51 protein-coding genes are annotated in these 57,671 nt (G+C 58.4%); 31 read left to right on the top strand and 20 right to left on the bottom strand.

The genetic code is table 11. The features are described from left to right. Window positions 1-203, top strand: a 203-nt coding sequence (locus ROG8370_RS20740; RefSeq protein ID WP_212580065.1) for a hypothetical protein, incomplete at its 5' end; no start/stop codon positions are given. A gap of 41 nt (window positions 204-244) precedes the next feature. Here the strand turns inward: ROG8370_RS20740 and ROG8370_RS06345 are convergent. Beyond that, window positions 245-781 (bottom strand): restriction endonuclease, encoded by a 537-nt coding sequence (locus ROG8370_RS06345; RefSeq protein WP_170925189.1) that lies wholly within the window; start codon window positions 779-781, stop codon window positions 245-247. Between the two features lie 234 nt (window positions 782-1,015). On the opposite strand from ROG8370_RS06345, the gene ROG8370_RS06350 reads away from it, so the two are divergent. The 9 genes from ROG8370_RS06350 (at window position 1,016) to ROG8370_RS06385 (ending at window position 12,441) form a co-directional block, all read left to right on the top strand. Continuing rightward, on the top strand, window positions 1,016-2,908 hold the full coding sequence (locus ROG8370_RS06350) for a hypothetical protein (protein ID WP_139838059.1): 1,893 nt from the start codon (window positions 1,016-1,018) through the stop codon (window positions 2,906-2,908). A gap of 717 nt (window positions 2,909-3,625) precedes the next feature. Further along, window positions 3,626-4,753, top strand: coding sequence for a TRAP transporter substrate-binding protein (locus ROG8370_RS06355; protein WP_085826247.1), 1,128 nt, complete (start codon window positions 3,626-3,628; stop codon window positions 4,751-4,753). Between the two features lie 79 nt (window positions 4,754-4,832). Then, a complete protein-coding gene (locus ROG8370_RS06360) occupies window positions 4,833-5,417 on the top strand; it encodes a TRAP transporter small permease subunit (RefSeq protein WP_085826248.1) in 585 nt (194 codons plus the stop codon). Continuing rightward, the gene (locus tag ROG8370_RS06365; protein WP_085826249.1) at window positions 5,414-6,832 is read left to right on the top strand and encodes a TRAP transporter large permease; all 1,419 of its coding nucleotides are present in this window, start codon (window positions 5,414-5,416) and stop codon (window positions 6,830-6,832) included. Before ROG8370_RS06360 ends, ROG8370_RS06365 begins: the two co-directional genes overlap by 4 nt. After that, a complete protein-coding gene (locus tag ROG8370_RS06370; RefSeq protein ID WP_085826250.1) occupies window positions 6,822-8,168 on the top strand; it encodes an amidase in 1,347 nt (448 codons plus the stop codon). Before ROG8370_RS06365 ends, ROG8370_RS06370 begins: the two co-directional genes overlap by 11 nt. A gap of 15 nt (window positions 8,169-8,183) precedes the next feature. Beyond that, a complete protein-coding gene (locus ROG8370_RS20505; protein ID WP_170925190.1) occupies window positions 8,184-8,342 on the top strand; it encodes a hypothetical protein in 159 nt (52 codons plus the stop codon). Window position 8,343: 1 nt separating this feature from the next. Continuing rightward, window positions 8,344-9,309, top strand: coding sequence for a 2-hydroxyacid dehydrogenase (locus tag ROG8370_RS06375; RefSeq protein ID WP_085826251.1), 966 nt, complete (start codon window positions 8,344-8,346; stop codon window positions 9,307-9,309). Between the two features lie 265 nt (window positions 9,310-9,574). Beyond that, the gene (locus ROG8370_RS06380; protein ID WP_085826252.1) at window positions 9,575-11,944 is read left to right on the top strand and encodes a trimethylamine N-oxide demethylase; all 2,370 of its coding nucleotides are present in this window, start codon (window positions 9,575-9,577) and stop codon (window positions 11,942-11,944) included. A gap of 83 nt (window positions 11,945-12,027) precedes the next feature. Continuing rightward, window positions 12,028-12,441, top strand: coding sequence for a group II truncated hemoglobin (locus ROG8370_RS06385; RefSeq protein WP_085826253.1), 414 nt, complete (start codon window positions 12,028-12,030; stop codon window positions 12,439-12,441). 19 nt (window positions 12,442-12,460) lie between these two features. On the opposite strand, the gene ROG8370_RS06390 is transcribed toward ROG8370_RS06385, so the two are convergent. From ROG8370_RS06390 to ROG8370_RS06415, 6 genes are all read right to left on the bottom strand, one after another. Continuing rightward, window positions 12,461-13,075, bottom strand: a complete 615-nt coding sequence (locus ROG8370_RS06390) for a tetratricopeptide repeat-containing protein (RefSeq protein ID WP_245827231.1) — start codon at window positions 13,073-13,075, stop codon at window positions 12,461-12,463. Next, window positions 13,026-13,733 carry an ABC transporter ATP-binding protein gene (locus ROG8370_RS06395; RefSeq protein WP_085826342.1) on the bottom strand — a complete coding sequence of 236 codons (708 nt, stop codon included), beginning with the start codon at window positions 13,731-13,733 and terminating at the stop codon, window positions 13,026-13,028. Before ROG8370_RS06395 ends, ROG8370_RS06390 begins: the two co-directional genes overlap by 50 nt. Then, on the bottom strand, window positions 13,723-14,490 hold the full coding sequence (locus ROG8370_RS06400; RefSeq protein ID WP_085826255.1) for an ABC transporter ATP-binding protein: 768 nt from the start codon (window positions 14,488-14,490) through the stop codon (window positions 13,723-13,725). Before ROG8370_RS06400 ends, ROG8370_RS06395 begins: the two co-directional genes overlap by 11 nt. Next, window positions 14,487-15,440, bottom strand: coding sequence for a branched-chain amino acid ABC transporter permease (locus tag ROG8370_RS06405; protein ID WP_139838060.1), 954 nt, complete (start codon window positions 15,438-15,440; stop codon window positions 14,487-14,489). The genes ROG8370_RS06400 and ROG8370_RS06405 overlap by 4 nt, the downstream gene beginning before the upstream one ends. Next, window positions 15,433-16,302 (bottom strand): branched-chain amino acid ABC transporter permease, encoded by an 870-nt coding sequence (locus tag ROG8370_RS06410; RefSeq protein ID WP_073197412.1) that lies wholly within the window; start codon window positions 16,300-16,302, stop codon window positions 15,433-15,435. The genes ROG8370_RS06405 and ROG8370_RS06410 overlap by 8 nt, the downstream gene beginning before the upstream one ends. A 64-nt stretch (window positions 16,303-16,366) precedes the next feature. Beyond that, on the bottom strand, window positions 16,367-17,656 hold the full coding sequence (locus ROG8370_RS06415; RefSeq protein ID WP_085826343.1) for an ABC transporter substrate-binding protein: 1,290 nt from the start codon (window positions 17,654-17,656) through the stop codon (window positions 16,367-16,369). Window positions 17,657-18,030: 374 nt separating this feature from the next. Between ROG8370_RS06415 and ROG8370_RS06420 the strand changes: the two genes are divergently transcribed. Beyond that, window positions 18,031-18,759, top strand: a complete 729-nt coding sequence (locus ROG8370_RS06420) for a FadR/GntR family transcriptional regulator (RefSeq protein ID WP_085826257.1) — start codon at window positions 18,031-18,033, stop codon at window positions 18,757-18,759. 7 nt (window positions 18,760-18,766) lie between these two features. Here ROG8370_RS06420 and ROG8370_RS06425 read toward each other — a convergent pair whose 3' ends face one another. Continuing rightward, window positions 18,767-20,068 (bottom strand): ABC transporter substrate-binding protein, encoded by a 1,302-nt coding sequence (locus tag ROG8370_RS06425; protein ID WP_085826258.1) that lies wholly within the window; start codon window positions 20,066-20,068, stop codon window positions 18,767-18,769. A 157-nt stretch (window positions 20,069-20,225) separates the two neighbouring features. Between ROG8370_RS06425 and ROG8370_RS06430 the strand changes: the two genes are divergently transcribed. Both ROG8370_RS06430 and ROG8370_RS06435 read left to right on the top strand, forming a co-directional pair. Then, complete coding sequence (locus ROG8370_RS06430) at window positions 20,226-21,569, top strand: trimethylamine monooxygenase (RefSeq protein ID WP_085826259.1); 1,344 nt, start codon at window positions 20,226-20,228, stop codon at window positions 21,567-21,569. Window positions 21,570-21,794: 225 nt separating this feature from the next. Further along, entirely contained in the window at window positions 21,795-22,658 is an 864-nt protein-coding gene (locus ROG8370_RS06435) for a CE1 family esterase (protein WP_085826260.1), read from the top strand. Window positions 22,659-22,673: 15 nt separating this feature from the next. Here ROG8370_RS06435 and mdoH read toward each other — a convergent pair whose 3' ends face one another. The 7 genes from mdoH to ROG8370_RS06470 form a co-directional block, all read right to left on the bottom strand. Beyond that, the gene (mdoH, locus tag ROG8370_RS06440) at window positions 22,674-24,557 is read right to left on the bottom strand and encodes a glucans biosynthesis glucosyltransferase MdoH (RefSeq protein ID WP_170925191.1); all 1,884 of its coding nucleotides are present in this window, start codon (window positions 24,555-24,557) and stop codon (window positions 22,674-22,676) included. Beyond that, a complete protein-coding gene (locus ROG8370_RS06445; RefSeq protein WP_085826345.1) occupies window positions 24,545-26,056 on the bottom strand; it encodes an OpgD/OpgG family glucan biosynthesis protein in 1,512 nt (503 codons plus the stop codon). The genes mdoH and ROG8370_RS06445 overlap by 13 nt, the downstream gene beginning before the upstream one ends. Continuing rightward, complete coding sequence (locus tag ROG8370_RS06450) at window positions 26,053-27,291, bottom strand: OpgC family protein (RefSeq protein WP_085826261.1); 1,239 nt, start codon at window positions 27,289-27,291, stop codon at window positions 26,053-26,055. The genes ROG8370_RS06445 and ROG8370_RS06450 overlap by 4 nt, the downstream gene beginning before the upstream one ends. A 32-nt stretch (window positions 27,292-27,323) precedes the next feature. Then, window positions 27,324-28,700, bottom strand: a complete 1,377-nt coding sequence (locus tag ROG8370_RS06455; RefSeq protein WP_085826262.1) for a tetratricopeptide repeat protein — start codon at window positions 28,698-28,700, stop codon at window positions 27,324-27,326. Between the two features lie 207 nt (window positions 28,701-28,907). Continuing rightward, on the bottom strand, window positions 28,908-29,378 hold the full coding sequence (locus ROG8370_RS06460) for a DUF302 domain-containing protein (RefSeq protein WP_085826263.1): 471 nt from the start codon (window positions 29,376-29,378) through the stop codon (window positions 28,908-28,910). A gap of 76 nt (window positions 29,379-29,454) precedes the next feature. After that, a complete protein-coding gene (locus ROG8370_RS06465) occupies window positions 29,455-30,630 on the bottom strand; it encodes a CaiB/BaiF CoA transferase family protein (protein WP_085826346.1) in 1,176 nt (391 codons plus the stop codon). Window positions 30,631-30,640: 10 nt separating this feature from the next. Then, window positions 30,641-32,272: a thiamine pyrophosphate-binding protein gene (locus tag ROG8370_RS06470; RefSeq protein ID WP_085826264.1), complete on the bottom strand. Its 1,632-nt coding sequence runs from the start codon at window positions 32,270-32,272 to the stop codon at window positions 30,641-30,643. A 220-nt stretch (window positions 32,273-32,492) separates the two neighbouring features. Here ROG8370_RS06470 and ROG8370_RS06475 point away from each other — a divergent pair, with 220 nt between their 5' ends. The 6 genes from ROG8370_RS06475 to ROG8370_RS06500 all read left to right on the top strand — a co-directional run bounded on the left by ROG8370_RS06475 (window position 32,493) and on the right by ROG8370_RS06500 (window position 36,292). Beyond that, entirely contained in the window at window positions 32,493-33,104 is a 612-nt protein-coding gene (locus ROG8370_RS06475; RefSeq protein WP_085826265.1) for a ribonuclease D, read from the top strand. Further along, window positions 33,104-33,718 carry an LPS export ABC transporter periplasmic protein LptC gene (gene lptC / locus ROG8370_RS06480; protein ID WP_085826266.1) on the top strand — a complete coding sequence of 205 codons (615 nt, stop codon included), beginning with the start codon at window positions 33,104-33,106 and terminating at the stop codon, window positions 33,716-33,718. The genes ROG8370_RS06475 and lptC overlap by 1 nt, the downstream gene beginning before the upstream one ends. A gap of 44 nt (window positions 33,719-33,762) precedes the next feature. Then, on the top strand, window positions 33,763-34,218 hold the full coding sequence (lptA, locus tag ROG8370_RS06485; RefSeq protein WP_245827232.1) for a lipopolysaccharide transport periplasmic protein LptA: 456 nt from the start codon (window positions 33,763-33,765) through the stop codon (window positions 34,216-34,218). Continuing rightward, the gene (gene lptB / locus ROG8370_RS06490) at window positions 34,215-34,973 is read left to right on the top strand and encodes an LPS export ABC transporter ATP-binding protein (protein WP_085826268.1); all 759 of its coding nucleotides are present in this window, start codon (window positions 34,215-34,217) and stop codon (window positions 34,971-34,973) included. Before lptA ends, lptB begins: the two co-directional genes overlap by 4 nt. Before the next feature lie 243 nt (window positions 34,974-35,216). After that, window positions 35,217-35,780, top strand: coding sequence for a ribosome hibernation-promoting factor, HPF/YfiA family (gene hpf, locus ROG8370_RS06495; RefSeq protein ID WP_085826269.1), 564 nt, complete (start codon window positions 35,217-35,219; stop codon window positions 35,778-35,780). A gap of 47 nt (window positions 35,781-35,827) precedes the next feature. Next, the gene (locus tag ROG8370_RS06500; RefSeq protein WP_085826270.1) at window positions 35,828-36,292 is read left to right on the top strand and encodes a PTS sugar transporter subunit IIA; all 465 of its coding nucleotides are present in this window, start codon (window positions 35,828-35,830) and stop codon (window positions 36,290-36,292) included. 16 nt (window positions 36,293-36,308) lie between these two features. On the opposite strand, the gene ROG8370_RS06505 is transcribed toward ROG8370_RS06500, so the two are convergent. The 5 genes from ROG8370_RS06505 to ROG8370_RS06525 all read right to left on the bottom strand — a co-directional run bounded on the left by ROG8370_RS06505 (window position 36,309) and on the right by ROG8370_RS06525 (window position 41,878). Further along, window positions 36,309-37,736: a sulfotransferase family 2 domain-containing protein gene (locus ROG8370_RS06505; RefSeq protein WP_085826271.1), complete on the bottom strand. Its 1,428-nt coding sequence runs from the start codon at window positions 37,734-37,736 to the stop codon at window positions 36,309-36,311. A gap of 6 nt (window positions 37,737-37,742) precedes the next feature. Then, window positions 37,743-39,440 carry a DUF5927 domain-containing protein gene (locus ROG8370_RS06510; RefSeq protein ID WP_085826272.1) on the bottom strand — a complete coding sequence of 566 codons (1,698 nt, stop codon included), beginning with the start codon at window positions 39,438-39,440 and terminating at the stop codon, window positions 37,743-37,745. 17 nt (window positions 39,441-39,457) lie between these two features. Beyond that, on the bottom strand, window positions 39,458-40,444 hold the full coding sequence (locus ROG8370_RS06515; protein ID WP_085826273.1) for a glycosyltransferase family 2 protein: 987 nt from the start codon (window positions 40,442-40,444) through the stop codon (window positions 39,458-39,460). A gap of 175 nt (window positions 40,445-40,619) precedes the next feature. Continuing rightward, a complete protein-coding gene (locus ROG8370_RS06520) occupies window positions 40,620-41,171 on the bottom strand; it encodes an ActR/PrrA/RegA family redox response regulator transcription factor (protein WP_085826274.1) in 552 nt (183 codons plus the stop codon). Window positions 41,172-41,248: 77 nt separating this feature from the next. Next, complete coding sequence (locus ROG8370_RS06525; protein ID WP_085826275.1) at window positions 41,249-41,878, bottom strand: SCO family protein; 630 nt, start codon at window positions 41,876-41,878, stop codon at window positions 41,249-41,251. Between the two features lie 90 nt (window positions 41,879-41,968). Here ROG8370_RS06525 and regB point away from each other — a divergent pair, with 90 nt between their 5' ends. The 12 genes from regB (at window position 41,969) to ROG8370_RS06585 (ending at window position 57,661) form a co-directional block, all read left to right on the top strand. Next, window positions 41,969-43,363, top strand: a complete 1,395-nt coding sequence (gene regB, locus ROG8370_RS06530) for a sensor histidine kinase RegB (protein WP_139838061.1) — start codon at window positions 41,969-41,971, stop codon at window positions 43,361-43,363. 94 nt (window positions 43,364-43,457) lie between these two features. Continuing rightward, window positions 43,458-44,984: a PAS-domain containing protein gene (locus ROG8370_RS06535; protein ID WP_085826277.1), complete on the top strand. Its 1,527-nt coding sequence runs from the start codon at window positions 43,458-43,460 to the stop codon at window positions 44,982-44,984. A 40-nt stretch (window positions 44,985-45,024) separates the two neighbouring features. After that, window positions 45,025-45,501, top strand: a complete 477-nt coding sequence (tsaE, locus tag ROG8370_RS06540; protein ID WP_085826278.1) for a tRNA (adenosine(37)-N6)-threonylcarbamoyltransferase complex ATPase subunit type 1 TsaE — start codon at window positions 45,025-45,027, stop codon at window positions 45,499-45,501. Continuing rightward, window positions 45,494-46,519 (top strand): aminoglycoside phosphotransferase family protein, encoded by a 1,026-nt coding sequence (locus ROG8370_RS06545; RefSeq protein ID WP_085826279.1) that lies wholly within the window; start codon window positions 45,494-45,496, stop codon window positions 46,517-46,519. Before tsaE ends, ROG8370_RS06545 begins: the two co-directional genes overlap by 8 nt. Further along, entirely contained in the window at window positions 46,495-47,187 is a 693-nt protein-coding gene (locus tag ROG8370_RS06550) for a nucleotidyltransferase family protein (RefSeq protein ID WP_085826280.1), read from the top strand. The genes ROG8370_RS06545 and ROG8370_RS06550 overlap by 25 nt, the downstream gene beginning before the upstream one ends. After that, entirely contained in the window at window positions 47,180-50,119 is a 2,940-nt protein-coding gene (gene addB, locus ROG8370_RS06555; RefSeq protein WP_085826281.1) for a double-strand break repair protein AddB, read from the top strand. Before ROG8370_RS06550 ends, addB begins: the two co-directional genes overlap by 8 nt. Beyond that, a complete protein-coding gene (gene addA, locus ROG8370_RS06560; protein WP_085826282.1) occupies window positions 50,116-53,490 on the top strand; it encodes a double-strand break repair helicase AddA in 3,375 nt (1,124 codons plus the stop codon). Before addB ends, addA begins: the two co-directional genes overlap by 4 nt. A 60-nt stretch (window positions 53,491-53,550) precedes the next feature. Further along, on the top strand, window positions 53,551-53,871 hold the full coding sequence (gene trxA / locus ROG8370_RS06565; protein WP_085826283.1) for a thioredoxin: 321 nt from the start codon (window positions 53,551-53,553) through the stop codon (window positions 53,869-53,871). A gap of 78 nt (window positions 53,872-53,949) precedes the next feature. Continuing rightward, complete coding sequence (locus ROG8370_RS06570; protein WP_085826284.1) at window positions 53,950-55,098, top strand: amidohydrolase; 1,149 nt, start codon at window positions 53,950-53,952, stop codon at window positions 55,096-55,098. A gap of 60 nt (window positions 55,099-55,158) precedes the next feature. Next, window positions 55,159-55,713 carry an ATP-dependent protease subunit HslV gene (gene hslV, locus ROG8370_RS06575; protein ID WP_085826285.1) on the top strand — a complete coding sequence of 185 codons (555 nt, stop codon included), beginning with the start codon at window positions 55,159-55,161 and terminating at the stop codon, window positions 55,711-55,713. Then, window positions 55,710-57,017, top strand: coding sequence for an ATP-dependent protease ATPase subunit HslU (gene hslU, locus ROG8370_RS06580; RefSeq protein ID WP_085826286.1), 1,308 nt, complete (start codon window positions 55,710-55,712; stop codon window positions 57,015-57,017). Before hslV ends, hslU begins: the two co-directional genes overlap by 4 nt. A gap of 68 nt (window positions 57,018-57,085) precedes the next feature. Beyond that, on the top strand, window positions 57,086-57,661 hold the full coding sequence (locus tag ROG8370_RS06585) for an NYN domain-containing protein (RefSeq protein WP_085826287.1): 576 nt from the start codon (window positions 57,086-57,088) through the stop codon (window positions 57,659-57,661). Window positions 57,662-57,671: the final 10 nt, after the last annotated feature.

The raw sequence follows: 57,671 nt of genomic DNA on the forward strand, positions 1-57,671 counted from the left end.
CCTCCGCAAACTGGCCAAGATCCTTCCTGCACCGCAGCAAACGCGCAAAGCCTGATAGAAAAGGCGCTCGCGCTCTGTTCAGAACCACACTTTCTGCAACAGCAACACGTTGTTTTTCCACAGAATCGGCTCAGCGCGGTCGTTCGCTGCGGGATGCGCCAACGTTCGCTTTGCCGCTATTCATCAGTTTTTTGATTTTATAGGTCCAGAGCCCAACAGACGCCATTGTCGGATTGGTTCGAAGTCAGCGTCTTCCATTCGCGTTTATGTGATCTTGAGCCCAGGGCATGCATTGTTTGGCTGCCACCCAGCCCCCTCCGCGCCCCCCAGTTTCACCCCAGAAATCTGTGGCCCTATAATCAACCTCAGCGATCTCAAAGTCACTTAGCATAAACCGTACAACTGGTTTTTCCTGATGTTTGCAGGTGCGGATGGCATTTGCACTCATTAAGTCAGTCGAGGTTACAAGCAGTCGCTTATTGATAATTGAGCGATTGCTCTCACTCAGGAATGTATCCATGTCCTTCTTGGAAACGGGGTATTTGCTGTCATAGCATTTGGCCTGAACAGCCCAGATGTCTCCGTTCTTATGCTCAAAGACCAAGTTGATGCCGGTATCGGGTCCCCACTTTTCAGGCCAATCGTTCCAAAGCCAGACACTCTTAACCTGTGTTGACCATTCTGGGTCATTCTGCAGGAACCACTTGACGAACAGCTCGAAGGCTCTGCCATCATTTCCATCTCGTTGGATTGACGCAATAAAGCTGGAAAACCTCGTCACACAATTGTCCTGTCGGCCACTGCAATAGATCACAGGGTAAAAACAGACCACAGTGATGCAATGGGGATTGTTGTTTATCGATGGGGGCAATTGGGTTCAGTCAATAATTAGGTGACACCATTAGAGCGTTTAGCTGAACTTAAGGCTATCGCTTCAGCCCGAGCTACAGCTGGCTGAGTTGTAGCGACCCTCCTCACATCCACCTCCTCCATAAACGACATCAAGGACAAGCTCATGGCACAAGCATCTGCTTTAGCCATCGGGTCGGCCTGTGCTTTGCGGCATGAGTCCGTCTCGGTGGTACAAACACCATTAAGACCTCTTTATAGACATTGTACTAGCAACCGCTCAGGCGACTTGGCTGACGCGACGACCTCATCCTTGTTTGCTGTATTGAAGCAGCGTGGTGGTGGTCTGCTCCATCAGGATACCGCTATAGCCCTGCGTGAACTGGTCGCTACGATGAAAGCTATAGCTGATGGGTCAGCTGATCCCTGCTTCTACCTATCAAGCCTTGATCCCGGTGTGGGTAAGACCACGACGCTGATCCGCTTTGTCACTGAACTCCTGGGGTCTGAACAGCATGAAGGCGTGGCTGTATTGCTCTGCTTCTCGCGGCTGGAGGAGATAGCTCGGCTGGTTGAGGAGATGGGTCTTGATGAGGCTGACTACGCAGTCCTGACGTCGGACGATGAGGCCAATCGGCTGAGTTCCACCCTGCCCAGCGAAGCTCGTGTCTTGTTCACTACGCACTCCATGGTCATGAGCCGTTGTCGTGGTCATCGCTTCAGTGACGTTGAGGTTTTCCACTATCTAGGCGAGGTTCGCGCTGTCCGGATATGGGATGAGGCGATGCTGCCCGGCGAGGTGGTCTCTCTCAACACGGACCAGCTTGCTGCCCTGCGTGAGCCTCTGCGGCTATCGCATCCGGCATTGGCACAGATGGTTGAAGAGCTGGAACTGGCGCTTAAAGCATCGGATGGTAGCGGAACCTACGACTGGCCTGATGTCGAAGACGCCACAGGGATCGCCTTACGGTCAGCTCGGCAGGGTCTGGAGCAGCGACAAGCTTCCTACCTCGAGGGCCTGTATGCCTTGTCAGGACGATGTGTTCTCCTGCGCAGGCCCCACAACGCTACCAAGGTCATCACTGCGCTCGACAGCCGAGACGCAATACCAGACGACTTTGCCCCGGTTGTGATCCTCGACGCCTCAGGCCGTGTTCGTTCGACCTACAGCCAATGGGAAAAGCATAAAGGTAACTTGGTCAGATTGCCTTCAGCGGTCAGGAGCTATCGTAACCTCACCGTCCATGTCATGGACAAGGGTTCAGGTAAAACCACATGGACGCAGAACGGTAACGCTCTGGCTCGTGAAGTCGCCATAAAGATCGACAGTAAGCCTGATGAAGAATGGCTGGTCATCTATCATAAGGGCGTCAACGGTGGGGCGATCCCGGATCAGGTGATGGGACTGCTCAGTTCAGACCCAAGCCGTGTCCACTTCCTCAACTGGGGCAAGCATCAGGGAACGAATAAATTCCGGCATATCCAGAACGTCATCTTGGCTGGCATGAACAACCATCCGGAAACGGATTATGAGATGAAGGCGAGGCACTACAGCGGCATCCCAAACGACCATGACGTCCCCAAGGCCCTCGTCGACGACATGCAGGCAGGTGAACACATGCACCACATCCTGCAGGCCCTGTGCCGTTCAGCGGTCAGACAGGGCAATGGCTCCGATTGCTCCCCCTGCAACGCTTACATCATCGCCCCGAAGCGCTCTGGCATCCGTGCTTTCCTCACCGAAGTGTTCCCCGGCTGCACCGTCAGCACATGGCTGCCTACCGAGAAGAAGCCAAAGGGAAAGGTCCAGCAAGCGCTTCTCTTCGTCGAGATGCACTTCAAGGATTGCCCCGATGAGGTCTTGTTGTTCACAAAGCTACAGTCAGAACTCGAGATCACCAACGCTTCCAACTTCCGCAATCGCATCCGCCACCACGAGGACTTCAAAGCTGGACTGGAGGCTCTGGGGGTCGAAGAGGTCACCGTGGGTAACCGCCATCACCGCAACGCATTTGCTAGGAAGCCTATGCCCTTCGGTCCCGTTGCAGGTGCGAGCTAAATCGCTGATGTTTAGACCAAAGAAATGTGAGCGCCTTACTAATATGTAGGGCGTTCGCGTTACCCCCCTAGCCCCTACCGCGACTGTAAAACAAGAAGCTTCATCAGATGCTGTGAGCTGGCGCGTGACGCTTGCTATCCCCTCCCACAAGCCCACACGCCTCAGCAGGGGCAACCGAAGCCTGAGAGTCCTCCCAGCGCCTCAGCCATACCGTAGACCAGAGCGTAGACCATTTGGTTCCTGTTGACTGCAGCTCACCACCTCGGATAATCCTTGTTTTGCTGGAGTTGCCAGCTGAAGCGGTGCCTGTAGGAGGAGCTGAACTACTTCTCCTGGGCACCAATTCACCGGACGCGGTTCGGATCAAGGCGCCACGGTTGTGGTGCCTTTGGTTTTTTAAGAGGTTTGTGTGGGGATGAATCCGGGGCGCCAGGCGCCGGATGCGACCGCAAGGATGAAATCCCAATATCTTTATATTCCCCGCCCAAATGACGGTTTTTCCTTGATTTAGGGCTTTTTTTGGCGGCTAATTTCGACAGTTGCGCAAAAAAACGCCAATTTGGTCAAATATTCTTACCAGAACGCTTGTCTTTGATCCCATAACCAGTAACATCGCGCGGGTGTGGTGGACCGCCTGACGTCGAATCGCTTTTGCGGTTCGTAAGGTTCGCCATCAAAAATGCGATTATTCGCAAAGGAATGTAATGGGAGGAAACCATGACAGATAAGGCAAAATTGGACCGGCGCTCGTTTTTGCAGCGCGCGGCCTTTGCCGGGACCGCTGCAGCAGGCACGCTGGCAGCACCGGCAGTATTGGCGCAAGCGCCGATCGTTCTCAAAATGCAAACATCCTGGGGTGCGGGCAACATCTGGCAAGAATTCGCACAGGATTATGCCGATCGCGTCGAAGCAATGTCCGGCGGCCGTTTGAAAATCGATGTTCTGCCCGCAGGCGCGGTTGTTGCGGCGTTCCAGGTTCTGGACGCGGTGAACGACGGTGTTCTGGACATGGCGCACTCTGTGCCGGTCTACTGGTACGGCAAGAACAAAGCGGCGTCGCTCTTTGGCACCGGCCCTGTCTTCGGCGGTTCCGCCACGACAATGCTGTCATGGTTCTATGAAGGTGGCGGTAAGGCCCTTTATGACGAGCTGACACAGGACATCCTCGGGATGGACGTTGACGGCTACATGGGCTTCCCGATGTTCGCTCAGCCCTTTGGCTGGTTCAAAGAAGAAGTGAACACCGTCGACGACCTGAACGGCTTCAAGTACCGGACCGTTGGTCTGGCGGCTGACCTTCTGCAGTCGATGGGCATGTCCGTTGCTCAGCTTCCGGGCGGCGAAATCGTTCCCGCGATGGAGCGTGGCGTGATCGACGCGTTCGAATTCAACAACCCGTCGTCGGATAAAGACTTTGGCGCGCATGACGTTGCCAAAAACTATTATCTGTCGTCCTATCACCAGGCGTCGGAAAGCTTTGAATTCCTGTTCAACCGCCTGACGATGGAAGATATCGGCCCCGATCTGGCCGCGATCCTCAAATACGGCGTTGAAGCGGCTTCGACAGCGAACACCGCCAAGGCGATGCGTCGCTATTCTTCGGACCTCAAGTGGCTGCAGGAAGAGGCCGGTGTAAACGTGCACCGTACCTCGGAAAACATTCTTGCCGGTCAGCTCAAGGCCTGGGACGAACTGATCCCGCAGCTTGAAGAAGATCCGTTCATGAAAAAGACCCTCGACAGCCAGCGCGCCTGGGTCGAGCAAGTCACCTACTACGAGATCATGAACGCGCCGGATTATGCGCTTGCGTATAACCACTACTTCCCCGGTAAACTCAAAATGTGATCTCAGAGTAAAATCTGACTTGATACAGGCCCCGGCGACACATACGCCGGGGCCGCTTTTCAACTGAAAGGGGGCTCGTATGATTAGTTTCATACGTTTTGCCGACGACCTGTCGGCCTGGTTTGGCAAATCCTTTGCCTGGCTCATCGTCCTGATGGCCGTTGGCACCGGATACGAAGTTGTCGTCCGCTATATCTTTAACAATCCGACGGCCTGGGCGCTTGACGTATCGTTCATCATGTATGGCACGCTGTTCATGATGGGTGGGGCCTATACCCTTTCACGGGGCGGGCATGTCCGGGGCGACTTTCTGTATCGTCTTTGGCAGCCGCGCAATCAGGCGAAGATCGATTTCGTGCTCTACATCATCTTCTTCTTTCCCGGCGTGATCGCACTGGTTCTCGCAGGATGGAAATACGCCGCGCGGTCCTGGTCTTATGGCGAGGTCTCGGTCAACAGCCCTGCTGGCGTGCCGATCTATCAATTCAAGACCGTGATCGTTGTCGCCGGTCTTTTGCTGTTCATTCAGGGCATCGCCCAGGTTTGCCGCTGCATTCACTGCATGCGCACCAATGAATGGCTTCCCGCCGATGAAGACGTCTTTGAGACCGAAGACCTGCTGATGCAAAAGGCCTCAGAGGCCGAGAAGGATGCACATCCATGACCGATCCCCAAATCGCCCTGATGATGCTGGGCCTGTTCATCATCTTCGTGTTTCTGGGCTTTCCAATTGCCTTTACGCTGATGGCCATGGGCATCGGCTTTGGCTATTACGCCTATTTTGACGCGCGCCGTATGTGGCGCAGCTTTGACCGGATGGCCGACGATACCGGCTGGCTTGATTCCACAGGCCTCTGGATAGAGGGGTTATTCAATAACCGAATATTCGATTTGTTCGTGAACCAGACGTTCACGGTCATGTCGAATGAGGTTCTGACCGCCGTTCCGCTGTTCCTGTTCATGGGTTATATCGTCGAGCGCGCCAATATCGTTGACCGGCTGTTTTCGACGCTGAATATCGCGGCCAAGAACATGCCCGGCTCGATGGGTGTTGCGGCGCTCATCACCTGTGCGCTGTTCGCCACCGCGACGGGCATTGTGGGCGCGGTTGTGACCCTGATGGGTCTGCTGGCTCTGCCGGCGATGCTCAAGGCGCGCTATGATCCGTCATTCGCCAGCGGCATTATCTGTGCGGGTGGTACGCTTGGTATCCTTATCCCGCCGTCGATCATGCTTATCGTCTATGCGGCGGCCTCGAACGTGTCGATTGTCCGTCTTTACGCGGCTGCGCTTTTGCCGGGCCTGACGCTGGTGACGCTTTATCTTGTCTACGTCATCGGCCGCTCCATCCTTCAGCCCTCGGTCGCGCCGCGCCCGACCGCCGAAGAAGTGCCGGACGTGCCGAAGGGTAAGCTGTTCCTGCTGATCCTGACATCGCTTGTACCGCTGGCCTTTCTTATCCTTGCTGTGCTTGGCTCGATCCTGTTTGGTCTTGCCACCCCAAGCGAGGCGGCCTCGATCGGTGCATTGGGCGGGATCTTCCTTGCCTTTGTCTATCGTGCGATGACATGGCAGAGGATGCGCGAAAGCGTCTACCTGACCGTGCGGACCACCGCGATGGTGTGCTGGCTTTTTGTTGGCTCTTACACCTTCTCGGCGGTGTTCTCTTACCTCGGTGGCGAACATCTGATTTCTGATTTCGTTCAGGGTCTGAACCTTAGCCCGCTGATGTTCCTGCTGCTTGCGCAGCTGATCATCTTCCTTCTGGGCTGGCCGCTGGAATGGTCCGAGATCATCATCATCTTCGTGCCGATCTTCCTGCCGCTGCTGGCGTTCTTTCAGATCGACCCGCTGTTCTTTGGCATTCTGGTCGCGCTTAACCTTCAGACCAGCTTTCTAACGCCACCAATGGCAATGTCGGCTTACTATCTGAAAGGCATCGCGCCACCGGAAATCAAGCTGACCCAGATCTTTCGGGGGGTTATGCCCTTCCTGGTCTGTGTCTTCATAGCCATGGCGATGATGTACATCTTCCCGCAGATCGTCTTTTATCTGCCGGAGCTGATGTATGGCAAATAAGGCCGATATCCTGATGCTGGACGCTTGCACCCTTCGCGAGCGTCTGGCGACCGGCGCGCTTACTGCGCTGGAGGTGGTCGAGGCCTCGATCGAACGGATCGAGGCCCGCGAACCCGAGGTTCACGCCTGGGCGTGGTTTGACCCGGAATTTGCCCGCCACCAGGCGCGCCAACTGGATATCCACCGCCAGACCGGGCGCGCCATCGGCCCGCTGCACGGGTTGCCGGTGGCGTTGAAAGACATCATCGACACCGCCAAGATCCCGACCGAAAACGGCTGTGAGCTTGATAGAGGCCGGGTGCCGATCAAAGACGCCGCTATCGTCGAGAAACTAAAGACGGCCGGCGCGATCATCATGGGCAAGACGGTCACCACCGAGCTTGCCTTTATGCAGGCCGGACCGACCTGCAACCCGCATAACCTTGCGCATACACCGGGCGGCTCGTCTTCGGGGTCTGCTGCGGCGGTCGCCGATGGCATGGTGCCGCTGGCGGTTGGCACGCAAACCGGCGGCTCGGTCATTCGACCGGCATCTTATTGCGGCATCACCGGGTTCAAGCCAAGCTTTGGCGCGATCCCGCGCACCGGCGTTCTGATGCAGTCGCCAACGCTCGACACGGTCGGCGTTTTCGCACGTACCCCCGCCGATGCCGCCCTGATCGCCGAGGTGCTGTTTGGCTATGACGAGGCCGATTCAGCCACCCGCCCCGAACCGACGCCAGCCTTGCTAGACATCGCCAGATCGGAACCGCCGATCAAACCGATCTTTGCCTTTGTGAAGCCCCCCGGTTGGGACGATGCCGACCCGCAACTTCACGCCGCCTTTGCCGAATTGGCCGAGGCGCTTGGGGATCGGATGTTCGAGGTTGACCTGCCGGCCCCCTTTGGCGATGCCGCCATGCTGCGCGAGCGGGTGAACTTTGCCGAAATGGCGCGCTATTATTATAGCTATGGCAAAAAAGGCTCTGACCGTCTTGGCCCGCTCACCCTTGAGGCACTCAGCAAAGGCAATGCCATTCTGGCGCGCGATTATCTCGCGGCGCTTGATTGGGGCGATGTGCTTTATGCCGGTCTTGATGAGATTTTTGATCGCTGCGATGCGATCATCTGCCCCGCCGCCATGGGCACCGCGCCCGAGGGGCTTGAGTTCACCGGAAGCGCGCTTTTCAACGGGCTTTGGACATTCGTGGGCGCGCCCGCGATCACGATCCCCGCGTTTACGGCCGAAAATGGTCTTCCCATGGGGGTTCAACTGGTCGCGGCGCGTGGCAATGATGCGCGGCTTTTACGTAATGCAAACTGGTTCCAAGGCTGGCTTACCGATGCCGGCGCTTAACGAAAGGACAGACACATGAACAGATTCCTTGCCCTCTTCGCTTTTGCGGTTTTCGCAGGATTTCTTTACATCCTGGCCAGCAAGATCGGCGAGTTTGACCTCTGGGTGGTGACCATCTTTACGGTTTGTCTTGCTGCCTATGACTTCCTGACATCCAGCAAGAACAAAAGCTAATATGTCGGACAAGCCCGTTATCTGGATTCCGCGCCGTCTTTCCGATGCGACGCTGGCGCGTGCGCGCCGCGACTACGAGGTCATCGTAAACGAGGATGACACCCCCGGCAGTGCCGAGGATATCATTGCGATGAGCGGCCGTGTTGATGGCATGATCCCCTGTCATTCCGAGCATTTCAGCGCCGAGGTCGTGGCCAAGCTTGATCCGCGCCTGCGAATCGTCGCCAATCATTCGGTCGGGGTTGATCACTGCGACCTACCCGCGCTTAAATCGCATGGTGTGGTGGTGACCAACACGCCGGATGTTCTATCGGATGCCACCGCCGAGATTGCCATGCTGTTGATGCTTGGCGCCGCGCGCCATGCGGTGGCCGGGGACCGGATCGTGCGCACCGGCGCATGGGATAGCTGGTCACCGTCCTTCATGGTCGGCAAACAGGTCACCGGCGCGCGCATCGGGATTGTCGGAATGGGCCGCGTCGGCCGGGCGTTCGCGCGCAAGGCACGTGGGTTCGACATGGAAATCCATTACCACAACCGCTCGCGTCTTTCGCCCGAGGATGAAGCAGGGGCCATCTTTCACGCCGATGTCGATAGCCTGCTTGAGGTCTCTGATTTCCTGTCGCTTCATTGCCCGGCGACGCCTGAAACGCGGAAATTCCTGAATGCGGAACGGCTGGCGCGCTTGCCCGAGGGGGCAGTGATCGTCAATACCGCACGCGGCGCTTTGATCGACGAAGCCGCGCTTTTGGATGCGCTCGATTCCGGTCATATCGCCTCCGCAGGGCTTGATTGCTTTGAGGTTGAACCCGGCGGCAATCCGGCCTTTGCGAGCCATGACAACATCTTCATGCTGCCCCATATCGGCAGCGCCACCCGCGCCACGCGCGACGCCATGGGATTTCGGGCTCTCGACAATCTTGATGCGTTTTTTGCGGGCAAAGAACCGGGTGATCGGCTGGTTTAAGCCGCGGCTACGTTGAACCTTTAGAGGCGCCAACACGGCGCCTCTGGCACGTTTGGTCAGCTTGCGGCATGCGGCATGCGGCATGCGGCCGAAGAATCATCTTACCTGCCCCCTTCAACTCCATTTGCATTCGGCGCTTGTTGGCGAGACAATACCCATAAGGGTCTTATTGTCCGATTTTGTTTGCTGTGGCCGCTCGCATCTGTATTCTTATCAATAAATATTTATGCCGCTCATGCAACATCCCGGAGTGTGGAGGAATGCAATGCTAGACCAATATCCCAGGGTGCAGCCGGGCCCGCCAAAGCCCAGCAGAATTATCCAGCCGCAGGTGTTCTCGCTGCCGCCGGGGACCGAGCGGTATACCGTCGCGGCGCAGGGTGCCGCGCTTATCCCGGTTGAAACCGGCGATCAGATCAGCATCATCAACGATGAGGGCGGACAGCACTGCGAGGTTGTGGTCAGTGACCCCAAGGGAAGGATTGATGCGGGCATTATCGGCGCAATGGCCCAGGGTGACGCGAGCGGGTTGAAGGCGCTATTGGCTGGCGATAATCAATCCCTGCGCGGGCTGCGCATGGGGCTTGATGCGCGCGGCATTGACCTTGCACAGGCGTCGGCGGTGCATCTGTTTGAGGCAACGACACCTGCCGGAACGCAGGCACAGTTCACGGCCCTGCGCGATGGCGCCGTGATCATTGCCGCCCCCGGTGGCGTGATGGATCTTGAAGCCCAGAATACCGCGACCCCGCTGACCGTGATGGTGAAGCGCGCGGTTCTCAAAAGCCACGTGCGGTTTGAGTTGCCCGACCCGCTTGCAGACCCGCTCGCGGATATCCGGGTGCACACCCAAACCGCCGAGGCGTATTTTGTCAAAGCCGGGGACTATATCCAGATCATTGACGTGGATGGACGGCAATGCACTGATTTTGAATGCTTTTCCGCGCGCAAACTGGACAAGGGCATCGAACATGCCCTTGATGTGACCACCACGCGCACCTTGATGGGCCACGCCTATCCGATGCCCGGCCTGCACGCGAAATACTATGATCAGGAAATGCTTCCGCTGGTCGAAGTCGTGCAGGACACCTGCGGGCGCCATGATGCCTTTGCCCTAGCCTGTGCTGCGAAATATTACGACGATATCGGCTATCCGGGGCATGTGAACTGTTCGGACAACTTCAACACGGCGCTGTCGGCCTTTAACGTCACCGGGCGGCCCGGCTGGATGGCGATCAACTTTTTCTTCAACACCGCCATCGACGATCACGGCGTCATGTATGCTGATGAGCCTTGGTCGCGCCCCGGTGATTACGTTCTGCTGCGCGCGCTGACCGATATCGTCTGCGTCAGCTCGGCCTGCCCGGATGACACCACGCCCGCAAACGGCTGGAACCCGACCGACATTCACATCCGCACCTATAGCGGCAAAGAAACCTTTCAGCGGTCGATCGCGACGCGCACCACCCCAGATTCGGAGCCGAAAATGACAAAGCAGACCGGTTTTCACGACAGCTTTGCCAAGCACACGCGGAATTTCATCGAGTATAACGGCTATTGGCTGGCAAATTGTTTTGCCGCCGCAGGGCCGATCGAGGAATACCACGCCTGTCGCGAGAAATGCGTGATTCTCGATCTGTCGCCCCTGCGCAAGTTCGAGATCACCGGGCCGGACGCCGAGGCGCTGTGCCAATATGCCTTTACCCGCAATATGAAGACGCTGGCAGCGGGCGGCGTTGTCTATACCGCGATGTGTTATGAACACGGCGGAATGGTTGACGACGGAACGGTGTTCCGGCTGGCGCGTGACAACTTTCGCTGGATTGGCGGGTCGGATTACGGCGGTGAATGGCTCCGCGAGATGGCCGCGAAACTTGGGCTAAAGGTTCTGATCCGCGCCTCGACCGACCAGTTGCACAATGTCGCGGTGCAGGGCCCCGAAAGCCGCGATCTGCTGCGCAAGCTTGTCTGGACAGCGCCGCATAATCCAGAATTTGATCAGCTTGGATGGTTCCGGTTCACCCCGGCGCGGCTTCACAACGAGGCGGGAACCCCGTTTGTGTTAAGCCGCACGGGATACACCGGCGAGCTTGGCTATGAGGTGATGTGCCACCCCAAGGATTGCGCCGAGATCTTCGATGCGATCTGGGAGGCGGGACAGGCGCATGGGATCAAACCGATGGGCCTTGAGGCGCTTGATATGGTGCGCATCGAGGCCGGTTTGATCTTTGCCGGCTATGATTTTTCAGACCAGACCGATCCGTTTGAGGCGGGCATCGGGTTTACCGTGCCGCTGAAATCCAAAACCGATGATTTCATGGGCCGTGACGCGCTGATCCGGCGCAAGGAAAACCCGATGCGCAAGATGGTCGGCCTTGAAATCGACAGCAATGTCGATGTGGGCCATGGCGATTGTGTACATGTAGGCCGGGCGCAGGTGGGCGAGGTGACTTCGGCCATGCGCTCGCCGCTTTTGGGCAAGAACATCGCCCTTGCGCGGGTCGATGTGGCGCATGCCGATGCCGGGACCGAGCTTGAGATTGGCAAACTTGACGGCCACCAAAAGCGTATCCCGGCAAAGATTGCCGAAAACCTTGCGGCCTATGATCCGAAAAAGGAACGCCCGCGATCATGATCAGGTTTGACCCAGCCTTTGCCCTTGCCGGGCAACACCGACGCGGGGGGTGTCCGGCTATAAGACCAGACGAGGAATGAGCTATGAGCGCCCTTGAAGACCTTGGAGGAGAAGAGCGCCTGCGCGCTTTGGTCGAGACCTTTTATGATCTGGTCGAGACGCTGCCCGAGGGGTCAAACCTGCGTCGGCTGCACGGGCGCGGCCATGGCATTGATCACGCGCGGATTGAACAGTTCAATTTCCTCTCAGGGTTCCTTGGTGGTCGGCGCTATTACATGGAAAAGCACGGCCATATGGATGTGAAGCTTATGCACGCCCATGTGCCGATCCGCCAGGTTGATGCCGACAACTGGATGGTTTGCATGAACAAGGCGCTGGATGACGAGGGCCACAGCGGTCCGCATATCGACAAGCTTCGCGCGGTGTTCACGCGGATCGCGACGATACTGGTCAATGACGTCCCCGACTGGGAAGACATCGGCGCTCGCAAAGGCTAGTGCTGCGGGTGGCCCCAATCTAGGGATCAACCACCAAGAGACAGGCGCCAAGAACCTTGCGGGTGTCATCATAGACGGTCGGGCGCTCGCCAAGCCAACGCGCATAAAGACGGCAACCAGCGGCCTGATCGTTCTGAAGGTTGTCGATGGCAGATCGAATTTCGGCCGCTATCTTGCCGACGCGCGCCCGGAAATTGTCGTGATACGTGTCCCGGTGCAAGGCTTCCATCCGAAGGTGAAACAGGGAACTGCGTGCGCGCGGCGCAATGGTCATCGCGGCGATATTTGCCTCGGCATGGGTATCCCAATGCTTGGCGGCCCTTTTGAAATGGCCATGTGCCTTGGCGCCCTGCCCAGTTTTCAGAGCCAGAATACCAAGGTTCAACTGGACCGTGGCATGGCGCAAATCACTACGCGCGAAGGCAAGCTTTGCCACCCAAAAGGCGCGCCGAAAGGTCTTTGCCGCCGTTTTCCGGTCGCCTTTGGCCCAGGCGTCATTCGCGGCCTCCATCAACCCTTCCCAAAGGATATCGGCGCGGCTCCAGCCAGCCTGGCGGGCGACCTTTGCCTGTGTCGAGCCTAGGTCAAATCCCCAGATACGCGGCACGAACATGTTCATTTCCGTGTAACTCATCTGCTGGTCCCTCCAGTGCAAGGTTGCCTGTCTCAAGAACATAGGCGTGATCGGCCAGTTCAAGCGCCAGTTCGGCGTTTTGTTCGACCAGAACCACCGATAGGCCCTGGGCGTTGATCTCTTCGATGATGACAGCGATTTCCTCGACGATCACCGGGGCAAGCCCCATTGACGGCTCGTCCATCAACAACAGCTTGGGCGCGCTCATCAGGGCCCGGCCAATCGCCAGCATCTGTTGTTCGCCACCCGACATGGTCTTGGCCATCTGGCGGCGGCGTTCCTTGAGGCGCGGAAAGCGCGTGAACACCGATTCCAGGTCGTTCTCGACGGCATCATTATCGCGACGCAGAAAGGCGCCGGTGCGCAGGTTTTCCTCGACGGTCATATCCGGGAAAATGCGCCGCCCCTCGGGGACATGCGCGATGCCCTTTGCAACGATCTTGTCCGAGGTCAGACCGTCGATGCGCTCGCCCCTGAACAAGATCTCGCCGCCGACCAGCGGCACCATGCCCGACATCGCGCGCAGGGTGCTTGTCTTGCCCGCACCATTGCCGCCGATGATCGTGACAATCCCGCCTTCGGGCACGTTCAGGGACAGGTTTCGCACGGCGGATACTTTGCCATAGCTGACCGAAACATCCTTCATCTCAAGCAACATGGCGCGCACCCCCAAGATAGGCTTCGATCACGGCAGGATGATGGCGAATTTCTTCGGGCCCGCCTTCGGCGAGGAACTTGCCAAAGCTCATGCAGGTGATCGTGTCACAAAGACCCATGATCGCCTGCATGTCATGTTCGACAAGCAAGATCGTAATGCCATCATCACGCAGCTTGCGCATCAAACCCATCATCTGGCGGGTCTCTTCGGGGTTCATGCCGGTGAACGGTTCATCCAGAAGCATCACGTCAGGGTGGCTGGCATAGGCGACGGCCATGCCAAGGGCGCGTTGATGGCCATGGCTCAGGTCGCCGGCAAGATCGTCCTTCAGGTGCAACAACCCAAAGAATTCAAGCGCCTCAAGCGCGCGGGCCTCGGCGCCTTTGCGATCCTCTTTGTCCCATCCCATGATGGCGGCAAAGATGTTGGGACGAAACAGCATATGGGTGCCGACGAGGGCGTTGTCCAAGACTGAAAGTTCGCCAAAGAGTGTCGAATGCTGAAAGGTGCGTACCACGCCACGGCGCGCGACTTCGTGCATCTTGAGGCCAGAAATATCCTCGCCCCGAAGCCTTACCTGGCCTTCGGTTGGCTTGTAAAAGCCGGAAATCATGTTGAACGTCGTTGTCTTGCCCGCGCCGTTGGGGCCGATTAGACCATGGATTTCGCCGTGGTTCACCTTGAAACTCAGCCCGTCAACCGCCGTCAGGCCGCCAAAGCGCATCGTCAAATTGTCAACTTCAAGAAACTGGGTCATGGCTTGGCCCTCCGGCTGAATATCTTCTGCACCACGCTTTCAAGTCCTTTGGGCATGAACAGGATCGACAGGATCATGATCGCGCCGTAAATCAGCGGGCGCATCTGTTCGAACCCTAGTTCGCGCAGCACGATCTCGTTCAGAACCGTCAGGACGATACAGCCGAGGATCGGCCCGTAAAACGTGCTGGTGCCGCCGACGATGGCCCACGTCAGGACAAACACCATGACTTCGACATCAAAGCTGTTGGGGTTGATCGTCCCGATATAATGCGCAAGCAGGCCGCCGCTGATGCCGGCAAAGCCGCTGGCAATCGAAAAGGCAAGGGTCCGATAAGCGCGCAGGTTCACACCCGAGGCCTCGGCCAGTTTATCCTGCCAGTGGACCGCATGAAATGTCAGGCCGACCGGGCTTCGCTCGATCCGCCAGAGGATCCACAGGCAGGCGGCGACAACCACCACCGAAAGGTAGTAATAGCTGACCGGCTCGAAGAAATCGAAATCATAGATGCCGATCGAAAAATCCGGCATCGGGTCAATCCCCTTGATGCCTTTGGCGCCGCCAAACGGATCGCGGAACCGTTTCCACAGCAGACGGATAATCTCACCTGCGGCGAAGCTGCCGATAAGGAAATAGAACCCCTTCATCCGAAACAGCGGGAACGACAAAACAACCGCCAGCAGCGCCGAAATGATCCCGCCCAGCAAGATGCTGACAGGCACGTAAACCCCAAGCTTCTTGGACAAAAGCGCCGAGGCATAGGCACCGACACCCATGATCACAACATGCCCCAACGACCATTCACCCGTCAGGGTCAGCAACCGATAGGACGAGACCAAGAGGATATTGATCGTCAGGAAAACGAGAATTTCCTGTTGCGAAAAGCTAAGGCCGTGGGGCAAGGCAAGAAGGGCTGCGGCGCCGGCCAGAAAGATCAAAAAGTTACGCACGATCAGCACTCCCGAACAGGCCCGTCGGCTTGACGATGAGCACCAGCAACATCAGGCTCAGCCCGGTAATGTCGGCGATCACCCCGTCAAAGAAGGTGGTCACGAAGGTATGCACAATCGCATAGACGACCGAGGCAATGACCGCCCCCTCCAACGATCCGACCCCACCGACGATGATCACGATAAAGGCCGTGACGATGACCGAATGGCCCATATGCGGGTTGACCGACACCAAGGGTGCCGTGAGGGCCCCGGCGATCCCTGCCAGCCCTGCGCCGATGAACATCGCGATGCGCGCGGTCTGGTTGATTGAAATGCCCTGCAACGCCGCCGCTTCCGGGTCTTGCGCCGCAGCCCTGAGCGCCCAGCCAAATCGCGTCTTTTTCAGGAATATCCAAAGCGCGCTGAGCAAGACCACTGCGGCGATGATCACGAACAGGCGGGCCATCGGCAGGCGCACGCGCTCTGAGAATTCGATGACATGCTGCGTGACCGGCGGAATATGCTCCATCCGCACGCCGAACCCCATGCTGGCCAGGGCCTGCATGATCATCAGGAACCCGATCGAGGCCACCAAGCCGCCAAGCGGGTTGTCCTTCAACGGGCGGAAAAGCGTCCGCTCCATCAGCAAACCAAGACAGCCGACAAACAACAGCCCCGCCGCCACGGCAATCATGAACGGCAGCTCAAAATCGGAATAGAACAGCACGACCGAATAGGCGCCCGCCATGTAAAGCTCGCCATGGGCGAAGTTGATCACGCCCATAACGCCGAAGATGAGCACAAGGCCCACGGCGATAAGCGAGATATAGCTAGCAGCGTACACAGCATTCAGGCCGGTCTGCGCGAGAAGGTCCAGCATCGTTTAAATCTCTTCATGTCAAGAAAGTGCGGCGGCACAGACACCTGCGCCGCCGTTGCAGAAATCAGCCGCGCTGATTCCACATCTGATCATAGGCTTGCATGTGCTTCACAAGAAGGTCGCCGTGCTTTTCGTACCATGCCGGAATATTGCGGAACTCCTTGATTGTGGCCTTGCCGCCTTCAATCGCCACAACCGGCCAGTCACCGACAAGCGCGTTGTTGATCCCGAACAGCTCTTCACCCCACCAATCGGCGTCACCAAAGGCGTGTTTGCCCTGGCCGTCCTTCATGGCGGTGATCACGGCGTCGGGTTCTGCTGATCCTGCCTTTTCGGCGGCCGCTTTCCACAAATCCATGATCGAGGCGTATTCCCAGCTTACCGCGCCCCATTGACCCGGGAAGCGCTTGTTGAACTCGGCGTAAAAGCCGTTGGGATCGCTAAAGTTGATGTTATCCGCATTCAGCGCCGGATCGTCGAAATCAGGAAACTGGAAGACAAAACCTTCCATGAACTCTTCCGAGGTTTTGGAAATCATCTGGTCATAGAAATCCGCAGTACAACTGATGATCTGACCTTTGAATCCCTGCTGGAACAGCTGTTCGGCAATGGGATGCACGTAATCCGAATAGCAGGTGTCGAGACATACGATATCGGGATTTCCGGCAATCAGCTTGGTCACGACTGGGGCGAAATCTGTGGTCGCGGGATCAAACAGGAGGGGCTCATCCAGCATCTCGATGCCCGCCGCCTCGAACGCGGCAAGATAGGTCGCCACGGACGGCAGGCCAAGCGCGTCATCCTGCGCGCACATCACGGCGGTTTTCAGCTCTGGTTTGTTCTCGGCAAGCCATTCAACACCCGTAACGTTATAGATCGGGTGAACTTCGGCCGGAGCGATCAAAGTTGTCGTATCAGGCGAAAGATCCGACGGAAGCAGGGTTGAGAACAGCATGCCGGTCTTGTCCGCCACAGGCTGTACGCCCGGCCAGGTATCGCCGCCCAACATCATGATAAAGCTGACACCGTCCTCGCGGATCAGTTTCGTTGCTCCGGTGCGCGCTTTGGCGGGGTCATATTCGTTGTCGTAGCCGACAAATTCGACCATGTAGTTGCCGTCGCTCAACTTGATGCCGCCTGCGGCATTGACCCGCTCGGCCCAGATTTCGCACCCGTCGAGGCCCGGTTTACCCCAGGCTGCAACGGCACCGGTCAAAGGGGCCAGAAAGCCGATCTTGATAACCTTGTCCTGCGCAAGCGCCATGCGCGGCAATGAACTTGCGGCCGCGGCCGCCGCTGTCGACTGCAGGAAGGTTCGGCGCGTCAAACCCGACTTTACGATCTTGGATAGCATTTTTTCTTCTCCCATGTTGTCGCCATCTTTTTGGGCGATTCTCTTGAGGACCATTCTTAAATGCGTACCGGTTCAGTGAAAAATAGTACCGGTTAGTGAAAATTGGTCCTCTTTGGCTACGAACGCTAACAGACATTCTAGGTTCTGCAAAGAAAATCGGTCCTTAATTCACCATATCTCTTATTTTTGGTCTAAATTTGGTCCTTTTTCTTGAACCAATACTTTGTTTTCCCTTTTTTATTCCAAAGGTTATCCCTATTTTCAGGCAAATGAGACGGGTGACCAAAAATCCACCAGTCTTCGGTGCCAGGAATTTGCTCGGTGCAATCCAGACGTGAGAACGACTATGATACGTGCACTGACTCGAGGTGAAGATGAACAAGCCCATTGCTGACAAGACCGCCAGAATTGTCTCTGAACAGCCAATTGGCGCAACGGTGCAGACCGTTGTTGATACGCTGTTCGCGCGGATCAAGTCAGATGAATACACTCTGGACGCGCGCCTGCCGTCCGAACGCACCCTGGCCACCGAACTTGGCGTTGCCCGCAACACGGTGCGAGAGGCGCTTGATGTTCTGGAAACCCATGATGTCATCCGTCGGCGCGCCGGCTCTGGCAGCTTTGTCACATTCCAATCCAACGCGCCGCGCACTGGCGAGACCAATACCGTGGCCGATGATACCAGCCCGCTAAATCACCTTGTGGTGCGCGGTATTCTCGAACCCGAGATCGTGCGCCTGGCCGTGATCAACATGACGCCCCGCATGATCACCGAACTGTCCAATACCCTGTCGCAGATCGAGGCCGTTCAAACCAATGTGGATGACTTTATCGAGCTTGAAGAGCGGCTTTACACCCAGATTGCCGAGGGCACGGGCAACCCGCTTTTGGCCTCCTGCTATAGTCTGGCGATTGAAACCTATCGTCAAAGCTTTCGCAACAAGCTGCGCCGTCGTGCGCTGACGCCCAAGCGGATGCAGGACTATCAAAAGCGCTATAATACGCTTTTCAATGCCATCGCCTCGCGGGACGTGGCATCGGCGGTAGAGTTCATAAAGCTGCATTTGGTCGAAGAACAGCAACTGTTGCTTCAGGATCTGTAAGGCGGCGTCAGACCTTGACGTTGCGGGTGCCAAGCGCAGGGCCCTGAACAGAACGCCCAAGGCGTTGTTCCCACATCTGGCCCAGATTTGTCATTTCGGTTTTCAACAGGTCGCTATGCGCGGCCAACCATTGCGGGATTGACCCGAATTCGACGATCCGCGCCTTGCCATCCTGCACCGTGACCACCGGCCAATCGCCGATCAGGGCATTGTCGATTCCGAACACATCCTGCCCCCACCATTCCGCGTGGCCAAAGGCGTGGGTGACGTGGCCCAACTGTTTCATCGCGGCCAAAACGGACATCGGGCTAACGGTATCGGCCTTTTCCACGGCGGCATGCCAGATGTCGAGAATGGCGGCATATTCCCAGCTCACCGCGCTCCAGCTATTGGGGAAGCGGTTGTTGTATTCTTCATAAAAAACATTGGGTTGGTTGAAAAAGAACGCCTTTTCCCGAAGCGCGGGGTCGTCGAAATCAGGAAACTGAAAGACGACGCCTTCCATGAATTCGGGACTGGTTTTTGCGACAAGCGCTTCGTAGTGATCCAGCGTACAGGTCAAAATCTGGCCTTTGTAATTGGCCGCAAAAGCATATTCCGTCATGGCATGCACCATCGGCGTATAGCTTGTGCACCAGCACAGAATATCCGGGTTTTGATCCAACATCGGCTGTACGATCGCGGCAACGTCACCGCCTTCGGCAGGGTATTGCGTTTCCTTGACCATCTTGATCCCGGCCGCCCTAAAGGCCGCGCGATAGGTCGCCAAAGACGGCAGGCCCATGCCATCCTGCTGTGCGCAAAGCGCCACGGTCTTGAGCTCGGGCCGTTGCCGCGCCAGCCAGTCAACCCCGGTCACCACATAGATCGGATGCACCTCGCTTGGCGCAATCAGATAGGGGGTGTCGGGCGACAGATCGCTTGGCAAGAGCGTCGATGTCAGAATGCGCCGATCACGCAGAAAGTTTGACACCGCCGCAAAGCTGTCACCGCCAAGCATCATCATCAGCTTGATGTCGTGGTTCTGCACCAGTTCCCTCGCGCCTTCGAGCGCCTCTTTGGGATCACTGCCACAATCATGGGCATGGATGGAAATCGGGTAACGTCGGCCACCAAACAAAAGTCCGCCAGCCTTGTTGATCCATTGCTCCCAGATGCGGCAACCGTGAAGTCCGGGCAATCCCCAGGATTCGACCTGGCCGGAAAGCGGCGCGAGAAAGCCGATATCAACAGGTTTCGCCATTCCCACCGACATTCGTGGCATCGAGCCGGAAACGGCCAGTCGCTGTGCAAAACTTGATGACTCCATACGCTCTTTTACACGCTCTTCGGGGGCGGCCAAGACAGAAATATCGCGGCAGGTGCTAATTGGTGTTGACATATTGGTATAGGAATCGGCTCAATGTTGGGAACCAAAAAGAACCACATAATAATTTTGGTTCCATTCAAACCAGGGAGACAACAGTATGTCAAAGAAGCGTATCTGCATCATCGGGGCCGGGCCGTCAGGCCTTGCACAACTTCGCGCCTTTCAATCGGCCGCTGCGAAGGGTGCGGAGATCCCGGACATCGTTTGTTATGAAAAACAGTCGGATTGGGGCGGCCTGTGGAATTACACATGGCGGACCGGCGTAGACGAGCATTGCAACCCGTGCCACGGGTCGATGTATCGCTACCTCTGGTCGAATGGCCCGAAAGAGGGTCTGGAATTTGCCGACTATTCCTTTGAAGAGCATTTTGGAAAGCCGATCGCAAGCTATCCGCCGCGCGCCGTTCTGTTTGATTACATCAAGGGCCGGGTGGAAAAGGCCGATGTCAGAAAATACATCAAATTCAACACCGTAGTACGTGATGTCCGAGCCATCGACGGCGGCTTCGAGGTTACCTCTCGCGATTGCGAAGACGACAGCGAGACCCGCGAACATTTCGATCATGTGATCGTTGCCTCTGGTCACTTCAGCTTTCCCAATGTCCCGCATTATCCGGGGTTCGAGACGTTCCAGGGCCGCATCCTGCACGCCCATGATTTCCGCGAAGCGCGCGAGTTCGAGGGCAAGGATATCCTGATCCTCGGCACCTCATATTCTGCCGAAGACATCGGCAGCCAGTGCTGGAAATACGGCTGCAAGTCGGTCACGGTGGCCCATCGCACGGCGCCAATGGGCTATGACTGGCCCGAGAATTGGCAGGAGGTTCCCGCGCTTGATCACGTGGATGGACATACCGCGCACTTCATTGACGGCACATCCAAAGAGGTCGATGCGATCATTCTTTGCACCGGATATCGCCACCATTTCCCGTTCCTGCCGGACGATCTGCGCCTCAAAACCGCGAATCGGTTGGCGGCAAACGATCTCTACAAAGGCGTGGTTTATACCGGCAACCCCGACATGTTCTATCTGGGGATGCAGGACCAATGGTACACCTTCAACATGTTCGATGCTCAGGCCTGGTGGGTGCGCGATGCGATCATGGGCCTGATCGACATTCCGGGCGCAGCCGAGATGGAAGCGGATTGGAAACGGCGTCAGGCAGAAGAGGATGCCTTGGAAGACGATTATGCCTGCATCAAGTACCAGGGCGGCTATACCGCTGAACTGATTGAAGAAACCGACTATCCCTCGTTTGATATCGAGGCGTCAAACGACGCGTTCTTCAAATGGAAGAAGCACAAGAAACAGGCGATCATGGAATTCCGGAACCACGGCTATGTCAGCCCGATGACCGGCACCATGGCCCCGGCGCATCACACGCCTTGGGCCGACGCCCTCGACGATAGTCTTGAAAGCTATCTTCAGACTGGCAGTTAACGCGCAAGCGGCAAGCCCCTGATTGTACCGGCTGGTGGTCTCCCTGGCCAGCCGGTGCAACGCACTCGCGGCAATCGGGGGCCATTGGATACTTTCACCGAGGCCCGCCTCGCTTCACATAACAGTGACAGATCCGCCATGGTCGTATCGCCGTAAATGTGTGACCCTTCTGAAAGGGTCGGGATAATCCCGGCCCTTTTGTCATTTGTGAGGGAAAGATCGCTCATGCGTCACGTATCGGTCCTTGGTCAGATTTTCGGGTGGATACTGGCCCTTTGCCTGCCCGGTCATGCGGCGGCGCAACCCTCTTGTGGCGGTCCGGAAATGCCCTGTGAAACCGTGAGTGGCAGCTATCATATCGTGCTGCCCGAGGGGCCGGGGCCACATCCGGTCATGATGTTCCTGCATGGCGCGGGGGGTCGGGGCGCCAGTCTTGTGCGGCCCTCGGGAACCTCGAAACAGGCGGTCGCGCGCGGCTATGCCTATATCGCGCCCAACGGCCTGATCCGACCGGGGCGCAATCGCCCCGGCTGGTCGTTTCATCCCGACTTCCCCGGTCAAAGGGACGAGGCCGCGTTTCTTCAAGAGGTCATGACCGACGCCGCGACACGGTTCAACATCGACCGCAATCATAGCATTCTGGCCGGGTTTTCCATCGGCGGATCGCTGGCAAGCTATGTCGCCTGCACCACGCCAGCGGCGTTCACCGCCTATGCCCCGATCTCGGGTAGTTTCTGGCGCCCGCATCCAACGGGTTGCGCCGGTCCCGTCCGGCTTTTGCATACACATGGCTGGCGCGATCAGGTGGTGCCGCTAGAAGGGCGTTTTATCCGCCAGATTGCCGGGCGTGATTTTGCGCAAGGCGACGTGTTTCACGCCATGACGCTTTGGCGCAGGGCCAATAGCTGTGACAACTTTCGCGCGAATCGGTTCAAGACAGATGGCGATTTATGGCGTCGGATCTGGGTTGCCTGCGCCCCCGGCACGGCGCTTGAACTGGCGCTGTTTGACGGCGGTCATGGGGTGCCTTCAGGTTGGGGGAAAATGGTGCTTGATTGGTTTGAAGGGCTGAAAGGCAGCATCAACTAGACCCCAAAACAGAGCCTATTCCGCTGCAATCGGTGCTTGGCTTGGCTCGCGGAACAGCAAGCGATGCGACCGCGCCAGTTTGAGGATCGGCGGTGTGTCAAGCATATCCGGCGTCGCCATCAAAAGGCGCAGCCCGCGTCGCGAACCAAGCCGCGCGCCCGATACCATCGAAAGCGGCACCGACAGCACAAGGCTGACCGCGATTGGCAACAGCCAGATCGACACCATTCCGGCCATCATGCCGATGCCAAGCAACGCGCCGCTAAGCGTTTCGACCGCGTGAAATTTGAGCACCGTTGCCGGGCCATAGGTGCCTCCCTTGCGGGCCTGTGGCGACCATGTTGGCCGCACACCGATCACCGTGCGCAGCACCGCCACCAGCTGTTGCACCATCATGATCGGGGCAAACAGAATCGACAGGGCGATCTCGGTCACCAACGACAAAATGAAACGCGCGCCGCCCCCAAACCGTGCAATCCGCACATCCGTCAGGCCAAGCGCCATGGCGCCCATCAACTTGGGCGCAAGCAGCATGCCATACATGAACACAAGGATCAGAACCGAACTGACCCGGCTCATCTCGGGCCAGACCGGATAAAGCGGGTTTTCCGCCGAGAAATAGGTGATCACGCTATCGGGCCCGTTGCCCAGAAGCGCCCAGATCACCAGCAGCCCGAACCAGGCAGGCGACAAAAGGTAACTGATCGCGCCGTGCAAAAGGTGAAACCGCGACACCGCATGCAAGCCGCGCGTGCCCAAAAGGCTAAGATGTTGCAGGTTGCCATGACACCACCGCCGGTCGCGCAGCGCGTAATCAATCAGGGTCGCGGGCGGCTCTTCATAGCTACCGCCGATTGACGGCATGAACCGCACGGCCCATCCGGCGCGGCGCAAAAGTCCGGCCTCGACGAAATCATGGCTCAGGATCAGGTTACCCTTGCCCCAAAGCGTCGGCATGCGCGGCAGGCCGGCGCAATCGGCAAAGGCGCGGGTGCGCAGGATCGCGTTGTGGCCCCAGTAATTGCCCTCGGGACCGGTCCAGCCGGCAAGGCCCTCGCTAAGAAGGGTGCCATAGACCGAGGCCGAGAATTGCTGCATCCGGCCAAACAGGGTATCCGAGCCGACCACAAGCGGGGCCGACTGAATAAGACCGGCCGAGGGATCGGCGGCCATTTCATCGCTGAGGCGGATCAAGGCATCGGCGCTCATAAGGCTATCGGCGTCCAGAACCACCATCGCGCCATAGGCGCCACCCCAGTTCTCAAGCCACTGCGCGATATTTCCGACCTTGCGCTCGGTGTTTTGCACGCGCCTGCGATACCAGACCCCTGCGCCCGGCGGCAAAGCGGCGCGCAGCGTGGCAAAGGCGCGCTGTTCGGCCATGGCAATGGCGGCGTCCTGGGTGTCGCTCAGGATGAAGAGGTCGAATTTATGGGCGGTTCTGGCCTGATTGAGCGCCATCACCATGGCGCAGGCATTGCCGAAGACCTCCGCGGGGTCTTCGTTATAAATCGGCACCAAAAGAGCGACACTCATCGGCGTCGGCTGGGCGCGCGCGCCCGCAGTTTTGCGCATCACGTAACAGGCCAGCCCAAGCGTCGCCGTGCCAACCGCCAGAGCGATCCAGAAAAACGTGACCACCACCAGCGCCAAAAGCACCCATTCAAGCCACCACATCCCACCGGGCGACAACCAATCGGCAAAGGCCATGCCTAGCGCGCCGGTTGCGGCAATGGCAGGCAGGAACGCGGCCGCCCGACGCCACCAAAAGCGGCCAACCGGCACCCAACCGGGCGCGCGCGGGTCGCGATGCGCACGGCGCAGGCTCTGAACCGGGTGGGCCATCGGGCTTGGCGGCGGCATATGCGCCGAGCTGGGAAAGGGGGTCAGGCGGTCCATCGGTATAACCAAACCTCGGTCACCGAGCGCCCCTGATAGAACAGTTGCGCCCTTAGTTCCGCCGCCGTGACATCGCCCGCCTGAAACGAAAACGCGAGCCGCGGACCGCCGGTATCGGGGTTGCGCTGCACAAGCCCTTCGGACACCTCAAGCCGGTTCGAGCTGACGTGGATCACAAGATTTTCAAGATCATCGGGAAGCGCCTCGTGCGGGGCGAAATCAACCGTCACGATCTTTTTCTCGTTGTGAGTAAAGCCCTTGCCGATCCGGGTGTTGAGAACCTGCGCGACTGGTTTCTTGGCCTCGATCTGATCGACCCAGGTCATGTGATAGCTAAAGCTATGCTCGCTTCCGGCCGCCAACGGATCGCGCGGGCGCCAATAGGCGACGATGTTGTCGTAAATCTCTTTGTCGGTGGGGATTTCCACAAGCGTGATCGCGCCCCGGCCCCAGTCTTCGCCGGGGGTAATCCAGAGGCTGGGCCGCTTGTGATAAAGCGCTTCAAGATCGGCAAAATCGGAAAACCGGCGCTCGCGTTGCGCAAGGCCAAAGCCCTGCGGGTTTTCATCGACAAAGCTCGATACCTGCACGTCGCGCGGGTTGGCAAGGGGGCGCCAGATCATCTCGCCCCGGCCATTGAGAATGCTCAAACCGTCACTGTCATGCACCGCAGGGCGGAAATCATCGAACCGGTTGCGGTTGGTTTCATCGAAAAAGAACATCGAGGTCAGCGGCGCGATGCCGATATTATCAAGCTCGACCCGCGGGAAGAGCGTGCAACTCACCTCGACATCGGTCGCCTTGCCATTCGGGCGCAGGGCAAAGTGATAAATCCCTGTCACCGAGGGGCTTTCCATCAACGCATGGATTTTATGCGTGGTCGCGCCCATGGCGGGGCGTTCGATCCAGAACCGGGTAAAATCGGGAAATTCCTCGCCCTCGGGCGCGGCGGTATTGACGGCAAGCCCACGCGCCGACAGCCCGTAGACCAGATCGCGGGCAATCACCCGGAAATAACTTGCGCCCTGAAACACCGCGTATTCCTGAAAGATCCCCGGCTTTTCAAGCTCGGCGCGCAGACGAACCCCGGAATACCCAAGATGCCCGTCAAGCGGCAGGTCGGGCGCCATGTCGGTCTTGTCAAACAGGCTGAAATCGAACGGTAGAACGCGGCTTTTGCCATCCTCGACAAGGTTCACCTCAACCGTGTTCGGGAAATAAAGCCCCGGATGAAACAGATCGAGGCGCAGCGGATAATCGGTATCCGACCAAATCGCATCGCGGCTACGAAACCAGATCGAGCGGTATTCGTCATAGGACATATCTTGCCAGGCCTGCGGCACGGTTGCGCGCTTGGCATAGGGTTTGCCCGCGATATCGCGGGCAAGGTCGATCAGCCCCTGTTTGGAAAATGGCATCGAAGCCGCTTCATCGGCGCGTGCCAAAACAGGGCAGAGCGCAAAGGCCGCAACAGATTTCAAAAGGTCACGACGGATCATTTCGCCACCCGCCATGGATGCGATTTGAACCACGCCACCGAGTAGGCCACCGCAATCAGCGCGCCAAAGCCGAGGAAATTGGCCAGCGTCATGTTCCAGGTGGTGCGCCCGCCCTCGACCTGATCCATCACAAAGCCTGAGAGGCGTGCAAAAAACATCGAGAACACAAAGACCGCGAGCGATTGCTGCCCGACCTTGAGGATCATCGCCAAAAGGCCGCGCCAGAGGCGTGCAAGCGTTCCGTCGCCACTTACCTTGAGGCGCGCGCCGCCCTCGCCCGCCGCGACCCAGCACAGGTAGGCCAGCGCAAGAAAATGCGCGTATCGCAGGATGCCAAAGTCGGATTTGTTGAACAGCCCGCGGTGATCGACACGCCAGTCGCGCGCCCAGTCAAAGCCGAACTCTCGCACACCGATATTGGAAAACGGAATGTTCGCAATCACGATGACCGCCGCCACCACAAGCAGCACTCGGTTCACCGGCGGTTTCGGAATCCAGCCGCGCATGAACGCAAAGCCGGTGAAAAAGATAAGCTGCCAGCCGAAGGGGTTGAAGAACCACTTGCGATCCGACCACGGCTCGGCCGGAAAGCCGAGGTGGAGATGGCCAAGCCCAAGCACATCAAGCACCGAGCGTTGCGCAAACAGCCAGACCAAGGCGATCACGCCAGCCATCGCCCAGAGATTGATCCGGCTCAGGGCCATGACCACAGGCATCATCGCCAGGATCACCATATACATCGGCAGGATGTCGAAATAATTCGGCACATAAGTGAGGGTGAAAATCCCCACCAGCTCGGGGCCGGGATCATCAAAGAATTTCCACAGATTGAGCGACCCGATATAGGTTTTGTCAAAGTTGCCGGCCTGATCTATCGCGGCCAGCATCGTGGCGATGGCAAAGAACATGCCGATATGTGCCCAGTAAACCTGCCAGACGCGATGACCGACCCGCGCCGTGCCAAGCGACCAGCCCGCCCTGTCAAAGGTACGGCCAAAGGCGATGGCCGAGGCCATGCCGGAGCAGAACACGAAAATCTCGGTGGCGTCGGAAAATCCCCAGCGGGCCGGAATCCAGCTTGTGAAAAAATTGCGCGGGGTGTGGGCACACAGGATGATGAACATCGCAATCCCGCGAAAGAAATCCAGACGGATATCGCGGGTCGACGCCACGGGTGCGGCAACGGCCGGGGTCGGACGGCTATGGGTCATGGCCGGGTCGGCAACACTCGTCATGCGGTGTCGGCTCCTTTGCGGAAATTAAGCGCTTACTCGGCCGGAAGGCGGCCTGCCTGTTTCCAACCGCCCTTGGATTCGGCGATAAGATCGAACCGGGCACTGGCATAGGCATCCAGACGGCCGGCACGCTGTGTCAGACGTTCCTGCAAGATGACCTCGGCATCGTCAAGGAACCCGCCACGGATCGCGGAATCGATTGTCAGCCGCTCGAACACGTCACGTTGGGCATGGCTGCCGCCGACAAGTTGCATGGATCGTCTTGCCCGTCCAAGGTTAAGAAACGCAGTCTTGTAGTCCCCTTCCCCGAAGGCCTCAAGCCCTGTTGCTGCCGATAGGCCGGGTGTTGCCAGCCGCGCTTGCATCTCGTCGGCGGTGGTGTTGCGGGCGTCGCGTTGCAGCCGCCCCATCATGCGTTTGACGGCCTCGGTTCGGTCGCCGCCGATAAGCGCCATCAGGTAATGCAGATCGGCAAACACAAGACAGGCATCTTCGGTGCGGCGCTCGGAAATATCGGCAAGCTCTTCCCAGCGATCGCCAACATTGATGCCGTCAAGTTCAAGCCGCATCAAAAGCGCGCTGCCGTTGGAAATATCGCGAAAATCGTCGGTTCTATCGCTGCGGATTTCGGTATCGTAAAGATCGAACACCGCGTCGATCTCGCCCTGATCAAGGTGCATCAGGGCCTTGTGCCACCACACGTGATAGCGAAAGTTGTTGCAATGCGCCCAGGCATGTTCGCGCCCGTCAAGCCAGCTTAGACCCGCGCGCGCATTGCCGGTCATGTCAAACACATGCGCCACCGCATGCAGCCCCCAGGCATCATCGGGCGACAGGCTCAACCCAAGGCGCCCGGCGGTTTCGGCGCGGCTATACTCGCCGGTTTCCTCAAGCGAAAACGCATGACAGCCAAACAGATAGCCGCGTGCCGGGTTCTTGGCGTCATAGGTTGGCAAAACCGCCTCGATCGAGGCCCGCATGCCTTTGCAATCCCCAAGGATAAACCGGGTGGCATGGCCGATCTTCATCGCCATCGCATCTTCTGGCCAGCGTGCAAGGATCGCTTCCATCTCTTGAATTGTCTGGCTTGGGCGCCCCTCAAGCCATGCGCCAAGGCCGCGCACAAAGCCCATCTCACGCTCGCTCGGCACCACGCGTTCGGCACCGATCAAAGCGGCTGCATAGGCCTCTTGTGCGGTATCCATAAGCTCTCGGCGTCCGAGCATCAAAAAGAACAGGCCCTTGACCGCATGGGCCATGGCAAATTCGGGGGCCTCTTTCAAAACCGTCCCAAGATGTTCAGGGGTGGTCGCGCCATGAGCAAGAAACGCCAGCACCATCTTGTCCCACGCCGCCGCGGCGATTGGCGATGATACGGTCACCTCGTACCCGAATTGATCATTACGCATGGCCCGATTTCCTTTCGGCAGTAAGTTCTTAATCAGCTAGCCCGCAATTTAACACGCCAGCAACACGCCGACTGCGGACCTCACCAATACGTTATCGAGTCTTTAACGAATGTGACGAGCAGCAGGCAGACATTCACGCATAAGTCGTCGCAAAATCGGCGCAAACCCGCCTAGCGAGAGTCTTCTTGGCAAGCGGTTGCCTTCAAATCACTCGGAAATGGCGGTTTTTGCGACATTTTCGAAAACGCCGTCCAGTTCTGTCGCCAATTCGCGCAGTGCTTCGCCGCCCTCATCGAAATAGGGGGTAAAGACCACGGTTGGGGTGCGGTAACTCAGGCTCGCGGTACCATCATCGTCTTCTGTCACATAGATGCGAATCGGCGCTTCGATGCCCGAGGCGACACTCGCGGCCAGCATACGGCGGGCGTAATCGTTGCGATAAAGCCCGAAGACCCGGTTGCCGGGTATCTCGTGGCCCTGCATGCGTGCGCCGTCGGATGCGCTTGCCTGGGTAACAATCGCGATGGGCGCACCTTTGACCGCGTCGCGCACCGCCTCGACCAGATCAGCGTAGGATTTACCCGTGTCATGCACCACCCAGCCGTCGCGCGGCTCAAGCGCCTGTGCGCTGCCTGCGGCCAAACCGAGAATCGCCAGAATGCTCATAAATCGTTGCATATCATTGCCCTCTCTTTCGCACCCATGGCTACTGCGGCGCGGGTCATGCGGCAAATCACTATGGTGAGAGTGCGGGTTACAGCCCGCGCTTGATCCGCGCCAGAACCTCGTCGGTGTCGGCGCCAATGCCGGGCGGCGCGCTGCGATAGCTCACCGGGGTGCGCGAAAACTTGAGCGGATTGCCCAAAAGGCGCACCTCGCCCTTGGCGGTCTGGGGCGCGGCAAGGGTCACGGTCATCTCGCGCGCCTTTGCCTGATCGGATTCAAGGGTTTGCTCGATCGTGTTGACCGGGCCGACCGGCACCTTGCGAAGCTCTAGCCCGGCGATGACATGGTTGGTGTCGCGCGCGCCGAGAATCTCGGCAATCTCGGGAACAAGGGTATCACGATGGGTCAGGCGCGCGCCATTGGTGGCAAACCGCGGGTCGCTGGCCCATTCGCCCCGGCCAAGATAGTCACAAAACCGCGCGAATTGGCTATCGTTGCCGACCGCGACGATGACATAGCCGTCGCGCGTCTCGAACACCTGATAGGGCACGATATTGGGGTGGGCATTGCCCGCCCGCGTCGGGGCCACGCCGGAGGTGAGGTAGTTAAGCCCCTGATTGACAAGCCAGGCCATGGTCGCATCGACAAGGGCGATGTCGATATGTTGCCCCTCGCCCGTCGCGTCGCGGTGGCGCAACGCCGCGAGGATGCCGACCGTCGCATACAGCCCGCAGACCACATCGGCGACGCCAACCCCGACCTTCATCGGCTCTTTGCCCGCCTCGCCGGTGATGCTCATGATGCCGCCAAAGCCCTGCGCCATGAGGTCATAACCGGGTTTGTCGCGGTTCGGGCCGGTCTGGCCAAAGCCGGAGATCGAGCAATAAACAAGCCCCGGATAGGCGGCGCAGAGCGTGTCGTGATCAAGCCCGTATTTCTTGAGCCCACCGGGTTTGAAATTCTCGATCACCACATCGGCGCGCCCGGCAAGATCAAAAAGCGCCTTTTGCGCTGCGGGATCGGTCAGGTCGAGCGCGACGGATTTCTTGTTGCGGTTCGAAGACATGAAATAGGCCGAAAGATCGGTCGGCTTACCCTCGCCATCAAGCGCAAACGGCGGGCCCCATGTGCGCGTGTCATCGCCACCGGGGCTTTCGATCTTGATCACCTCGGCGCCGAGATCGCCCATCAGTTGGGTTGAGGTCGGCCCCGCAAGAATGCGGCTGAGGTCAAGAACAACAAGTCCGTCAAGCGGTCCGGGCATGGGGGGCTCCTTAGATTCGGCCATCGTAAGACCCGCGATCAATTTCGGCGGCGATCACGGTAAAGGTATCGGCCTTTTGTGCCTCTTCCAGCGCGGCGCGCAATTCGGGCCGCGATCTTACGCTCACGCCATTGCCGCCAAAGGCCCGGCCAATCGCCGCAAAATCATGGTGGCCAAAATCGACCGCAAGATTGACCATCTGCCGCTCGCGCTGTTTCTTTTCGATCAGTGACAGGCTTGCGTCGACAAACACCACGAAGATCACCGGAAGCTCGAGCTCGGCCACGGTCGAAAGCTCGCCCGCGACCATCAAAAAGCCGGCATCGCCGGAAAAGCTTACCACGGGGCGGTCAGGCTCTGCGATCTTGGCGCCCATGGCCAGCGGCACGGCACAGCCCATGGTGCAGAGCGCGGTCGATTGCAAAAGCGCTTGCGGGGCGTAAGAGGTCCACATCTGCGACAAGAGAATGCGATGCGCGCCGCTGTCGCATGTGGCAATCGTGTTGGCGGGAAGGGTCGCGCGGGCCTCGGCGATCACGCCCGCCGCGCCCCAGTCATCGTCTTGCGGAAAGGCGTCGGCCAGAGCGGCGCGCACCGCCGCCGGTTCACCGCCGGGCCATGTTGCGCGCGGGGCAACACCGTCGCAAAGCGCGCGCAGGCTGGCACCGGAGTCGCCGACGATATTCATCGTCGCCTGATGCATGTACTGATGGTTCGCCACCGCCGCGATGTCGATCACGTTGACCTTGGCCGGGTCCCAGATCTCGCGCCAGCCGGGGCGCATTTCAATCGGATCATAGCCGACACAAAGGATAAGATCGGCGCGCTCGACCAAAGGCACGACAATGCCATCGGCCAGCGGCGACAGGCCCGCGCCGCCCATCGCCATGGCGTGGGTTTCGTCAATCAGGCCCTTGGCCTTGTAGGTGGTGATCACCGGAATGCCGTATTGTTCGGCCAGAGCGGCGATATCGGGACCGGCGCCCTCGTTCATCGCGTCAAGCCCGACGATCATCACCGGACGTTCGGCATCGGCCAGCCAGTCACGCGCACGGGCCAGACCCTCGCCCGGCGCGGGCACCATCACCTCGGCCATCGGACGACGGCGCAGGGTTGGCAGGGTCACGCGGGTGTCGGCGACACTGATCGGGACGTCAATATGCACCGGGCCGGGCCGCCCCTCAAGCGCGATGCCCATGGCCTTGTCGGCGATGATATCCGCGCCTTGGGCCGTCAGGCGAAAGGTGGCCTTGGTGATCGGGCGTAACACCGCCTCATGATCCAGAATCTGATGGGTATAGGTCAGCGCTTCATCGGCATCGACACAGCCCGACAACACGAAAAGCGGCACGCGATCCTGATGGGCGTTGGCAATCGCATTGACCCCGTTCAGAACCCCCGGCCCCAGCGTTGCAATCAGGATGCCCGGCGCACCGGTGCGGTGCCAGACGCCTTCGGCCATGAAGGCCGCCGCGTTTTCATGCCGCGCCAGGACGCATTCAATCCCGGCCCGCGAGAGCGCATCCATCACGGTCAGAACCTCGCCCCCCGGCATGCCGAATGCATGGCGACACCCGGCCTCGTACAAACGCCGCGCAAGGTAATCGGCGGCGCGATCGGCGGTCTGGTTGGCCTGTGTCACGGGGGCACTCCTTTGTCATTCTAGCCCACTTTCTGGCCGAGCAAGGGCCCAACCGCAAGCGCCTTTGGCGACAGTTTGACATGTGTTTACTGGAATTCCCCCTACCCAATGCCTAAATGTCGGGTTGAGGGATGTCGGCAAAACGCTTAATCACAAGGCTAATTCATTATCCAAGCCCAATCTAAGCCCATGCTTTTTCATCCGGGCGCAAGGACACCAAATGGCGAACCATCTCTATCAGAACGATCTGCCCGATGGGCTGGATCTTGGGCCTGTTGTGGCCATCGACTGTGAAACCATGGGGCTTCATCCGCATCGTGACCGGCTTTGCCTGGTTCAATTGTCCGGCGGGGATGGAAACGCCCATATGGTGCAGGTCGCCAAGGGCCAGACCAGCGCACCCAATCTGGCGGCGCTTCTGGAGAACCCGGAGGTTCTCAAGCTGTTTCACTATGGCCGGTTTGATATCGCGGCGATGTATAACGCATTTGGCGCGCTTGCGGCGCCGGTTTATTGCACCAAGATCGCCAGCAAACTGATCCGCACCTATACGGATCGGCATGGCCTCAGGTACCTGCTTCATGAATTGCTGAGCGTCGATATCTCGAAGCACCAGCAAACCTCGGACTGGGGCGCGCCCAAGCTGAGCGACGCACAACTTGATTATGCCGCCTCGGATGTCCTTTACCTGCACCGCCTGCGCGGGGCGCTTAATGTTCGGCTGGAACGTGAAGGTCGCATGGACCTTGCACAAAGCTGTTTTGATTTCCTTCCGGCGCGCGCGCAACTTGATCTTGTGGGATGGCCCGAGATCGACATTTTTTCCCACTGATGGCACGGGCAGATAACACCTATTCGCGGGTCGTTGCATGGATGAAGATCATCCTGCCGTTGGCGGCGCTTGGGTTGTTGTCAACTTTGTTCCTTCTGTCGCGGACCATCGACCCGACACAATCCGTGCCCATCGCGCAAATCGATATCGAGCTGCGGGCGCAGGAAATGGGGGCGACACGGCCAAGCTTTGCCGGGGTCACCCAACAGGGCGATGAAATCCTGTTCACCGCGCTTTCCGCCCGCCCCGAACGTGACGCGCCCGAAACGCTTTTGGCCGATACGGTCACGGCGCGACTGGCGCTTGTTGCCGGAACGGTCGTCGATATCACCTCGGCGCGTGCGGAAATGAACCAGAACGATCTGACCGCGACGCTCGACGGACAGGTCAATATCATAACCTCGACCGGGTATGTCGTGGATACGGATCGTCTTAATACCCGGCTCGATGCGGTCTATGCCGAGAGCCCGGGACCGGTCACCGCAGTCGGCGCAATCGGCACGATAGATGCCGGGCGCATGCTTTTGCATAACAACAGCGAGAGCAGAGCAGCGGAATTGCTTTTCACCGAGGGTGTCAAGCTGATATACTTACCGGATAATGCCAGGGAATGATGCGCGTGCACAGATTAATGACTTTAGCAGCCGGGCTTTTTGTGATGTGCCTGCCCATATTCGCCGCAGCGCAGGGTGCGCAGGTCGCCTTTGGCAGCAGCCAACAGGATCGCGACCTTCCTGTCGAGGTGACCGCAGACAATCTTAACGTCAATCAGAACGACGGCACTGCGGTTTTTACCGGCAACGTGGTGATCGGCCAGGGCGAAATGCGGCTTTCGGCGCCGCGGGTTCTCGTGGTTTACCTCAAGGATCAGAGCGGGATCGAAAGCCTTGAAGCGACCGGCGGCGTGACCCTTGTAAGCGGCCCCGATGCCGCCGAGGGTGAGCGCGCGGATTACAACATCACCACCGGCATCATCGAAATGAGCGGCAATGTCCTTTTGGTTCAGGGCGATAATGCGATCACCGGCGAAACCATGTATGTGGACACGACGGCAGGCACCGCGCGGGTCAGCGGCCGGGTCAAGACCGTGTTGCAGCCGCGGGCGAAACAATGACCACGCCCAACCTTACGCTGGCCCATGAAAGCACCGGCTTGCGGGTCGAGAACCTGCGCAAAAGCTATAAAAAGCGGGTCGTGATCCGCGATGTGTCGCTGACCCTGAAGCAAGGCGAGGTGGTTGCGCTTTTGGGGCCAAACGGGTCGGGCAAGACCACGACGTTTTACGCCATTGCCGGGCTCATCTATCCCGAAGGCGGGCATATCTTTATCGACGGGCGCGATGTGACCAACCTGCCGATGTATCGCCGGGCCAAGCTCGGGATTGGGTATCTGCCGCAGGAAATGTCGATTTTTCGCGGGCTGTCGGTAGAAGACAACATCATGGCGATCCTTGATATTTCCGAAAGTGACCGCCACAAGCGGCGCGAGCGGCTGGAAGAGCTGTTGTCGGAATTCTCGGTCGAGCATCTGCGCCGCGCGCCCGCGCTTGCCCTTTCGGGCGGTGAACGGCGGCGGGTCGAGATTGCGCGCTGTCTGGCAGCGAATCCAAGGTATCTCTTGCTCGACGAACCCTTTGCCGGGGTTGATCCGATTTCGGTTGGCGATATCCGCCATTTGGTGGCCGACCTGAAAAAACGCGGCATCGGTGTTCTGATCACCGACCACAATGTGCGCGAGACGCTGGAGATTGTCGATCGGGCTTACATTTTGCACGACGGCAAGGTTCTGATGTCCGGAAGCCCCAAGGATGTGGTCGAGAATGAAAACGTGCGCCGCGTCTATCTTGGCGACAATTTCCGCATTTCTTGACGCCGACCCTTTGATGCCGAAACCGGGTGTGATCCGCTCAATTTGAATTGACAAGACCGCCAGAAAGCGCGTCAATTGAATCATGACATGTGTTGAACTCGCGCTGTTCTTTGAATGGTCCCCGCAACAAGGGCCTGCTTTCGGACAATTTCAACTTATGTCGATTATCAGCATCCCGAGTTAGCACATGACTCGGCGCAGGCGCGCCGTGCTACTTGAGGTTTGTCAAATAAAGGAGACAAGATGCGTTACCAAATCAGCGGACGGCAGATCGATATCGGCGAAGCTCTTCAGGTGCATGTGAAAGAACAGCTTGGAACAGTTGTCGATAAATATACCGGGCGGCCGACCGATGCGAATGTATTCTTTTCCAAAACGGGCAGCGAATTTCAATGCGAAGCTATCGTGCATCTGTCCACCGGTCTGACCGCACAGGCCAACGGCAAGGCGCATGAAATCTACGCCGCGTTTGAAGCGTGCTGTGAAAAACTGGATAAGCAACTTCGCCGGTACAAGCGTCGTTTGAAGGACCACCATAAGGAGCGTCCGCAGCCGGTTGAACTCTCGGGTGCTTCCTCTTATATCCTCGCTTCAGACAGTGAGGGAACGGAATCAGAGCCTGACAGCCTGCAGCCGATCATCATCGCCGAGATGGAAACCAAGATTCCATCGCTTTCGGTTGGTGAGGCGGTCATGCAGATGGAACTAGCAGGTGCCCCGGTTCTGATCTTTCGCAACGAGGGCAAGGAATCGGTCAACGTCGTATATCGCCGGGAAGATGGCAATATAGGCTGGATTGATCCGTAAATTAGGGCAACGGGCGACAGAAGTCGCGTGTTTGAGCGGCACAGTTAATGGAAATACCTATGATTCTGGATCCTCAGGCCGTGCGTGCTCTGTCAGGTGTGACAAGCAAAAAGCGCCTTATGCAAGAGCTCGGCATGATCGCGGAAACCGCCTATGGCGTTCCCCATTCCGCCGCTGTCGAGGCGCTCTTGGAACGCGAAAGCCTTGGCCCAACCGGTGTGGGCCATGGCGTCGCTCTTCCACATGCCCGCCTTGAAGGGCTTGACCATGTGGTCGGCGTTTTGGTGGTGCTCGACAAGCCGATTGATTTCGATTCCGTTGATCGTCAGCCGGTCGACCTTGCGTTCGCGCTTTTCGCCCCGATTGATGCCGGGGTTGAACACCTCAAGGCGCTTGCGCTTGTCTCGAGGACCCTTCGGGACGCCTCGCTTTGCGCTAAATTGCGCGCCAATAGCGATCCCGTCACGCTCTACACCATCGTGACCGAGGCGCAGGCGGTTCAGGCTGCCTGATCCATAGGCCAACGCCTCAGGCCCAGCGACCAAATCCGAACGTCATGTAATCGCGCTGATAAACATCGCGCGTCAGGGTCTCGATCTCGTCATCGTAAATCTCGGAGAGATCAAACGGGCTATCCCCCGGCGCTTGCGGCGGCACCGGTGGCTTGGCATAGCCCACCTGACGCGCCATAGCGGCAAGATAGCCTTTGATTTCGGTTTCTCGGATGACCATGTCGGGCGACCCGAACTGCGCCATCCCCTCCAGAACCGAGGACTGCGTGGCCCAATGCGCATCGACCCGAATGCCGGTCTGACCAGATAGATTGGCCTTGAGAAAGGTCAAAAACGCAACAAAGGCCTCGCGGTGAGCGCGCCGGTCATAGGTCTCATCAAGTTCACCGCCGGGCAGAGGCAGCTTGTGAAAATTGCGTAGCGTCTTACGGATATCGCGATAGCACCCCGGTCCCTTGATCAGGATCTTGTTGCAGAAGGCCGCATGCGCGCGCGCCACCGGATGGCGCAGAACCGTAAAGCGGCGATGCCCCGGTTTGCGCCGCATCCACTGGCGCAGCGCCTTTTGATTGAGCTTGGTCGGCAAGGTATCCGGCGGCACGCCGTCAAGCGCCGCAAGCCACTTCTGCACTTCGATCTCGGGGCCAGAGCGCACCGGCATGTAAAGCAGCGCCGCCTTTGCCGCACTGACAAAGCCCGGAACGGCGGCCCCGCGACGCGGCTCGAAATTGGGGGTCCGCGTCAGGTTGAACGTGTCCAACCCCGCAAGCGCGTGCTCCATCTCGTTGAAATTGGAAACCTTGTCTTCAAGCCCACTTGGGTTTTGCTTTTTCAGAGAATCGTCAAGCGCGTCCAGAACCGTCGCGCAGCCAAGATAACGCGCCAGCCCGTTCATTACCTCAAGGTTTTGCAGATCATCATAGGCCACGTAGAACGCGGTCTGCCCGCTGGCCTGTAGCCGGTTCAAAAGGAACACCTGAAATTCCTGAAGCCGCCCGACATGGCGTTCAAATTCCATGCCGTCAAAGGCGATCTTGCTATCGCGACGCCGCTTAACGTTGGTCAGCTTCCACTGCCCCGTGGCCTGAGCAATTTTCCACGACACATAGCTATCGACCGGGTTCCGGGTCAGCACGATCTTGGCACAGCGCGGATCGTCCAGCACGATATCAAGCACCCTTGGATCGTGATCATGGAAGAACCGAAAGCCGCCAATGCCGTCGGACCGGGCTTTGATCGCTTCGATCAACCGCCCCGGATCGCCATCGCGCATCGCCTGCGTCACCTCCAAAACCTCGGTCTTGTTCGGATAGGCGATGAAATGCGGGTTGAACGCCTCGCCATGGCATTCAATGCCGTCAAAGGCGTTCAGGTTGCTTTCAAGAAAGTTCGATCCTGTGCGCATTTCTGCAAACACGACGAAATAGTCAAACGGGGCTGTCATCAATATTTACCGCACGAGATAAGGTTTGCGCTGGTTCTGCTGTGGTTCGTGCAGCCTGTGCTCGACCGGGAAATCACCCATAAGATAGGGGTGCATGCCCTGGTTTTTGAGGTTCTGAAGAAATTGCCCAAAGCCGCTTAGGTCGGTCATGCGCGGCACTTCGGCCAGGCCACGCAGGTTTTGCTGGCCAATTTCGTCGATGATCGTTTGCAGCGGCTCCATCGGGGCTTCGATAAATTCGGCCATGGTCCAGATTCGCACCCGCGCCTTTGTCCATTGCGAGCGCAACACCTCAAGGTGCTTGCTTTCAACCCGTTGCAACAGGGCCGCCTCGCGCCGGATGTCGGAAAAATTGCTGTTGGATTTGAAAAGCGGCACGGCCCAGGCACCGGAAATTACCGAAATCTGGGCGTTGGGATCCTTGGCAATTTCCCATTCGATCTTTTGCATGTCGCGCGGGCCGAATTGAAAACACTGGCGTTCGCCGCGTGTGTTCCAGATCAGGCTGGCCAAAAACGCACGCGGATTATAATCGCGCAAAGCGGCGCTATCGCTGAGCGCGCCATTCATCACCGTTTGGCCTTCGGAAAACGCGGCACGCTCTGGCGCAAAAAGGTGGCCGTGCACACGCATGCCTGTCATCTTGGCCAACCACGGCTCGAAGTTTTCAAACAGGTCAGAGAACCCTTCGAACACCGAATATTGCGCACAGGTCAGACCGTTTTCTCGATTTTCAACCGGGAACCGGCTTTGCATGTATAGGCCGGGGCGCCCGCGCGTGCGCCGCTCGACCGCCTTGGCGAAAATGCGGTCAATCTTGCCGGGGTTCGGTTCGGTCCGGTTCATCGCGCCGGCCTGATCGGTCAAAAACGCCTGATACAGACGATCGGCAAACGGCCAGATCTTGCGCGCGACAAAGCAATCCGACCGGCGCAAGAGTTGCAGGTGGTCGTCATAGAAAATATGCGGCTTGCCCTGATAGTCGAATTTCGAAAGCGTCAGGGACCGGCTTTCGATCTGGCGCGAATATTGCCGGACCAGCGTCTGGAAGTAGCTTTCATCGGGAATCCAGACCTTGCTGAAGTAGCGGTCATAGGTGTCGCGTTCGGGGTCCTGAAGAATGGCCGAGAGGGTTTGACGCGTCAGGCACCACCACTGGCTTCCCATATGGGGGACGATGCCGTTGGGGATGCGCCGTTTGAACCGCAAGATGCGCTGAAGCGCGACGTATTTATCGAATAAATAACGTTGGTTGCGCCATGAAAACGGAAACCGCAGGGTAAAACGTTCCTGATCAAGGCCGCCCATCGTCCAGGGCACATCGGCGGTGGTGGCGGATTCGATGAAATCGGTATGCGGGCGTTTGGCAAGGTAATCGATCAGCTCTTGCACCGGGCGCAGCGGCAGGCAGGAGCCCGATGCAAGATAGACGTGGCGCACATCGGCAAAGTCACGAAGCATGATTTTCGCCGCATCCTGTGTCGCGGCCACAAGGCCCCAGGTGCCCCATTCACAACGATGCCGCTTGGCAAACCGCACATCCGGCATATCGGACAACGCGTTCACAAAGGCATCATAGGTTTTGCGCGGCACGGCCTTGTCGACATGGATTACCAGCGGACAGCCCGCAGCCGCCCAGTGGCGCGCCACCTGTTCGGCGCGGCCAAAGGCGGTATGGACCAGCATGATGATCCCGACACCCATGATTTACTGCCCTTCCCTCACGCCCAGTTCCCCTTGGACATAAGGCCAAGGATCTCTAGCTGACGCCAGTTTATATATTTTTCTGACCATTTGCACCAAAGCTCTGGGTTTTCCTGAACGGTTCTTGCGTAGGCCTTGTATTCCACACTGGCCGAATAATGCTGTCGGCGGGTTAATTCCTCGGCGGCTTTGGCGGTAAACGTGTCAAGAAACTTGGCGTGAAGCAGTATCCCGCTCGCCTTTTCCCCACCCCATTCATCATAGGTCAGGTTAAGCCCGCGCGGCAAAAGCATGTGGGTCGAGCTTTCATAGGCATATCGCCGGTCCCATTTGACCAATGGCGTTTTGTTCAAAGCCGGGGCCTTTTTCGGAGCGTCGGGAAAGAACACCCGCGCCCGTGGACCGCCCTGAATCCAGACATTGCCGTAAAACTTGTTCTTCGCGATCACGTAATTGCCGGGATCAAACCAGGCGGCAATTTCAAGCGGGTTTTGCCCGGCCTGATAGGGCACCGCATCAATCCGCCCCTTGGGGTACATATCCAAGAGCATGGCGCCAAAGGATTTGACCTGACTGGTATCAAGCCAGTCGGTCAGGGCCCGGATCGGGCGCGTATCGCAAAACGGATAGACAAAGAATTCGTCGGCATCGACCACAAGAGTCCAGTGGCCATGGCCGTATTTCTGTTGCAGCCAGTTCAGCCAATCGACCCCAAAACGCGACCGCTTATAGCTTGATTTGGTGGACCAGAGCGACACGTCATCCTGTTGCGCCAAATACTCGGCGCCGCCATCGGTGCTGTCATTATCGACGATCAGGAAATGCGAGACGCCCATGTCGCGATAATATTTCAGGAAATACGGCAACCGGATATGTTCATCGCGCAGCGTGGAAAACAAAAGGATATCACCGGGGCGTATCTTTTCCGTGCGGTTGGCAACCGGTGTCAGCGAGAAATGCTTGCGATACGCACGTGCTTTCGCCCGCTTTCGCCGCAGCCGCATCCGATAAGACTGCCACACACCCAAAGAGTTCGCCCCCTGTTAAACGCTTGTCATCGCCAAACACTATCTCAGGGCAATTAATACAATCTTTTTTCCGCCTAATCTTTGGCAAAAATACAAATTGTTGCCAAATCAGACAAAAACTGGTGTCTGGCCCAGCGCGCCACGGTTTCGTTTAGCGCGGCGAACGCTTGGCCAGAATACGCTGAAGCGTGCGGCGGTGCATGTTCAGGCGACGCGCGGTTTCGCTTACGTTGCGATCACAAAGCTCATAGACCCGCTGAATATGTTCCCAGCGCACGCGATCCGCGCTCATCGGGTTTTCCGGGGGCGGCGGCAATTCATCACCGGTGGCCAGCAGCGCGTTGGTGATATCCGTGGCGTCAGCAGGTTTTGAGAGATAATCCGTCGCGCCGATCTTGACCGCGGCAACTGCGGTGGCAATCGCGCCATAGCCAGTCAAGACCACGATCCGGCTATCAGGGCGCTTTTCACGGATGATTTCGACCACATCAAGGCCGTTGCCATCCTCAAGCCGCAAGTCGCATACCGCATAGGCGGGCGGTCTTGCGGTGGCAATCGCGCGCCCTGCGGCCACCGATCCGGCGGTTTCAACCTCAAAGCCGCGCTTTTCCATGGCCTTGGCCAACCGTTTCAGAAACGGTTCATCGTCATCCAACAACAGAAGCGTTTTGTCCTCACCAATATCATGCTGGTCCTCGGCCATCCCGTTCCTCCTGTTGCGCGCAATCCCTAGAAAGGTTCTAGCCCGCGCTTTTGCCTGCGTCAAACAAACGCAATGCTTTAGCTTGCATCAATAAAACATTGAATGCGATCAGCCATTTGTTCGGCGGTGGCATCGCGGCGGAAAAACTCGACAAAGCCATGCTCGGGCAAGGTCAGGTATGACATGGTCGAGTGATCGACGAGATAGAGATCCTCTTCACCCTCGGCGGGCTTTTGCGCCTGGTAAAACGTGCGGTATGCCTTGCTTGCCGCCTTGACCTGTTCCGACGATCCGGTCAGGCCAAGCATGCGGGGGTGCAAATAATCCGTGAACTCGGCAAGCATCTCGGGGGTGTCGCGCTCGGGGTCAATCGAGATAAAGACCGGCTTTACCATCTTGCCCCGGCTTTCCAGAACGTCCACCGCCTCGGCATTGCGGGCGGCATCAAGCGGGCAGACATCGGGACAGAAGGTATAGCCAAAATAGATCAGCGCAGGTTGGTCGATCACATCCTTGTCGGTCACCGTCTTGCCAGTCTCATCAACAAGGGTAAACGACCCGCCGATCTGTCCGGCACCCCCGGCCACACTTGAGGCACGGCATTGCGCGAACTGATCATCATCGCCGCCAAGCATCTTCATGTAATAGGTCACGCCAAGCAACAAAATCACGGCGGCCGTGGCAACAATGGCAATCAGGCGGGGCATCGGGATTTCCTTGCGTTAGGGGGCGTTGGGTGCAACTTTCAGCATATCTAACATTCCCTTCCCCGCATGCAATGGGACGCAATCGCACATATGGTTGATCACACCGCCGCCCCCTTCAAATCACGCCAGAGCGGAAGCTGGATCAGACTTCGCACGCTGGTGCTTTTGCGCTGGTGGGCGATTGTCGGCCAGGCAAGTGCGCTGATCATCGCCGAGCGGTTTTACGACCTTAACCTTGAAATCGGCCTGTGTTTTCTGGTGATCGGCGTTTCCATCGTCAGCAACCTTGTCGCCGCCTTTGTTTTTGCCGAGAACAAGCGCCTGTCCGAACAGGACACGCTCTTGGTGGTTCTGTTCGACATGCTGCAACTTGGGTTGCTGTTGTATCTGACCGGCGGGTTGAACAACCCGTTTTCCATTCTGATCGTGGGGCCGGTCACGGTCTCTGCCTCGGCGCTTTCATCGCGCTCAACCGCGTTTCTGGGATTGATGGCGATCCTTATCGTGTCGGTCCTGATGCAGTTTTACCTGCCACTGCGCACCGAACAGGGGTTTATCCTTCGGGTGCCGGATGTTTTTCGCTTTGGCAATTGGGTTGCGATTGTGATCGCGGTGATCTTTCTTGGTGTCTATTCCCGCTGGATCGTGCAGGAAATGCAGGGCATGTCGGATGCCTTGCAGGCCACGCAAATGGCACTGGCGCGCGAACAAAAGCTGACTGATCTCGGCGGTGTTGTTGCCGCCGCCGCGCATGAGCTTGGCACGCCTCTGGCGACGATCAAACTTGCCAGCGCCGAACTGGCAGAGGAGCTTTGTGATAGCCCCGACTTGCGCGAGGATGCGCTTTTGATTGTCGCTCAGACCGATCGCTGTCGCGATATCCTGCGCTCGATGGGGCGAGCCGGCAAAGACGATCTGCACCTACGGACCGCTCCCCTCACTGCGCTTGTCGAAGAGGCGGCAGAGCCCCATGTGGACCGTGGTAAACACATTCATTTTGACCATGCTGCGGGCGAGGGCGATATCATGTCTCAACCCAACGTTCTGCGCCGACCAGAAGTCGTTCACGGGCTGCGCAATCTTATCCAGAACGCGGTTGATTTCGCGCGCGAGAATGTCTGGGTTGAATCAAGCTGGACCGACGACACCATCACCCTTCGGATCATGGATGACGGGCGCGGATATCCGCCGCATCTTTTGGGCCGGATCGGTGATCCGTTCATGCGCCGCCGTGCACCCGCAGGTGACCCCCAACGCCCCGGTTACGAAGGGATGGGCCTTGGGCTTTTCATCGCCAAAACGCTGCTTGAGCGCTCTGGCGCGGACCTTAGCTTTGCCAATGGATCGGAGTCGTTCAAATCACAGCAAAGCCATGCGGCCCGCACCGGCGCCTTTGTCGAAGTGACGTGGAATCGGGACGCCATCGCGGCACCGTCCGGGGCAGAATCAACCGCTCTGGGCCAAAATCAGCCCTTTAAAGCCTGAAAAACAGCGGGCTTTCGCGCGCGCGGACCGTCATTAAGGCGGTCTTAACCAGTTTCGTTAAAGTTTGACCGACTCCTGAAACAAAAGGTGCAGCATGGTCAATCTAACTGTTTCAAATTCTGTCATCCTTGGCGGCCTAGTGGTCGTGTTTTCCTTTGCCGTGCTCTGGCTGATCGGAATGTCCCGGACCACTCAGAGCAACAGGGGCGTCGCGCAAGAACATGCGGTGCGCTCAAACAGCTTCCTGTTTCGCGACGAAGAGCTTGTCGACCATGATGCGGATACAATGCCTCTGCCGAAGGCGAAAACCGAGGATGGAAGCGACTGGCAACGCATGAGAAGCTGGCTTGGGTTTCGCTTTTCGGGCCTGCCGGAGCGGCTTGGTGACCTGACCGCTGATCTTGAGATCGAAAGCAATACCGACGGTTTGAAATCACGGCTTGAAATTTCGCTTGGCAAAAAGGCGGTCCATCTTACGCTGAGTGAGCCGGTTACGCCCGATTCCGTCGCTCTGCACGAAACCCTGCGCCAACAGGCCCTTTTGCAAGGACGGTCCGACGCAATCGACGCTGCCCCCATGCCGGTTTGGGCGACCGACAAAGACGGCAATGTCATTTGGGAAAATCTGGCTAGCGAAGCGCTGAGCGATGATCACAAGCAGCAGATGCTTTTGGCACTTGGCGATACCCCCGAGGCGGCCCTTACGACATCGAAACGGGTGTCGCTGGAAAACCCCGACGGTCCCTCTGACCTCTGGTATGATCTCAAGGCCATCGGCTCTGACGTCGGCGCGCTACATTATGCTGCGGACATTACCCGCATCATCCGCGCCGAAACCATTCAACGTGAATTTGTCCAGACGCTGGCCAAAACCTTTGCCGACCTGACAACCGGACTTGCGGTGTTTGATCGCAGCAAGAATCTTGCGCTGTTCAATCCCGCGCTGATCGACCTTACCGGGCTTTCCCCCGAATTCCTGAGCGCGCGGCCCAGCCTGATCAGCTTTTTTGACACCCTGCGTGACCGTCAGGTGATGCCAGAGCCGAAAAACTATGCCAGCTGGCGCAGCCAGATCAACGATATGGTCAAAACCGCCGCCGGGGGTCTCTATCAAGAGGTCTGGAGCCTGCCATCAGGCCAGACTTACCGCGTCACTGGCCGTCCGCATCCCGATGGCGCCGTTGCTTTCCTGTTCGAGGATATCTCCGTCGAAATTCTCGCCACGCGTCGGCACCGCATGCAATTGGATCTGCGCCAAACGGTTCTGGATCAACTTGATGAAGGGGTCGCGGTACTGTCCGCCGAGAACCGCCTGATGTTCTGTAACAAGACGCTTGGCGCGCTTTTGGGCATCGACCCGGATGGAAGCTTTGCCGATATGGGCCTTTCCGATCTTTTGGCTGCGTGCCACCGCCGTTACCCCGATGTTGGGCTCTGGGCCGAGGTCGAAGAAAAGATCACCCGCAAATCGCTAAGCAGCCCGATTATCGATACGGTTGGCCGCCCCGGTGGTGATGGGGCGACCTGTCGGGTCATGCCGCTTGGTGGCGGATTGACGATGGTCTGTCTGACGCAGATCGTTGCGGAAATTTCCGGCATGACCACCGCCGATCTGACCTGATCGCGGTTGCGGGCAGGCGTGGCGCGTGTAGTGTCATGCCATGCCAGAACACAGCGCCACAAAACAGCTTTCCAGCCCCGACGCCACCTGCGCCTTTGCGCAGGCAATGGCGCCCTTGCTTAAGGCCGGGGATGTGATTTTATTGTCGGGCGGCGTTGGCGCTGGTAAAACCCATTTCGCGCGCTGTCTTATTCAGGCGCTCTTGCCCGCGCCCGAAGATGTGCCCTCGCCGACCTATACGCTGGTGCAAACCTATCCGGGTAAGACCGCCGAAATCTGGCATGCCGACCTTTACCGGCTAAGCGATCCTTTCGAGGTGATCGAACTTGGCCTGACCGAGGCATTTTCCGACGCAATCTGCCTTGTCGAGTGGCCGGATCGTCTTGCCGATATGGCCCCAAAGACCGCGCTTTGCCTTGCCCTTGAGCCGGGCGAAGAAGACGACCAACGCCTCTTGCGGCTCAGCTGGTCCGATGCAAATTGGAACGACCGGGTAGAGGGGCTTTGCCATGACTGACCGCGTTCTCCTGCAACAGGCGTTTATCGCGCAAACCGATTGGGCCGATGCCATCATAGCGCCACTTGCTGGCGATGCGTCAAACCGTCGGTATTTGCGCCTGACGCGGGCCGCGACGGGCGAGACCGCCGTTTTGATGGATGCACCCCCCGAAAAAGGCGAGGACGTGCGCCCGTTTCTGCACATCGCGCGTTACCTTACCGGGCTTGGCCTGAGTGCGCCGCGCATTCTGGCCGAGGACACGGAAAACGGCTTTTTGATCCTCGAAGACCTTGGCGACGCTCTTTTTGCGCGGGTCATCCCAAAGGATGCCAACCTTGAACTGCCGCTCTACACTGCCGCAACCGATCTTTTGGCAGAGCTTCACCGTCATGCCCCGCCGCCAAACCTTGCCGCCTATTCGCCCGGTGTGATGGCCGATATGGCCGCATTGGCGTTCGATTGGTATCTGCTTGGTGCGACCGGCGATATCGGCGCACAACGGGGCACTTTTCACGCCGCCATCAAGACCTCCCTGAGCACGCATGCCTCTGAAACCAACGTTCTGATCCAGCGCGATTACCACGCGGAAAACCTGCTTTGGCTTGGTGATCGAGCAGGCGTCGCGCGGGTTGGTCTTTTGGATTTTCAGGACGCGATGCTTGGTCACCCAGCCTATGATCTTGTCTCGATCCTTCAAGATGCCCGGCGCGATGTTCCGCCTGCGATCGAACAGGCCATGATCGCCCGATATATCGACAAATCCGGCGCCGATCCCGAGACGTTTGAAACCGCCTATCGCTGTCTTGGGGCGCAGCGCAACCTGCGTATTCTCGGGGTGTTCGCCCGGCTTTGTATGCGCGACGGCAAAGCGCATTACGTCGATCTCATCCCCCGTGTCTGGGCCCATCTTGGGCACGACCTGTCGCACCCGGCGATGGCGCCTGTCGCCGAGATTGCCCGCGCTGTACTTCCGCCGCCAACACCCACGATTTTGCAAAGGCTCAAAGATCTATGCGCAAGCAAACCCACCCGGTAATGCTATTTGCTGCGGGGTTCGGCACACGAATGGGCGCGCTGACCGCCGATCAACCCAAGCCGCTTGTCCGCGTGGCGGGAAAGCCGTTGATTGATCACGCGCTTGATCTGGTTCGCGACTATGGTGCAGACCGCGTTGTCGCCAACCTGCATTATCTGCCTGATCTTCTTGAGGCGCACCTTGCCGACGCTGGCGTGGCGCTGTCGCATGAGTCCCCTGATATCCTTGAAACCGGCGGCGGGCTTCGCCATGCGCTTCCGGTTTTGGGGGCCGGGCCGGTCATCACCATGAACACCGATGCCGTCTGGCGCGGGCCAAACCCGCTTGACCACCTTGCCGCGCTTTGGAACCCTGACAAGATGGATGCCCTCTTGCTTTGCATCCCCAAGCCACAGGCGATTGGCCATGCTGGTGTCGGCGATTTCATGATCAAGGATGACATGCGGGCAAAACGCGGCCCCGGCTCGATTTATTCCGGGGTTCAGATCATCAAGACCAATCTGTTGCACGACATCCCCGAGTCCAGTTTTTCGCTTAACCTCTTGTGGGACAAGATGCTGGCCGAAGACCGGCTTTTTGCCACGGCCTATCCCGGAACATGGTGCGATGTTGGTCGGCCTGAAGGCATCAAGCTTGCCGAAGATATGCTTGGTTGGTCCGATGTTTGAGGCAAGCGACACGCCACGGGTCTTTGGCCTGCCGCCCGGCGTCGATTTCCCGCGCGCCTTGGTGGATGGTCTGATTGCACGCCACGAAGGTCAGCCGCCCGAGGCCCTGGCGCGGGTCCGGTTGATCGTAAACACCAAACGCATGGCGCGGCGGATCCGTGACCTGTTTGATCAGGGTCCGGCGCTGTTGCTTCCGCAAATCAGCCTTGTCACCGATCTTGGCGAGGGCTGGGACCTTGGGCAAATCCCCGATCCAGTGCCGTCGCTGCGTCGGCGGCTGGAACTGGTACAGCTTATCTCGGCGCTTCTGGATCGTCAGCCCGACCTTGCCCCGCGCAGCGCGATCTTTGATCTGGCCGATAGCCTTGCCGCCCTGATGGATGAAATGCATGGTGAGGGCGTTTCGCCCGACGTGATTGACGATCTTGATGTCACCGATCAATCGGGCCATTGGGCGCGTATAAAATCATTCTTGGGCATTGTTCGTCACTATTTTGACGCTGGCTTTGATCAGCCAGATGTTGAAACCCGCCAGCGCCTTGTCATTGAGCGGCGTATCGAGCAATGGCAAAACGATCCGCCACAAGACCCGATTATCATTGCCGGGTCCACGGGTTCGCGCGGCGCAACACAGCTTTTGATGCAGGCGGTGGCGCGACTGCCGCAAGGCGCGGTGGTGTTTCCGGGTTTCGATTTTGAGATGCCCGATCACGTCTGGACCTCGCTTGAAAATGCGATGCTGTCCGAGGATCATCCGCAATACCGGTTTCACCGTTTCGCCGCGGGCGCCGGAATTGCCGCGCGCGACATCAAACCCTGGTCGGATGTGGTGCCAGACACCGCAAAGCGCAATGCAATCGTGTCGCTTGCGCTTCGCCCGGCGCCGGTGACCGATCAATGGCTGCGCGACGGCCCGAACCTAAGCGATATTCCCGGCGCGTTGCGAAACGTGACCCTTCTCGAGGCGCCATCGACCCGAATCGAGGCCCTGGCAATTGCAATGCGCCTGCGCGACGCGGCGGAAATGGGCAAAACCGCCGCGCTGATTACCCCTGACCGTATGTTGACACGACAGGTCACGGCGGCGCTTGATCGCTGGAATATCCTGCCGGATGATAGCGCCGGGCTGCCGCTGCATCTGTCGCCACCGGGGCGATTGTTGCGCCATGTTGCCGACCTGTTTCGTCATCGCCTGACCGCCGAGGCACTTCTGACGCTTCTCAAGCACCCGTTGACGCATCGCGGCAGTGACAGGGGCGAGCATCTGCGTCTTACGCGGGAATTGGAATTGCACCTGCGCCGACACGGCCCGCCCTATCCGACAGAGCAAAGCCTTAGGCTTTGGGTCGATGGGCGCAAAGACAAGATGGCGGCGCACTGGGTGGATTGGGTCTGTGGCTGCTTCACAGATAGGGACTATTCGGGCGAAATTGCCCTTGTTACCCGGATCAAGGCGCATATCACGCTGGCCGAAAAGATTGCCCAAGGCAGCGCTGGCGACGGTAGCGGAACGCTCTGGCAAAAGGATGCCGGGCAAGAGGCGCAACGAGCCGTCACAGAGCTTTCTTCCGAGGCCGAGGTTGGTGGCGCCCTGAACGCCGCCGATTACGCCAGCCTGTTTCACAAGATCCTGGCCGCCCGCGAAGTGCGCAACCCGATTGAACCGCATCCGAATATCCTAATCTGGGGAACGCTTGAGGCGCGGGTTCAGGGCGCCGATCTTTTGATCCTGGCCGGTCTCAACGAAGGGAGCTGGCCCGAAGCGCCAAAACCCGACCCCTGGCTTAATCGCACCCTGCGCCATCAGGCGGGGCTTTTGCTGCCAGAGCGGCGGATCGGCCTATCCGCGCATGATTTTCAACAGGCGATCGCCGCGCCCGAGGTCTGGCTAACCCGGTCGGTGCGCTCTGATGATGCCGAAACGGTGGTGTCACGCTGGCTTAACCGGATTCAAAACCTGCTTTCCGGCCTGCCGGATCAGGGCGGCGTTCGGGCGCTAGAGGACACACGCAGGCGTGGGCGTGACTGGCTCGATCGGGTCGCACAGTTGGAAGAGCCGGGATTTGAGCCATCCGCAAAGCGCCCTGCCCCCTGCCCGCCAACCGAGGCACGGCCAAACCAGCTCTCGGTGACGGAAATCAAGCGGTTGATCCGCGATCCTTATGCGATTTACGCCCGCCACATTCTTCGTCTGCGCCGTCTTGATCCACTCATGAAAATGCCCGACGCTTTGTTGCGTGGCATTGTTCTGCATGAGGTCCTTGAATGCTTTGTCCGCGAGACCGTTGAAGACCCAGCGCGCTGCACGCGTGCCGTCTTGATGGATAAAGCAGTCACTATTCTGGCTGCAAATGTGCCCTGGGCCGAGGCGCGCGCGCTATGGCTGTCGCGACTGGAGCGGGTTGCGGATTGGTTTATTGACCACGAACTTGGGCGTCAGGTTCTGGCCAGGCCAACCTTGTTCGAGGCCAAGGGCAAGGCCGGGATGCCCGATCTTGGCTTCACGCTCACGGCAACGGCCGACCGACTTGATCTTGATCGCTATGGCAACCTTCACATTTACGATTACAAAACCGGGCAGCCGCCCAGCAAGAACGAACAGAAAGCCTTTGACAAACAGCTCTTGCTTGAGGCCGCTATTGCCGAGCGCGAAGGCTTTGGCGAGATGGGACCGACCAAGGTGGCGCGTGCGGTTTTCATCGGCCTTGGGAGTGGTGGGCAAGAATTGGATGCGCCCCTTGAAGAAGATCCGCCAGAGAAGGTCTGGGCAGAGTTTCATGACTTGATTGCGGCCTATATGGACCCGGCAAAGGGCTATATTTCCCGCCGCGCGCCCCGAAATAGCGACGATCAGGGCGATTATGATCAGCTTGCTCGCTATGGCGAGTGGGATATCACTGATGCGGCCGATTTGACGGATATGGGCAAATGAGCGAACGCAACGACGCCACCCAACGCCAGATTGATGCCGCGCGGCCGGACCGCTCGACATGGCTTTCGGCTAATGCCGGCTCTGGCAAGACACGGGTTTTGACCGATCGCGTTGCGCGGTTGCTTTTGGATCAGGTCGACCCGCAGCATATTTTGTGCCTCACCTATACCAAGGCCGCCGCCAGCGAGATGCAAAACCGGTTGTTCCGGCGCCTTGGGGCCTGGGCGATGTTGGCGGATGACGACCTGATCGACGAGCTGCGCGATCTTGGCTTCGAAGGCGCAATCACCGCCGAGACGCTGCAAGAGGCGCGGCGCCTGTTTGCCCGAGCCATTGAAACGCCGGGCGGGCTCAAAATTCAGACGATTCATTCGTTCTGTGCCTCGCTGCTGCGTCGTTTTCCGCTAGAGGCCGGCGTGACACCACAGTTCACCGAGATGGAAGATCGCACCGCCACCCTTTTGCGCGGTGAGATCGTTGAAGAGCTTGCTGAGGGGCGTGGCGCAGAGGTGTTTTATGCGCTTGCGCGTCACTATTCCGGCGAAAGCTTTGACAAACTGACCGCAGAAATCGTTCGCCATCGGGCGGCGTTTGACCAAGACCTGAGCGATGCCCGGCTCGCCGAAATTTTCGAGCTGCCCGCAGAGCTTGATCACGATACGATCACATCGCGGGTGTTTCTAGGCAATGAACAGGCGCTGTTGGATCAGATGCTACCCGCACTGAAAGCCGGATCAAAGACCGACATGACGGCGGCGGAAAAGCTAGGCAGGCTCACACGATTCGAGTTTGGTACGCTACCGATCTTAGAGGGTGTTTTTCTAACCGGCGCAGGGGCCAATTCGCCATTTTCGGCCAAGATAGGCACTTTTCCAACCAAGGCCACGCAGGGCGCTCTTGGCCCGGTGATGGAGCAAATCAATCAGTGGATGCTTCGGGTTGAGGATGCGCGAAACGCACGGCTGTCATTGATCGGCATGCAGAAAACCCGCGCGCTTCACGATTTTGCACGGCTTTTCCTTCCTGCCTATGAGCGCGCCAAACAATTGCGCGGCTTACTGGATTTTGACGATCTCATCCTGCGGGCCCGCAACCTTTTAACCAACCCCGATGTTGCCGCCTGGGTTCTGTTCCGCCTTGATGGCGGGATTGATCATATCCTTGTCGACGAGGCCCAGGACACAAGCCCGGTGCAATGGCAGGTAATCGAACGCTTGGCACAAGAATTTACCAGCGGCCAGGGCGCACGGCCCGATGTGTTGCGGACAATTTTCGTTGTCGGCGACAAGAAACAGTCGATCTATTCGTTTCAGGGCGCCGATCCCCGAGAATTTGATCGCATGCAACAGGATTTCGAGGCGCGGCTTTCCGCGACGGACTCGCCATTGCAGTCCTTGGTTCTGGCCTATTCCTTTCGATCGTCCCACGCCATTCTGTCGGTAGTCGATCACTGTTTTGAAGACGCCCAAGAAAGCGGTTTTACGCCGGAAGAGGGTCACAAAGCCTTTAAAGAGGCGCTTCCCGGCCGCGTCGATCTCTGGCCGCTGGTCGAGAAACAGGATCAGGACGAACCCCCCGAATGGCACTTGCCCGTCGATATCCGCACCCCCAATGATCCGGCGATCATTCTTGCCCGCCAGATTGCCCGCAATATCCGCAGGATGATCGACAGCAATCAGGCGATCCCGGATGAAACCGCGCATTCAGGCTTTCGTGCGGTGCAGCCCGGTGATTTCCTTATCCTTGTCCGCAGGCGCTCCGGGTTTTTTCACGAGGTTATCCGCGAATGCAAAATGCAGGACCTGCCAATCGCCGGGGCGGACCGGCTTAAGGTCGGAGCAGAGCTTGCCGTGCGCGATCTTGCGGCGCTTTTGTCCTATCTCGCCACGCCCGAGGATGACCTGTCGCTGGCAACTGCGCTTCGCTCGCCGCTTTTTGGCTGGACCGAGGCAGAGCTTTACAATCTCGCGCAGGGGCGCAAGCAACGCTATCTTTCCGCCGAATTGCGTGACCGTGCGGCGGAATACCCCGAGACCAAACGGATTTTGGATGACCTGACCAATCAAGCCGATTTCCTGCGCCCCTATGACCTTATCGAGAGGATTTTGACGCGCCATAACGGGCGGCAGAAACTCTTGGCGCGGCTCGGGCGCGAGGCCGAGGATGGCATTGATGCTCTCTTGTCCCAGGCAATGGCCTATGAACAGCGCGCCGTCGATAGTCTGACCGGGTTTCTGGTCTGGATGGAAACCGACGACCTTGAAATCAAACGTCAGATGGACAGCGCGGGCAATCGGATCAGGGTAATGACCGTGCATGGCGCGAAGGGGCTTGAGGCGCCGATTGTCATCCTGCCCGATACGGCGCGGCGAAATCCGCCAACCATGGGCCAGATCGTGACAGCGGAGGATACCGCCCTCTGGACCGGGAAATCAGACGAGATGCCGCCCGCCATTCGCACCGCCACGGAGGTCGCGAAAGCCGCGCAGGTGGCGGAACGAGACCGCCTTTTGTACGTTGCGATGACACGCGCGGAAAAGTGGTTGATCGTGGCTGCCTTCGGCGATTTGGGCAAGCAAGGCGACACATGGTACGACAAGATCAAGCGGGGCATGCAAAAGGCCGGGGCCGGGTCCTTTGACTTTGCCACAGGGGCCGGGTTGCGGCTTGAATATGGGAATTGGGCCGAAACAGAGAATGTAATTACGCAAAAGAGCGAGTCTGAGATTGCTCCGCTTGCCGCACATTTTTACCGCCCCGCACCAGAAGTCGCAACAAAGCCAAAAACGATCAGCCCGTCCGAGATGGGCGGCGCCAAGGCGCTTGCCGGTGAGCGTGGGCTTGACGAAGAGGCCGCCAAACGGCGCGGTCGCCAGGTTCACCGCCTGCTGGAATTCCTGCCGCTTGTGCCAGCGCAGGATTGGCCCGACACCGCCGCGCGCCTTTTGCAAAAAGGCGGTGATGGCGCGAGCGGTGACGAGCTTGCCTTGCTCCTCGGCGAGGCCGAAGAGGTTTTGACCAAACCGGGGCTTCAGCCGCTTTTCGCCGCCTCCACGCTGGCCGAGGTTTCAATCACCGCAAATCTTGATCCGCTCAACGGCGCGCGTGTTCATGGCACGATTGACCGGCTGATTATCGAAGCCGACCGCATTCTTGCGGTTGATTTCAAAACCAACGCGATGGTTCCCGATACGCCAGCGGATTGTCCCGACGGGCTTTTGCGGCAAATGGGGGCCTATGCGCACGCGCTGGCCACGATTTACCCTGAGCACAGGATTGAAACCGCCATTCTTTGGACGCGCACCGCGACACTCATGCCGCTACCGCACGATCTTGTGACAGATGCGCTCAACACTACCCAGATCGCTTGACGCGCGACGCCTCGCTACCTAGGTTCACGGTCGAAACCCTGATCCCTAGGAGAGATTACAATGGCCACCGTTGCCGTCACCGACGATACATTTGACGCCGAAGTCAAAAATTCCGATATCCCCGTCGTAGTGGATTTCTGGGCCGAATGGTGCGGCCCCTGCAAGCAGATCGGCCCGGCATTGGAAGAGCTTGCCGCCGAAATGGGTGGTAAGGTCAAGATCGCCAAGATTGATGTCGACAGCAATCCAAATTCTGCCGTCGCCATGGGCGTGCGCGGCATTCCGGCGCTGTTCATCTTTAAAAACGGCGAGGTTGTTTCGAACCGCGCGGGCGCCGCACCCAAGGCCGCGCTGAAAAGCTGGATCGAAGAAAGCCTCTGAGCCTTTCACTATTCACTGTTAGGGGTCGCGCGGGTCGCGGCCCCTTTTCTTTGCCCTCAAAACACGCATGATCCCCTTATGACCCTGACCAATACAGATATTGTCGAGCTGACAGGCTTTCGCCGTAGGCTTCATCGCTTTCCCGAGGTGTCGGGTGAGGAAAAAGAAACCGCAGCGCGCATTTGCGCAATGCTGGCGCAACACTCGCCGGATCAGACGATCACAGAGCTAGGGGGCCACGGGGTCGCTGCTGTTTTCAATGGTGCGGACGAGGGGCCGACGGTTCTGTTTCGTTGCGAGCTAGATGCCCTGCCCATCTTCGAAACATCCGACATATCGCACCGCTCGACCATTCCCGGAAAGGGGCATCTTTGCGGTCATGACGGCCACATGACGATCATTGCGGGCCTTGCACGAATTCTGTCCAGAAACCGCCCGGCGCGAGGGCGCGTCGTGCTGTTGTTTCAACCGGCCGAAGAAAATGGCGTCGGTGCTGAAGCGGTGATTGCCGATCCTAAATTTGAGACTATTGCACCTGATTTTGCCTTTTCGCTGCATAATATGCCGGGCCTGCCCCTTGGACATGTCGGTCTAAAGTCCGGTCCGGTAAATTGCGCGTCGCGCGGGATGCGAATTACTCTATTTGGAAAATCTTCGCATGCGTCAGAGCCGGAAAAAGGCAACTCGCCAATGCCGGTCCTATCTTCGCTCATGCCTGCGCTGACCGCTCTGAGTGAGGGCCTGCCAGAGGATGAGGATTTTGCGCTCGCCACGATAACGCATGCCCAAATGGGTGCGCCCGCTTTTGGAATTGCGCCCGGCGAGGCCACCCTTTTCGTGACCCTGCGCACGCTGGTCGACGAGCGGATGCAGGCACTTTGTGATCGCGCCGGGGCGCTTTTGGCCGATACGGCAAAGACCCACGGATTGCGCGCCTCGCATAGCTATGAGGATGTGTTTTTGCATTGCGAGAATGGCACGCAGGCAACCGCGATCATCGCCAGGGCGCTTGATGCACTTGGAATCAGCCATGATGAACGCGGGCTTCCGATGCGAGCCTCGGAAGATTTCGGGCGGTTTGGGCATGACGCCAAATCGGCAATGCTTTTCCTTGGTGCTGGGAAGGATCACGCGGCGCTACATAACCCCGATTATGACTTTCCAGATGACCTTATCCTACAGGGCGTTCGGATATTCGAGCGGATTACCCGCGATCTTCTGGGGTAGCGCGGGCCTTGCGCCCCGGCCCTGCCCCTTCCATATAGGTCCAAACGGAACGGAGGCCTCATGAGCAACGATTTTCCCGGATGGCACGGCACCACGATCATCGGTGTCAAAAAAGGTGGCAAGGTTGTGATCGCCGGTGACGGACAGGTCAGCCTTGGCCAGACCGTGATCAAAGGCAGCGCCCGCAAGGTGCGTCGTATTTCGCCGGGTGGCTATGATGTGGTTGCCGGTTTTGCCGGCTCCACCGCCGATGCCTTTACCCTTTTGGAGCGGCTCGAAGCCAAGCTAGAGACGACCCCCGGCCAGTTGCAACGCGCGAGTGTCGAGCTTGCCAAGGACTGGCGCACCGATAAGTACCTGCAAAAGCTTGAGGCGATGTTGATCGTGACCGACGGTGACGAGCTTTACGTGATCACCGGCGCCGGTGATGTGCTTGAGCCCGAGCACAGCGTGGCCGCAATCGGATCGGGCGGCAACTATGCCCTCGCCGCTGCGCGCGCTATGATGGATAGCGACCGCGATGCGGAACAGATCGCCCGCGCCGCCATGGCCATCGCCGCCGATATCTGTGTTTACACCAACGGCAACCTGACGGTGGAGAGTATTTCAAAATGACCGACCTGACCCCGCGCGAAATCGTTTCCGAACTTGATCGTTTCATCATCGGCCAGAGCGACGCCAAGCGCGCCACCGCCGTGGCGCTGCGCAATCGTTGGCGGCGCAAACAGCTTGGTGATGATCTTCGCGATGAGGTCTATCCTAAAAATATCCTGATGATCGGACCCACCGGGGTTGGCAAAACCGAGATCAGCCGCCGCCTGGCTAGACTTGCCCGTGCGCCCTTTATCAAGGTCGAGGCGACGAAGTTTACCGAGGTCGGCTATGTCGGGCGTGATGTCGAACAGATCATCCGCGACCTGGTGGATATCGGCATCGCCGAAACCCGCGAGCATATGCGCGAAGACGTCAAAACCCGCGCCCACGAGGCCGCCGCCGAACGGGTGATCACCGCGATTGCCGGCGAAGATGCCCGCGACGCCACGCGCGAGATGTTTCGCAAAAAACTTAAGGACGGCTTACTTGACGACACCGTGATCGAAATCGAGGTGGCCGATACGTCTAACCCGATGGGCATGATGGATATCCCCGGCCAACCCAGCGGCCAAATGGGCATGATGAACCTTGGCGATATCTTCGGCAAAGCCTTTGGCGGGCGCACCACGCGCAAGAAGGTTAGCGTTGCGGAGAGCTATGAATTACTTATCGGGGAAGAGGCCGACAAGCTTTTGGATGATGAAACCGTGAACAAGGTCGCGCTTGAGGCGGTCGCGCAGAACGGAATCGTGTTTCTTGACGAGATCGACAAGGTTTGTGCCCGATCCGATGCGCGCGGTGCCGATGTGTCGCGCGAAGGGGTGCAACGTGACTTGCTTCCGCTGATCGAGGGCACGACGGTCTCGACCAAATATGGCACGGTGAAAACTGATCATATCCTGTTCATCGCCAGCGGTGCGTTTCACATCGCCAAGCCGTCCGATCTCTTGCCCGAACTTCAGGGTCGCCTGCCGATCCGGGTCGAACTTCGCCCCCTGACCGAGGCGGATTTCGTGCGGATTTTGACCGAGACCGACAACGCCCTGACCCTGCAATATACCGCCCTGATGGGCACCGAGGATGTGACGGTTTCCTTCACCGAAGACGGCATCGCCGCGTTGGCCAAGATCGCCGCCGAGGTCAACCAATCGGTCGAAAACATCGGCGCACGGCGGCTTTACACGGTGATGGAACGGGTGTTTGAGGAGCTGAGCTTTAACGCGCCGGACCGCTCTGGTACCTCGGTCACCGTCGATGCCGATTTTGTCGAAAAGAACCTTGGCGAGTTGATGCGTTCGGCTGATCTGTCGCGGTATGTGCTCTAGTAGGGTTTTATTGAATCGATTGAATCGGACGCTTCCCCCTTCGGCTTTTGAAGGGTAACACTCATTCCATGGTTGTGTTGTTCCTGATCCTGTTTGTCTCGCTGGCAGGCGTCGCCGTGGCGCTTTTTCTGCCCGGATATGGCGATCTGATTCTGATCGCCGCTCCCAGCGCAATCGCGGCCTTGTTCCTCTGGATACGCGCGGCCGTTCGCGGGCGCAAATCCGCAGAGAACTGGGTTTTGATCGACGGGTCCAATGTCATGTATTGGAAGGACAACACGCCAAAGATTGAAACATTGCGCGAGGTGATCGCCTATCTCAAGGGACTCGAGCACACACCTGCCGTCGTTTTTGATGCCAATGCGGGTTATCTCTTGGCTGGCAAGTATCAGCACGATTACGCGATGGCCAACCATCTGGGCCTGACAGAGGAATGCGTGATGGTCGTACCCAAGGGCACCGTCGCCGACACTTTCCTTTTGACTGCGGCCCGCGATTTCAATGCTCCGATCGTGACCGATGACCGATACCGGGATTGGAAAGAAGACTTTCCCGAGATCGCGCAACCGGGGCGGCTTATCCGTGGCGGCTATCGAGAAGGGGCGCTTTGGCTAGAAGCAATAGAGCCGCCGGTTCCAGCGTGATGTTTGCCCA

Source organism: Roseovarius gaetbuli (genome assembly GCF_900172365.1).
GTDB classification, from domain to species: Bacteria; Pseudomonadota; Alphaproteobacteria; order Rhodobacterales; family Rhodobacteraceae; genus Roseovarius; species Roseovarius gaetbuli.

Excerpts from the sequence above, each read along its gene's own strand:
- ROG8370_RS06350 (WP_139838059.1), top strand. The coding sequence starts at position 1,016 with ATGGCACAAGCATCTGCTTTAGCCATCGGGTCGGCCTGTGCTTTGCGG.
- ROG8370_RS06355 (WP_085826247.1), top strand. The coding sequence starts at position 3,626 with ATGACAGATAAGGCAAAATTGGACCGGCGCTCGTTTTTGCAGCGCGCG.
- ROG8370_RS06360 (WP_085826248.1), top strand. The coding sequence starts at position 4,833 with ATGATTAGTTTCATACGTTTTGCCGACGACCTGTCGGCCTGGTTTGGC.
- ROG8370_RS06365 (WP_085826249.1), top strand. The coding sequence starts at position 5,414 with ATGACCGATCCCCAAATCGCCCTGATGATGCTGGGCCTGTTCATCATC.
- ROG8370_RS06370 (WP_085826250.1), top strand. The coding sequence starts at position 6,822 with ATGGCAAATAAGGCCGATATCCTGATGCTGGACGCTTGCACCCTTCGC.
- ROG8370_RS20505 (WP_170925190.1), top strand. The coding sequence starts at position 8,184 with ATGAACAGATTCCTTGCCCTCTTCGCTTTTGCGGTTTTCGCAGGATTT.
- ROG8370_RS06375 (WP_085826251.1), top strand. The coding sequence starts at position 8,344 with ATGTCGGACAAGCCCGTTATCTGGATTCCGCGCCGTCTTTCCGATGCG.
- ROG8370_RS06380 (WP_085826252.1), top strand. The coding sequence starts at position 9,575 with ATGCTAGACCAATATCCCAGGGTGCAGCCGGGCCCGCCAAAGCCCAGC.
- ROG8370_RS06385 (WP_085826253.1), top strand. The coding sequence starts at position 12,028 with ATGAGCGCCCTTGAAGACCTTGGAGGAGAAGAGCGCCTGCGCGCTTTG.
- ROG8370_RS06390 (WP_245827231.1), bottom strand. The coding sequence starts at position 13,075 with ATGAGTTACACGGAAATGAACATGTTCGTGCCGCGTATCTGGGGATTT.
- ROG8370_RS06395 (WP_085826342.1), bottom strand. The coding sequence starts at position 13,733 with ATGTTGCTTGAGATGAAGGATGTTTCGGTCAGCTATGGCAAAGTATCC.
- ROG8370_RS06400 (WP_085826255.1), bottom strand. The coding sequence starts at position 14,490 with ATGACCCAGTTTCTTGAAGTTGACAATTTGACGATGCGCTTTGGCGGC.
- ROG8370_RS06410 (WP_073197412.1), bottom strand. The coding sequence starts at position 16,302 with ATGCTGGACCTTCTCGCGCAGACCGGCCTGAATGCTGTGTACGCTGCT.
- ROG8370_RS06415 (WP_085826343.1), bottom strand. The coding sequence starts at position 17,656 with ATGCTATCCAAGATCGTAAAGTCGGGTTTGACGCGCCGAACCTTCCTG.
- ROG8370_RS06420 (WP_085826257.1), top strand. The coding sequence starts at position 18,031 with ATGAACAAGCCCATTGCTGACAAGACCGCCAGAATTGTCTCTGAACAG.
- ROG8370_RS06425 (WP_085826258.1), bottom strand. The coding sequence starts at position 20,068 with ATGGAGTCATCAAGTTTTGCACAGCGACTGGCCGTTTCCGGCTCGATG.
- ROG8370_RS06430 (WP_085826259.1), top strand. The coding sequence starts at position 20,226 with ATGTCAAAGAAGCGTATCTGCATCATCGGGGCCGGGCCGTCAGGCCTT.
- ROG8370_RS06435 (WP_085826260.1), top strand. The coding sequence starts at position 21,795 with ATGCGTCACGTATCGGTCCTTGGTCAGATTTTCGGGTGGATACTGGCC.
- mdoH (WP_170925191.1), bottom strand. The coding sequence starts at position 24,557 with ATGGACCGCCTGACCCCCTTTCCCAGCTCGGCGCATATGCCGCCGCCA.
- ROG8370_RS06445 (WP_085826345.1), bottom strand. The coding sequence starts at position 26,056 with ATGATCCGTCGTGACCTTTTGAAATCTGTTGCGGCCTTTGCGCTCTGC.
- ROG8370_RS06450 (WP_085826261.1), bottom strand. The coding sequence starts at position 27,291 with ATGACGAGTGTTGCCGACCCGGCCATGACCCATAGCCGTCCGACCCCG.
- ROG8370_RS06455 (WP_085826262.1), bottom strand. The coding sequence starts at position 28,700 with ATGCGTAATGATCAATTCGGGTACGAGGTGACCGTATCATCGCCAATC.
- ROG8370_RS06460 (WP_085826263.1), bottom strand. The coding sequence starts at position 29,378 with ATGCAACGATTTATGAGCATTCTGGCGATTCTCGGTTTGGCCGCAGGC.
- ROG8370_RS06465 (WP_085826346.1), bottom strand. The coding sequence starts at position 30,630 with ATGCCCGGACCGCTTGACGGACTTGTTGTTCTTGACCTCAGCCGCATT.
- ROG8370_RS06475 (WP_085826265.1), top strand. The coding sequence starts at position 32,493 with ATGGCGAACCATCTCTATCAGAACGATCTGCCCGATGGGCTGGATCTT.
- lptC (WP_085826266.1), top strand. The coding sequence starts at position 33,104 with ATGGCACGGGCAGATAACACCTATTCGCGGGTCGTTGCATGGATGAAG.
- lptA (WP_245827232.1), top strand. The coding sequence starts at position 33,763 with ATGTGCCTGCCCATATTCGCCGCAGCGCAGGGTGCGCAGGTCGCCTTT.
- lptB (WP_085826268.1), top strand. The coding sequence starts at position 34,215 with ATGACCACGCCCAACCTTACGCTGGCCCATGAAAGCACCGGCTTGCGG.
- hpf (WP_085826269.1), top strand. The coding sequence starts at position 35,217 with ATGCGTTACCAAATCAGCGGACGGCAGATCGATATCGGCGAAGCTCTT.
- ROG8370_RS06500 (WP_085826270.1), top strand. The coding sequence starts at position 35,828 with ATGGAAATACCTATGATTCTGGATCCTCAGGCCGTGCGTGCTCTGTCA.
- ROG8370_RS06505 (WP_085826271.1), bottom strand. The coding sequence starts at position 37,736 with ATGACAGCCCCGTTTGACTATTTCGTCGTGTTTGCAGAAATGCGCACA.
- ROG8370_RS06510 (WP_085826272.1), bottom strand. The coding sequence starts at position 39,440 with ATGGGTGTCGGGATCATCATGCTGGTCCATACCGCCTTTGGCCGCGCC.
- ROG8370_RS06515 (WP_085826273.1), bottom strand. The coding sequence starts at position 40,444 with ATGCGGCTGCGGCGAAAGCGGGCGAAAGCACGTGCGTATCGCAAGCAT.
- ROG8370_RS06520 (WP_085826274.1), bottom strand. The coding sequence starts at position 41,171 with ATGGCCGAGGACCAGCATGATATTGGTGAGGACAAAACGCTTCTGTTG.
- ROG8370_RS06525 (WP_085826275.1), bottom strand. The coding sequence starts at position 41,878 with ATGCCCCGCCTGATTGCCATTGTTGCCACGGCCGCCGTGATTTTGTTG.
- regB (WP_139838061.1), top strand. The coding sequence starts at position 41,969 with ATGGTTGATCACACCGCCGCCCCCTTCAAATCACGCCAGAGCGGAAGC.
- ROG8370_RS06535 (WP_085826277.1), top strand. The coding sequence starts at position 43,458 with ATGGTCAATCTAACTGTTTCAAATTCTGTCATCCTTGGCGGCCTAGTG.
- tsaE (WP_085826278.1), top strand. The coding sequence starts at position 45,025 with ATGCCAGAACACAGCGCCACAAAACAGCTTTCCAGCCCCGACGCCACC.
- ROG8370_RS06545 (WP_085826279.1), top strand. The coding sequence starts at position 45,494 with ATGACTGACCGCGTTCTCCTGCAACAGGCGTTTATCGCGCAAACCGAT.
- ROG8370_RS06550 (WP_085826280.1), top strand. The coding sequence starts at position 46,495 with ATGCGCAAGCAAACCCACCCGGTAATGCTATTTGCTGCGGGGTTCGGC.
- addB (WP_085826281.1), top strand. The coding sequence starts at position 47,180 with ATGTTTGAGGCAAGCGACACGCCACGGGTCTTTGGCCTGCCGCCCGGC.
- addA (WP_085826282.1), top strand. The coding sequence starts at position 50,116 with ATGAGCGAACGCAACGACGCCACCCAACGCCAGATTGATGCCGCGCGG.
- trxA (WP_085826283.1), top strand. The coding sequence starts at position 53,551 with ATGGCCACCGTTGCCGTCACCGACGATACATTTGACGCCGAAGTCAAA.
- ROG8370_RS06570 (WP_085826284.1), top strand. The coding sequence starts at position 53,950 with ATGACCCTGACCAATACAGATATTGTCGAGCTGACAGGCTTTCGCCGT.
- hslV (WP_085826285.1), top strand. The coding sequence starts at position 55,159 with ATGAGCAACGATTTTCCCGGATGGCACGGCACCACGATCATCGGTGTC.
- hslU (WP_085826286.1), top strand. The coding sequence starts at position 55,710 with ATGACCGACCTGACCCCGCGCGAAATCGTTTCCGAACTTGATCGTTTC.
- ROG8370_RS06585 (WP_085826287.1), top strand. The coding sequence starts at position 57,086 with ATGGTTGTGTTGTTCCTGATCCTGTTTGTCTCGCTGGCAGGCGTCGCC.